The 57671-nt window shown below is 52.5% G+C and carries 56 protein-coding genes (1 of these 56 running past the window's edge); 31 read left to right on the top strand and 25 right to left on the bottom strand.

Annotated elements, in window-relative coordinates; translation table 11 throughout:
- The 4 genes in view from CODIS_RS16335 to CODIS_RS16320 are tightly spaced (at most 46 nt apart) and all read left to right on the top strand, a layout consistent with a single transcriptional unit that may run on beyond the window.
- Positions 1 to 748, top strand: partial view of a YVTN family beta-propeller repeat protein gene (locus CODIS_RS16335; protein WP_083220833.1) — the 3' portion only. It extends 254 nt beyond the left edge of the window; 748 of the gene's 1002 nt are visible here — the last part of the coding sequence; the start codon falls outside the window, past its left edge; the stop codon is at positions 746 to 748.
- On the top strand, positions 745 to 1482 hold the full coding sequence (locus CODIS_RS16330; RefSeq protein WP_069127111.1) for an ABC transporter ATP-binding protein: 738 nt from the start codon (positions 745 to 747) through the stop codon (positions 1480 to 1482). Before CODIS_RS16335 ends, CODIS_RS16330 begins: the two co-directional genes overlap by 4 nt.
- A complete protein-coding gene (locus tag CODIS_RS16325; RefSeq protein WP_069127110.1) occupies positions 1479 to 2285 on the top strand; it encodes an ABC transporter permease in 807 nt (268 codons plus the stop codon). The genes CODIS_RS16330 and CODIS_RS16325 overlap by 4 nt, the downstream gene beginning before the upstream one ends.
- A 46-nt stretch (positions 2286 to 2331) precedes the next feature.
- Positions 2332 to 2946: a hypothetical protein gene (locus CODIS_RS16320; RefSeq protein WP_069127109.1), complete on the top strand. Its 615-nt coding sequence runs from the start codon at positions 2332 to 2334 to the stop codon at positions 2944 to 2946.
- A 20-nt stretch (positions 2947 to 2966) separates the two neighbouring features.
- Here the strand turns inward: CODIS_RS16320 and CODIS_RS16315 are convergent, their stop codons facing one another.
- The 4 genes from CODIS_RS16315 to CODIS_RS16300 form a co-directional block, all read right to left on the bottom strand.
- Entirely contained in the window at positions 2967 to 3572 is a 606-nt protein-coding gene (locus tag CODIS_RS16315) for a PQQ-dependent catabolism-associated CXXCW motif protein (protein WP_235615255.1), read from the bottom strand.
- On the bottom strand, positions 3569 to 4423 hold the full coding sequence (locus CODIS_RS16310; RefSeq protein ID WP_069127108.1) for a substrate-binding domain-containing protein: 855 nt from the start codon (positions 4421 to 4423) through the stop codon (positions 3569 to 3571). Before CODIS_RS16310 ends, CODIS_RS16315 begins: the two co-directional genes overlap by 4 nt.
- Before the next feature lie 120 nt (positions 4424 to 4543).
- Complete coding sequence (locus tag CODIS_RS16305; RefSeq protein WP_083220832.1) at positions 4544 to 5014, bottom strand: cytochrome c family protein; 471 nt, start codon at positions 5012 to 5014, stop codon at positions 4544 to 4546.
- A gap of 110 nt (positions 5015 to 5124) precedes the next feature.
- Entirely contained in the window at positions 5125 to 6927 is a 1803-nt protein-coding gene (locus CODIS_RS16300; protein ID WP_069127106.1) for a methanol/ethanol family PQQ-dependent dehydrogenase, read from the bottom strand.
- Positions 6928 to 7830: 903 nt separating this feature from the next.
- Between CODIS_RS16300 and pip the strand changes: the two genes are divergently transcribed.
- The gene (gene pip / locus CODIS_RS16295) at positions 7831 to 8796 is read left to right on the top strand and encodes a prolyl aminopeptidase (protein ID WP_069127105.1); all 966 of its coding nucleotides are present in this window, start codon (positions 7831 to 7833) and stop codon (positions 8794 to 8796) included.
- Between the two features lie 320 nt (positions 8797 to 9116).
- Here the strand turns inward: pip and pqqE are convergent, their stop codons facing one another.
- From pqqE to CODIS_RS16255, 9 genes are all read right to left on the bottom strand, one after another.
- Positions 9117 to 10274 carry a pyrroloquinoline quinone biosynthesis protein PqqE gene (pqqE, locus tag CODIS_RS16290; RefSeq protein ID WP_069127104.1) on the bottom strand — a complete coding sequence of 386 codons (1158 nt, stop codon included), beginning with the start codon at positions 10272 to 10274 and terminating at the stop codon, positions 9117 to 9119.
- Positions 10240 to 10524, bottom strand: coding sequence for a pyrroloquinoline quinone biosynthesis peptide chaperone PqqD (pqqD, locus tag CODIS_RS16285; protein WP_069127103.1), 285 nt, complete (start codon positions 10522 to 10524; stop codon positions 10240 to 10242). Before pqqD ends, pqqE begins: the two co-directional genes overlap by 35 nt.
- A 3-nt stretch (positions 10525 to 10527) precedes the next feature.
- Positions 10528 to 11259 carry a pyrroloquinoline-quinone synthase PqqC gene (gene pqqC, locus CODIS_RS16280; RefSeq protein WP_069127102.1) on the bottom strand — a complete coding sequence of 244 codons (732 nt, stop codon included), beginning with the start codon at positions 11257 to 11259 and terminating at the stop codon, positions 10528 to 10530.
- A gap of 12 nt (positions 11260 to 11271) precedes the next feature.
- Positions 11272 to 12186 (bottom strand): pyrroloquinoline quinone biosynthesis protein PqqB, encoded by a 915-nt coding sequence (gene pqqB, locus CODIS_RS16275; protein WP_069127101.1) that lies wholly within the window; start codon positions 12184 to 12186, stop codon positions 11272 to 11274.
- 60 nt (positions 12187 to 12246) lie between these two features.
- Entirely contained in the window at positions 12247 to 12321 is a 75-nt protein-coding gene (gene pqqA, locus CODIS_RS21780; RefSeq protein ID WP_108293397.1) for a pyrroloquinoline quinone precursor peptide PqqA, read from the bottom strand.
- A gap of 425 nt (positions 12322 to 12746) precedes the next feature.
- Complete coding sequence (locus CODIS_RS16270; RefSeq protein ID WP_069127100.1) at positions 12747 to 13559, bottom strand: formylmethanofuran dehydrogenase subunit C; 813 nt, start codon at positions 13557 to 13559, stop codon at positions 12747 to 12749.
- The gene (gene fhcD / locus CODIS_RS16265; protein ID WP_069127099.1) at positions 13556 to 14452 is read right to left on the bottom strand and encodes a formylmethanofuran--tetrahydromethanopterin N-formyltransferase; all 897 of its coding nucleotides are present in this window, start codon (positions 14450 to 14452) and stop codon (positions 13556 to 13558) included. Before fhcD ends, CODIS_RS16270 begins: the two co-directional genes overlap by 4 nt.
- Positions 14449 to 16116: a formylmethanofuran dehydrogenase subunit A gene (locus CODIS_RS16260; RefSeq protein ID WP_069127098.1), complete on the bottom strand. Its 1668-nt coding sequence runs from the start codon at positions 16114 to 16116 to the stop codon at positions 14449 to 14451. Before CODIS_RS16260 ends, fhcD begins: the two co-directional genes overlap by 4 nt.
- Positions 16110 to 17426: a hypothetical protein gene (locus tag CODIS_RS16255; protein ID WP_069127097.1), complete on the bottom strand. Its 1317-nt coding sequence runs from the start codon at positions 17424 to 17426 to the stop codon at positions 16110 to 16112. Before CODIS_RS16255 ends, CODIS_RS16260 begins: the two co-directional genes overlap by 7 nt.
- A 557-nt stretch (positions 17427 to 17983) precedes the next feature.
- Here CODIS_RS16255 and CODIS_RS16250 point away from each other — a divergent pair.
- The 8 genes from CODIS_RS16250 to CODIS_RS16215 all read left to right on the top strand — a co-directional run bounded on the left by CODIS_RS16250 (position 17984) and on the right by CODIS_RS16215 (position 25866).
- On the top strand, positions 17984 to 19024 hold the full coding sequence (locus CODIS_RS16250) for a beta-ribofuranosylaminobenzene 5'-phosphate synthase family protein (protein ID WP_069127096.1): 1041 nt from the start codon (positions 17984 to 17986) through the stop codon (positions 19022 to 19024).
- Positions 19025 to 19027: 3 nt separating this feature from the next.
- Positions 19028 to 19930, top strand: coding sequence for an NAD(P)-dependent methylenetetrahydromethanopterin dehydrogenase (locus CODIS_RS16245; RefSeq protein WP_069127095.1), 903 nt, complete (start codon positions 19028 to 19030; stop codon positions 19928 to 19930).
- A complete protein-coding gene (locus tag CODIS_RS16240; protein WP_069127092.1) occupies positions 19920 to 21080 on the top strand; it encodes an ATP-grasp domain-containing protein in 1161 nt (386 codons plus the stop codon). Before CODIS_RS16245 ends, CODIS_RS16240 begins: the two co-directional genes overlap by 11 nt.
- On the top strand, positions 21077 to 22051 hold the full coding sequence (gene mch / locus CODIS_RS16235; RefSeq protein ID WP_083220829.1) for a methenyltetrahydromethanopterin cyclohydrolase: 975 nt from the start codon (positions 21077 to 21079) through the stop codon (positions 22049 to 22051). Before CODIS_RS16240 ends, mch begins: the two co-directional genes overlap by 4 nt.
- Entirely contained in the window at positions 22048 to 22956 is a 909-nt protein-coding gene (locus tag CODIS_RS16230; protein WP_069127089.1) for an ATP-grasp domain-containing protein, read from the top strand. Before mch ends, CODIS_RS16230 begins: the two co-directional genes overlap by 4 nt.
- Positions 22956 to 23900, top strand: coding sequence for a triphosphoribosyl-dephospho-CoA synthase (locus CODIS_RS16225; RefSeq protein ID WP_069127083.1), 945 nt, complete (start codon positions 22956 to 22958; stop codon positions 23898 to 23900). The genes CODIS_RS16230 and CODIS_RS16225 overlap by 1 nt, the downstream gene beginning before the upstream one ends.
- A 29-nt stretch (positions 23901 to 23929) precedes the next feature.
- Positions 23930 to 24442, top strand: coding sequence for a formaldehyde-activating enzyme (gene fae, locus CODIS_RS16220; protein ID WP_069127080.1), 513 nt, complete (start codon positions 23930 to 23932; stop codon positions 24440 to 24442).
- A gap of 188 nt (positions 24443 to 24630) precedes the next feature.
- Positions 24631 to 25866: a 6-pyruvoyl trahydropterin synthase family protein gene (locus tag CODIS_RS16215; RefSeq protein WP_069127078.1), complete on the top strand. Its 1236-nt coding sequence runs from the start codon at positions 24631 to 24633 to the stop codon at positions 25864 to 25866.
- Between the two features lie 22 nt (positions 25867 to 25888).
- Here the strand turns inward: CODIS_RS16215 and CODIS_RS16210 are convergent, their stop codons facing one another.
- Positions 25889 to 26578: a HisA/HisF-related TIM barrel protein gene (locus tag CODIS_RS16210; protein ID WP_069127075.1), complete on the bottom strand. Its 690-nt coding sequence runs from the start codon at positions 26576 to 26578 to the stop codon at positions 25889 to 25891.
- Between the two features lie 18 nt (positions 26579 to 26596).
- On the opposite strand from CODIS_RS16210, the gene CODIS_RS16205 reads away from it, so the two are divergent.
- From CODIS_RS16205 to CODIS_RS16150, 12 genes are all read left to right on the top strand, one after another.
- Positions 26597 to 27601 (top strand): ATP-grasp domain-containing protein, encoded by a 1005-nt coding sequence (locus tag CODIS_RS16205; RefSeq protein WP_069127072.1) that lies wholly within the window; start codon positions 26597 to 26599, stop codon positions 27599 to 27601.
- Entirely contained in the window at positions 27591 to 28640 is a 1050-nt protein-coding gene (locus CODIS_RS16200; RefSeq protein ID WP_235615254.1) for a hydantoinase/oxoprolinase family protein, read from the top strand. The genes CODIS_RS16205 and CODIS_RS16200 overlap by 11 nt, the downstream gene beginning before the upstream one ends.
- Positions 28637 to 30031: an aminodeoxychorismate synthase component I gene (pabB, locus tag CODIS_RS16195; protein ID WP_069127065.1), complete on the top strand. Its 1395-nt coding sequence runs from the start codon at positions 28637 to 28639 to the stop codon at positions 30029 to 30031. The genes CODIS_RS16200 and pabB overlap by 4 nt, the downstream gene beginning before the upstream one ends.
- On the top strand, positions 30022 to 30630 hold the full coding sequence (locus CODIS_RS16190; RefSeq protein WP_069127063.1) for an amino acid kinase family protein: 609 nt from the start codon (positions 30022 to 30024) through the stop codon (positions 30628 to 30630). Before pabB ends, CODIS_RS16190 begins: the two co-directional genes overlap by 10 nt.
- A gap of 462 nt (positions 30631 to 31092) precedes the next feature.
- Complete coding sequence (locus tag CODIS_RS16185; RefSeq protein WP_069127060.1) at positions 31093 to 31515, top strand: hypothetical protein; 423 nt, start codon at positions 31093 to 31095, stop codon at positions 31513 to 31515.
- Positions 31516 to 32091: 576 nt separating this feature from the next.
- Complete coding sequence (locus tag CODIS_RS16180; RefSeq protein ID WP_069127057.1) at positions 32092 to 32604, top strand: 6-pyruvoyl trahydropterin synthase family protein; 513 nt, start codon at positions 32092 to 32094, stop codon at positions 32602 to 32604.
- A gap of 26 nt (positions 32605 to 32630) precedes the next feature.
- A complete protein-coding gene (locus CODIS_RS16175; RefSeq protein WP_069127053.1) occupies positions 32631 to 34037 on the top strand; it encodes a DUF6513 domain-containing protein in 1407 nt (468 codons plus the stop codon).
- Positions 34034 to 34603, top strand: a complete 570-nt coding sequence (locus tag CODIS_RS16170) for a DUF447 domain-containing protein (RefSeq protein WP_069127051.1) — start codon at positions 34034 to 34036, stop codon at positions 34601 to 34603. Before CODIS_RS16175 ends, CODIS_RS16170 begins: the two co-directional genes overlap by 4 nt.
- Positions 34600 to 35337 (top strand): (5-formylfuran-3-yl)methyl phosphate synthase, encoded by a 738-nt coding sequence (locus CODIS_RS16165; RefSeq protein ID WP_069127048.1) that lies wholly within the window; start codon positions 34600 to 34602, stop codon positions 35335 to 35337. Before CODIS_RS16170 ends, CODIS_RS16165 begins: the two co-directional genes overlap by 4 nt.
- Positions 35313 to 36284, top strand: coding sequence for a hypothetical protein (locus CODIS_RS16160; protein WP_083220828.1), 972 nt, complete (start codon positions 35313 to 35315; stop codon positions 36282 to 36284). Before CODIS_RS16165 ends, CODIS_RS16160 begins: the two co-directional genes overlap by 25 nt.
- Positions 36250 to 36804, top strand: a complete 555-nt coding sequence (locus CODIS_RS16155; RefSeq protein WP_069127045.1) for a DUF2380 domain-containing protein — start codon at positions 36250 to 36252, stop codon at positions 36802 to 36804. The genes CODIS_RS16160 and CODIS_RS16155 overlap by 35 nt, the downstream gene beginning before the upstream one ends.
- Before the next feature lie 78 nt (positions 36805 to 36882).
- Positions 36883 to 38052, top strand: coding sequence for an aminotransferase class I/II-fold pyridoxal phosphate-dependent enzyme (locus CODIS_RS16150; RefSeq protein WP_069127042.1), 1170 nt, complete (start codon positions 36883 to 36885; stop codon positions 38050 to 38052).
- Between the two features lie 45 nt (positions 38053 to 38097).
- On the opposite strand, the gene CODIS_RS16145 is transcribed toward CODIS_RS16150, so the two are convergent.
- Both CODIS_RS16145 and CODIS_RS16140 read right to left on the bottom strand, forming a co-directional pair.
- Positions 38098 to 39108, bottom strand: coding sequence for a sulfotransferase (locus tag CODIS_RS16145; RefSeq protein ID WP_069127040.1), 1011 nt, complete (start codon positions 39106 to 39108; stop codon positions 38098 to 38100).
- A 28-nt stretch (positions 39109 to 39136) separates the two neighbouring features.
- A complete protein-coding gene (locus tag CODIS_RS16140; RefSeq protein WP_069127037.1) occupies positions 39137 to 39922 on the bottom strand; it encodes a methyltransferase domain-containing protein in 786 nt (261 codons plus the stop codon).
- A gap of 43 nt (positions 39923 to 39965) precedes the next feature.
- Between CODIS_RS16140 and CODIS_RS20605 the strand changes: the two genes are divergently transcribed.
- From CODIS_RS20605 to CODIS_RS16130, 3 genes are read left to right on the top strand one after another with little or no spacing between them, the layout of a single operon-like run.
- A complete protein-coding gene (locus CODIS_RS20605; RefSeq protein ID WP_083220827.1) occupies positions 39966 to 40226 on the top strand; it encodes a hypothetical protein in 261 nt (86 codons plus the stop codon).
- Positions 40171 to 41301 (top strand): phenylacetate--CoA ligase family protein, encoded by a 1131-nt coding sequence (locus tag CODIS_RS16135; protein WP_162420259.1) that lies wholly within the window; start codon positions 40171 to 40173, stop codon positions 41299 to 41301. The genes CODIS_RS20605 and CODIS_RS16135 overlap by 56 nt, the downstream gene beginning before the upstream one ends.
- Complete coding sequence (locus CODIS_RS16130) at positions 41298 to 41978, top strand: NeuD/PglB/VioB family sugar acetyltransferase (RefSeq protein ID WP_069127034.1); 681 nt, start codon at positions 41298 to 41300, stop codon at positions 41976 to 41978. The genes CODIS_RS16135 and CODIS_RS16130 overlap by 4 nt, the downstream gene beginning before the upstream one ends.
- A gap of 22 nt (positions 41979 to 42000) precedes the next feature.
- Here the strand turns inward: CODIS_RS16130 and CODIS_RS16125 are convergent, their stop codons facing one another.
- The 4 genes from CODIS_RS16125 to CODIS_RS16110 are packed head-to-tail and all read right to left on the bottom strand — an operon-like array spanning position 42001 to position 47536.
- Entirely contained in the window at positions 42001 to 43107 is a 1107-nt protein-coding gene (locus tag CODIS_RS16125) for a class I SAM-dependent methyltransferase (RefSeq protein ID WP_069127031.1), read from the bottom strand.
- Positions 43108 to 43110: 3 nt separating this feature from the next.
- The gene (locus CODIS_RS16120) at positions 43111 to 44151 is read right to left on the bottom strand and encodes an Ldh family oxidoreductase (protein ID WP_162420257.1); all 1041 of its coding nucleotides are present in this window, start codon (positions 44149 to 44151) and stop codon (positions 43111 to 43113) included.
- Entirely contained in the window at positions 44148 to 45608 is a 1461-nt protein-coding gene (locus CODIS_RS16115) for a pentapeptide repeat-containing protein (protein WP_069127025.1), read from the bottom strand. The genes CODIS_RS16120 and CODIS_RS16115 overlap by 4 nt, the downstream gene beginning before the upstream one ends.
- Before the next feature lie 47 nt (positions 45609 to 45655).
- On the bottom strand, positions 45656 to 47536 hold the full coding sequence (locus tag CODIS_RS16110) for an O-linked N-acetylglucosamine transferase, SPINDLY family protein (RefSeq protein WP_069127022.1): 1881 nt from the start codon (positions 47534 to 47536) through the stop codon (positions 45656 to 45658).
- A 442-nt stretch (positions 47537 to 47978) separates the two neighbouring features.
- On the opposite strand from CODIS_RS16110, the gene CODIS_RS16105 reads away from it, so the two are divergent.
- Entirely contained in the window at positions 47979 to 48299 is a 321-nt protein-coding gene (locus tag CODIS_RS16105; protein WP_069127019.1) for a sulfur globule family protein, read from the top strand.
- A gap of 257 nt (positions 48300 to 48556) precedes the next feature.
- Positions 48557 to 49642, top strand: a complete 1086-nt coding sequence (locus CODIS_RS16100) for a DUF2235 domain-containing protein (RefSeq protein ID WP_069127016.1) — start codon at positions 48557 to 48559, stop codon at positions 49640 to 49642.
- Positions 49643 to 49676: 34 nt separating this feature from the next.
- On the opposite strand, the gene CODIS_RS16095 is transcribed toward CODIS_RS16100, so the two are convergent.
- The 4 genes from CODIS_RS16095 to CODIS_RS21530 all read right to left on the bottom strand — a co-directional run bounded on the left by CODIS_RS16095 (position 49677) and on the right by CODIS_RS21530 (position 55627).
- Positions 49677 to 52208, bottom strand: coding sequence for an EAL domain-containing protein (locus CODIS_RS16095; RefSeq protein WP_069127013.1), 2532 nt, complete (start codon positions 52206 to 52208; stop codon positions 49677 to 49679).
- A gap of 477 nt (positions 52209 to 52685) precedes the next feature.
- Positions 52686 to 54314, bottom strand: a complete 1629-nt coding sequence (locus CODIS_RS16090) for a sensor domain-containing diguanylate cyclase (protein ID WP_069127010.1) — start codon at positions 54312 to 54314, stop codon at positions 52686 to 52688.
- A 463-nt stretch (positions 54315 to 54777) separates the two neighbouring features.
- Positions 54778 to 55227, bottom strand: a complete 450-nt coding sequence (locus CODIS_RS21535; protein WP_162420255.1) for an HDOD domain-containing protein — start codon at positions 55225 to 55227, stop codon at positions 54778 to 54780.
- Positions 55228 to 55246: 19 nt separating this feature from the next.
- Positions 55247 to 55627 carry an HDOD domain-containing protein gene (locus tag CODIS_RS21530; protein WP_083220823.1) on the bottom strand — a complete coding sequence of 127 codons (381 nt, stop codon included), beginning with the start codon at positions 55625 to 55627 and terminating at the stop codon, positions 55247 to 55249.
- Between the two features lie 968 nt (positions 55628 to 56595).
- On the opposite strand from CODIS_RS21530, the gene CODIS_RS16080 reads away from it, so the two are divergent.
- Positions 56596 to 57027, top strand: coding sequence for a sigma factor-like helix-turn-helix DNA-binding protein (locus CODIS_RS16080; protein ID WP_069127007.1), 432 nt, complete (start codon positions 56596 to 56598; stop codon positions 57025 to 57027).
- Between the two features lie 445 nt (positions 57028 to 57472).
- On the opposite strand, the gene CODIS_RS21775 is transcribed toward CODIS_RS16080, so the two are convergent.
- Entirely contained in the window at positions 57473 to 57568 is a 96-nt protein-coding gene (locus tag CODIS_RS21775; protein ID WP_083220822.1) for a DUF1508 domain-containing protein, read from the bottom strand.
- Between the last annotated feature and the right edge of the window lie 103 nt (positions 57569 to 57671).

Below are 57671 nucleotides of genomic sequence, written 5' to 3'. Positions count from 1 at the left end.
CGATCACATTGAAGTGCTGGATCTGGAAAGCCTCAAGGTTACCCATATATTGCCGTCCGGTCCCGATCCGGAACTGCTGGTACTCGGGCCACAGGGTAAATATCTGTATGCCGCCAACGAGGACGACAACATGGTCACCATGGTCGACATACAGAAGCGGGAGAAGGTGACGGAGATCCAGGTGGGCGTGGAACCGGAGGGGATGGGAATCAGCCCCGACGGAAAGTGGCTGGTCAATACATCGGAAACCACCAACATGGCCCACTTCATCAACCTTGAGACGTTGAAGGTGGAAGATAACGTACTGGTCGATCAGCGGCCACGCGTGGCTCAGTTCACCCATGATGGCAAGCAGGTATGGGTTTCATCGGAGATCGGTGGCACAGTGAGCGTGATCGATACGGCGAGTCGCAAGATCGTCAAGAAGATCGGCTTCGAGATCCCCGGTATCCACAAAGAATCGATCCAGCCCGTAGGCATAAAAATCAGCAAGGATGGCAAGCTGGCATTTGTCGCCCTGGGACCGGCTGCAAGGGTGGCTGTGATAGATACCTCCTCTTTCGAGGTGGAAAAATATCTTCTGGTAGGGCAGCGGGTTTGGAACCTCGATTTCTCGCCGGATGAAAAGCGCATCTTTACCACCAACGGGGTGAGTAACGATATCTCGGTCATAGATGTCGACCGGTTGAAGGTGAGAAAGTCGATCAGGGTGGGGCGTCTACCCTGGGGGGTTGTGGTTCGTCCATGAGTGCAGCCGCTCTCGCATTGAAAGGTGTCAGCTTTTCCTATACCAAGCGCCAGGTGTTGGATGATGTCAGCTTTACACTGGAACCAGGTGAGTTCTGTGTTCTGCTGGGGATCAACGGTGCCGGCAAGACAACCCTCTTTTCTCTTATCACCCGGCTGTTTGTCAGCCGTGGCGGCGCGATCGACATCTACGGTTACGACCTTCATAGCCAGACCCGCAAGGCGTTGGCGCAATTGGGGGTGGTTTTTCAGCAACCGACATTGGATCTGGATCTGTCATTGATGCAGAACCTTCGCTATCACTGTGCCCTACAGGGATTGGATAGTGGTGAATTAAAAGCACGCATGCAGACAGTATTGGATGAGATCGAGTTGGGAGACCGTGCCGATGATAAGGTGAGGGCGCTGAGCGGCGGTCAGCGTCGCCGTGTCGAGCTGGTCAGGGCGCTTCTACATCAGCCCCGTCTACTATTGGCCGATGAACCGACCGTAGGGCTCGATATCCACAGCCGTCAGGCGATCCTGCAGCAGGTGCGCAAACGTTGCCGCGAGGACGGTATCGGTGTGCTGTGGGCCACGCATCTGGTGGATGAAGTCGAGACTGAAGATCGCCTGGTCGTGCTGCACGATGGCAAGGTGCTTGCCCATGGCAGCGCCCGCCAGATCATGCAGGAGACCGGAACGGATAGCGTAAAACAGGCATTCAACAGCCTGACACGAAGTGATGCATCATGACCTTTGTGCAGTATCTTCGTTGTCTGTTGGGCATTACGCTACGTGAATCGCTGCGGTTTCTTCACCAGCGCGAGCGATTTTTCGGTGCCCTGGTTCGTCCCCTGGTATGGTTGTTCATCTTCGCCGCCGGCTTCCGTTCTGTATTGGGTGTCTCCATCATTCCACCCTATGAAACCTATATCCTTTATGAGGAGTACATCGTACCCGGGTTGGCGGCGATGATTCTGCTTTTCAGCGGGATGCAGAGTTCACTCTCCATGGTATACGACCGGGAGATGGGCAGTATGAGGATGTTGATGGTCAGTCCCTTTCCTCGCTGGTATCTATTGCTTTGCAAGCTGATCGCCGGCACTCTGGTCGCGATCGCCCAGGTCTATCTCTTTCTGGCTATCGCCTGGTTTTGGGATGTACAGCCACCGCTGACGGGTTACCTTCTAGCGTTTCCGGCCCTGTTTCTGTCGGGACTGATGCTCGGCGCATTGGGCTTGCTGCTCTCTTCGGCAATCAAGCAGTTGGAGAATTTCGCCGGGGTCATGAATTTTGTCATATTCCCCATGTTTTTTGCATCATCAGCGCTCTATCCCCTGTGGCGGATTAAGGATTCCAGCGTTTTCCTGTATGAAATCTGTCGATTTAATCCCTTTACCCATGCGGTGGAGTTGACCAGGTTTGCGCTATACGGGCAAATCAGTTGGATCGCCTTTTTTGTAGTTGTCGGTTCTCTGCTGCTGTTCCTTGCGGGGGCGCTCTACGGATACGATCCTGCACGCGGTTTGATGACACGTAAACAGGGCGGAGGTTAGGACCAGTTTTCACTAATCCATCCGGCCATACGAGGAGTTTTCAAAGATGAACAAGATTGGATACTGTCTGTGGCTGTTTGCTTCCACACTGACACTACCCTTGTGTGCGGAAGAGAGACCGCAAGATTGGCCTTGTGAGCAGGCGTTAGTACACGAGATACCCGCGGCCGTGGTGTGGGCCGGGCCATCGATAGCGGGACTGGAGCATGCTTGGGAACAGGACAAAGAGGTATCAAGGCTGGTAAATCGGTTCGTTGTGTCGGACTATGATCTGGATGCGGCCGATGCGGAAATTGCCGAATTTTCAGCTGAACAGGATTCTTCAGAAAAGGATTCCAGGCTTACTTTGCTGTTTGCCGGCGTTATTCAGACACTGAATGAGGAACGCAAGAAAAAGCTCGATGGCATTATCAAGTATGCCCGTGGGCAAGCGGCACGCGCCAACAGGTTGAGCCATGAGCTCGATGAGATGATCCAATTGCAGGAGGATCCTTCACAAGCTGGACAGGAGCGCCTGGCGCTGATGCAGAAAGAGATGGAGATCAAGCAGCGCATGTTCGATGAACGCGAAGCCTTCATTCAACACCTCTGTACCCGCCCGAGGGTGATTGAAGAGAGACTGGGCTCACTGGCCCGCAGCATTGCCTACTATCTTGACTAGGGCCTGTTAACACTAATAACTCACTGCATCGGTATCGCTTCGCTTTCCTCAAGCGGCAGATCGGCCGCATCCCATCCGGTAGTCCCGTCCGGGTACCAGTAGATGTTGGTGTAGCCGTACTCTGTCGCCGCCCGTTTTGCCGCATTCCAAGACATCCAGCAATCGGCAAGACAATAGAGCACGATCCTAGTGCCTTTGTCGTCGTTGGAAAACCGCTGCAGATTTTTTCTGAAATAGCTATCCAACTCATCGGAGAGGGCGCCATAGCCTACATTGGGCAGCCAGTGAGACTCTGGAATGTTCTGCCTTGCGGGGGGCAACCATAACAGGTTGTCAGGCCGGTCCTTGGGTTTGACCGGTGTCGGCATTACATCGATCAGCACCACATGCTGCTGTTTGATCAGAGTATGCAGTTGCTCCGTTGTGATGGTGGTTCCAGCCGGGACTGAGTCCGGTACGGGGGCGCGAAATTCGGTTATGCGATAGCCTTCGGCTGAGAAGTGTTCAGGGTTATCCTGTAGGGCACCCGAAGCGTAAGCTGTCGATGATGTGACGAGCAGCAGCAGAACAGACACAATACTATGGAGTGGCTTTGCAATCGCTCTTTGTGTGATCTCCGATTTCAATGTTGTATCAGTCTGTCATCTCTATCCAGCAGAGGGATGTTGTACTCAAGTAATATCTTCTCAATGTCCGCAGAAAGTTTTTCCAACTCCAGATTCAGCTGGTGTTTCCAATTCGATTCACGATGGCGGATGCCCATGGAGACATTGAAAGCCAAAGGAACGGAATCCACTTTTGCCGGCAGGGGAATAACCGAGAGTGGTGTCTCCTGCCTGGAGGCCGCATAGCCGGCGATAGGGCCCCAGATCACTGCGACATCGATATTTCCATCCGCCACGTCTTCCACTGCCCGGGTGGCAGGTGAGAAAAGACGTGTATCCACAGTACGCTGATAGGGACGGACCTGTTCCAGCAAGCCGTATTTGCTCAACAGGGTGGCCGGGGGCGTACCTGCGACGACACCTATTTTGAGATCAGTAAGCTTTGTAGCATCGAGGGTGCGGAGAGTCAGTCCTGAGTCCTTTCGATATACCAGGGTATAGACCGATCTGTAATAGGGATTGGTGTTCTGTAACAGTTCGTTGACCGAGGTCACACCCATTACCAGATCGCAAAGACGAATACGAAGTGTGTTGCGCACAAAGCCTATGGTCTGTGGCCACCAGTGATAGCGCAGTGTTCGGTTCAGGTCATCGGCGATGAGCTTGGCGATTCTGTTTTCGAACCCCTCCAGCTTTTTATTGGAGAAGGGCATGTGATTAGGATCGCCACAGACTGTTAGATACTCCTTATTCCTGGCTTCATAGGTGGTTTTGGACCAGGCGGACAGTGGGGCAAGCAGCAGAATGAGTGGCAAGAGGTAGAAAAACAGGTTCAACGCTTTGCTGTAAAACGACGAACCTGTTGTCGGCATTGTGCTAGTCCTCAATCGCTCAAATGATATGACTTAGATAGTAGGACATCGATCCCACCGCTGCTGAACCCAAGATTTAAAGCTCGTCTCCGCAGTGTTAACAGGCCCTAGAACCTCTGTCTATTTGTCCGCGATCAGTTTTTTGACTTTCGGAAACTTCGCGGGTCTGTTCATCCCAATGACACCGTCTGAGCGAGCCTTTAGATAGGCATAGATATCGGCAATATATTTGATGACATCTATGTTCTTTGCGAAAGAGGGCATCACGCTATTGTTCATTCCTACCCTTCCTGTGACGACTGCGTTGACGAAATCGCCATAGGACATCACTTTCAGTGATTCGAGCAGTGCCGGTGCGTAGGAACTTCCCATGCCGGCCGGTCCGTGACAGACATGGCAATCGGCATGATAACGACGAAAACCGTTATAGGTGCCGAAATCGACCTTGCCGTCTTCGAAGTAGTAGGGTTGCTCAGGTGAAGGTACAAAATCTCTGTAATCGGCCTTGGATGCAGCTGAGTAGCCCGAGATGGAGTAGGTGAGGGCGATGGTCGCCAATAGTAGGGATTTACTGAACTTATTACGCTGCATGATTAGCCTCATGGAATCCAATAATATGCGTTGTGACTCTGTCGGGATTAAGTCGCCACCCACCGTTAAGTCAGTGAGTGGCGACTGTTCTGGCAGGGGATATCGATCCCTTAGTTCGGCAGTTCGAATACAGTCAGCGTGCCGCCCAGTTGGGTATAGTCGCTGAGGGATGCATAGGCACCCACAGCACCCAAGCCGGCTGTCGGATCGGTCAATCCTGCTGCCATGCCGATACCGGCCCAGCCACCGAGTCCGGAGAGGACAGCGATATATTGCTTGCCGTTATGCATGTAGGTATTGACGTTACCGATGATGCCGGAAGGAGTCTTGAACTTGTACAGCTCTTTACCCGACTTGGCATCGACTGCTTTCAGATAACCCTCCAAGGTGCCGTAGAAGACCACGTCACCAGCCGTGGAGAGTGCACCGCTCCATACGGAGAAGGGCTCGGGGTTGGACCACACAATCTTGCCCTTGTCGGCATCCCAGGCAATGAAGTTACCCAGATGATCGCTACCGGGTGCCGGGTACATGGAGAGGGTTGCGCCCACATAGGGTTGACCCGCGGTGTACGAAACCTGGAACGGCTCGTAGTCCATGCAGACATGGTTGGTCGGCACATAGAACAGCTTGGTGCGCGGCGAGTAACTAGCGGGCTGCTGATCCTTCGTGCCCAAAGCCGCCGGGCAGATACCGGTGGAGTTGACGTCTTCACCGTTCTGATGGGTGGAGTACTTGGCTACGACCTGTGGACGACCGGTGTCCATGTCGATATGGGTCGCCCAGTTAACAGCAGGATCGAATTTCTCGGCAACCAACAGTTCGCCGTTAGCACGATCCATGGTATAGCCGAAACCATTGCGATCGAAGTGGACCAGGGCCTTGCGCATCTTACCCTTGATCTCTTTGTCGACCAGGATCATTTCATTGATGCCGTCATAGTCCCACTCGTCATGCGGTGTCATCTGGTAGACCCACTTGGCAATGCCAGTGTCCACGTCACGCGCGAAGATGGTCATCGACCAGCGGTTATCGCCGGGACGCTGAACCGGATTCCATGTGCTGGGGTTGCCTGAGCCGTAATACATCAGGTTCAGATCCGGATCATAGGAATACCAGCCCCAAGTGGCGCCGCCTCCGATCTTCCACTGGTCACCCTTCCAGGTATTGATACCGGAGTCTTTTCCTACCGGCTTACCGAGATGGGTAGTCTTCTGAGGATCGAGAAGGGTATCGCTATCCGGTCCCATTGAGTAAGCACGCCATGCCAGTTTGCCATCTTTGAGATTGTAGGCAGTCATGGAACCGCGCACACCGAACTCACCACCTGAGATACCGATAAAGACTTTGTCTTTTACCACCATGGGAGCCGCTGTGGAGGTCTCACCCTTGGACGGGTCGCCGTTTACCACGGACCAGATTTTCTTGCCGGTCTTTGCATCCAGGGCCACCAGCGTGGTGTCGGCCTGTGAAAGTATGATCTTACCGTCGCCATAGGCCAGACCACGGTTGACGGTGTCGCAACACATGACCGGAATAACGCTGGTGTCCTGTCTCGGCTCATACTTCCAAATAATTCTACCGTCATTACTCAGATCAAGGGCGAAGACCTTATTGGGAAACGGGCTGTGGATATACATGACATCCCCGAGTACCAGGGGGCCGCCCTCATGACCACGCAGAACGCCGGTGGAGAAGGTCCAGGCAACCCTCAGATCCTTAACGTTACTGGTGTTGATTTGGTCCAGTTCGCTGTAGCGGGTACTTGCATAATTGCCGTTAGGCATTACCCAGTCGTTTGGGTTGTTTTGCATTTTCAGTAGTTCTGAATTTGCCGTCACTCCACCTGCAGCGCTGAGCATTGCAGAGGCAGTGAAGCATATCGCCAGAACTTTGCGCTTTGCTTTTACCATAGTATGTATCCTCGAGTTTTTTTGTGGGACTGCCTCTACAAGGTAAAATTATTCGATTTAGAGACCGGATACAGACCGGATAAAATCGAAATTTGTCGGTTTAGCTTCTCCCTCGCTATCAATAGACTCCTCACATTTGGTACATTTAGAACGATCCTGTCGCACGATCACAGGCAGTCTTTCAGAGCGACAATCACAAAAGAGCAACTTGTGTGCCAAACGAAATATATCGCGTTGCAACTGCTGCTTTGATGTGTGAAATATTGGCGCGGATAGGAACAATCCGCGGCTGCCCCTGTGGTGAGCAGCTAATAAGGCACTTACGCAGTTAGATCGCTCCCCGGCGCAGGAATTCAACAATCCGTAGGACAATCTTGTTTTTGCAAGTGTTAGCCAGTGAATATCTGAATATTTCTCTAAAGTCTGGATAACCTTTTGTTTTAATTATAATAGATTCTTAATAAGGTAAGTCTGAAGCCATCTATGCTAGAGCTGCGGAATCTGCAATCATCGCTAAGTTCATCATGTCTATCGCTAATAACTTCAATGAGTTAACTAGAGTTCTCGCTACTCAGCCAAAGGGCATGCAGGGGTGTAAAGTGCGATTCGGGTCTTAATGGATGAAACAGTTGTTCACGTTCCGGTTACATTGAGTTGCCGGTTTCCCGCTAAGGGATAAAGATGTGATTCATTTTTTTTGTGTGGAAGTATGTTGTGTGTCACTGCTGTGACACTTTTTCCGGAGGTCTTAAGATTCAATATAGAATCGATTAATCAATCAATCTCAATTCAAATATAATCAGACTGGCGATTAAATATGGTCTTGAGCAAGGGTATGTTATGAAGCCCTGATCATGACACATTTGGTTGCCGGACTCATAATCAGGCCCAGACAGGTGACTGATGAGATCACTCTATCCTCCCAACGAACCTAATGCCGTATATAAGATATGCGTCGATCAATTTCACGAGCTCTATGTGGAGGAGTGTGGCAATACACAGGGAGTTCCCGTGGTGTTTCTCCACGGCGGTCCGGGCTCGGGTTGTTCGGAAGACCACCGCCGCTTTTTCGATCCCGATTTCTACAGAATCATTCTCTTCGATCAGCGTGGTTCAGGAAAATCCCTGCCCCTGGGAGAGATAAAGAAAAACCGTACCTTGGAACTTGTGTCGGATATGGAAACGATCCGCAGCCACCTGGAAATTGATCGATGGATGCTGTTTGGCGGCTCATGGGGTGCAACCTTATCGCTTATCTATGCCCTTTCCCATCCCGACAGGGTGCTCGGAATGATCTTAAGGGGGACGTTTCTTGCACGTGAAACTGATCTGGATTGGTTTTTCGTAGGTCTCAAGCGCCTCTTCCCACAGGCCTGGAACAGGCTGTCGCACGGGCTACCGGATAATACGGAACTGGAGAACCTAATCAGTTGGTATCACGCCGCAGTTCATGCCGGTAACGATATCCTCGCGCTACAGGCTGCACATAGATGGTCAGAGTGGGGCAGTCGCATAGTCAACTGGCATAAGCCACAAAGTGAAGCAGACGCTGACAAAGCACCCGAATCGGAAGTGCAGCAAGAGCGATTGCTGGCAAAGGTCAAAATCGAGACACACTATGCCCGCCACCGCTATTTCATTGAGAATAACGAGATACTCAACCGCATCGGATCACTTTCCGCCATGCCTGTCTCAGTCGTGCATGGCCGATTCGATCTTATCTGTACCATGGAATCGGCCTGGCTGCTGCATCGGGCCATCCCCGATTCACGATTCGTACAAGTACCTGATGCAGGCCATATCATAGACGAGCCCTCAATGGCGGCAGCACTGGTGGAAGAGACCGATCGGATGCGTGAGCTGCTATAGATTCAGATGAACACAAGCCGCGAATGGACGCGAATCACCGCATTATAAAAAAGTCCGCAAATGAACGCTAATAAACGCAAATGAATTCATTGCAAATTGTTGAGTTGTAATAAACTATATCAATGGTCAAGTTTGAAGCGGTATCTTATAAAAAAGCCGTAGTAGCTCTGTAGCCACAAGACCGCCAACCTCCCTTATGAACCATACGTCTGCGCTCTGTAGGAAAGACAAATACAATATCATTAGCGTTTATTTGCGAACTAATACATTTTGCGTAAATTTGCGGTGATTCGCGTCCATTTGCGGCTTTATTCTTTCTGTTACTGCCCGCTCGCCTTGGGCCATTTACCGGCTGTGAGTTTTTTCGAGTTGCGCATGTTGCGGAACACCAGGGGTGCGGTGTCAGGCTCGCGTGGTATGTTCGTATCATCGACCATTTGGACTATTTGTTCATGGTGGGGCGATTTGCTGCAGACCGGATCGGCATTGGCGGCATCACCGGTCAACAGGTAGGCCTGGCAGCGGCAGCCACCGAAGTCTTTCTCCTTTTCGTCACAATTGCGGCAGGGTTCTTTCATCCAGCTGTAGCCGCGGAACCTGTTGAAATCGGAGGAGTCGTTCCAGATCCATTCGATGCTGTGGTCACGCACGTTGGGAAAGGTGAGCCCAGGCAGTTCGCCGGCTGCATGACAGGGAAGGGCAGTGCCGTCGGGGGCCACGGTGAGGAAGACAGCACCCCAACCGTTCATACAGGCCTTGGGACGTTCTTCGTGGTAATCTGGCACTACATAGAAGATTCGCATCTTACCCTTGAATTTCTCCTGATAGCGGTGGGCCACCGCCTCCGCTGCTTCAACCTGGTCGCGGCTCGGCAGCAGCTGTTGCCGATTGTGCAGGGCCCAGCCGTAGTACTGGGTGGTGGCCAGTTCCACATAGTCAGCCTCGAGGGCATGAGACATCTCAAGGATCTGTTCCACCTGGTCTTCATTGTGCCGGTGAAGGACGAAACAGAGCACCATCGGGTAGTCGTACTTCTTCACCAGCCGTGCCATCTCGAGCTTATGCCGGAAGGAGTTGTTGCCGGCGATGAAGTTGTTGAGCTCTTCACTGCTGGCTTGAAAGCTGACCTGGATGTGATCCAACCCGGCCTCCTTGAAGGCCTTTATGCGGGCCTCATCCATGCCGACGCCGGAGGTTAGCAGGTTGGTGTAGTATCCCAGTTTGTGCGCTTCCGCAATGAGTACTTCCAGATCCTTGCGCACCAGTGCTTCACCGCCGGAGAAACCGAGCTGCACCGCCCCCAGGGCGCGCGCCTCGCGAAACACCCGGATCCAATCCTCGGTGGAGAGTTCGTCCTTATAACGGGCGATGTCGAGCGGATTGGAGCAGTAGGGACACTGCAACGGACACTTGTAGGTCAACTCCGCCAGCAGCCAGAGTGGCTTAGGCGGGCTTGTGTCGGATCCATTGGTTGTCATAAGCGGTATCCAGAAATTGATAGACGTCGGTTTCGAGCTCTGCTTCAGGAAGGGCTGACTTCAGGTCGTCAATGATAGTGGCGACACTCGTTTCGCCGTCACATCGTTTTAGGATCTCCCCGGCGGCATGATTGAGTTTGACCATACCCTCGGGATAGAGGATTACATGACAGCCCTGGGCCTCTTCCCATTGAAAACGGAAAGTGGGCGCCATCTGTGGGATGTCTTCGGCATTAAAATGGCTGCTCATAGGTCAGGCTGTGATGTTGTGATAGGGCGGTTTGTTTTCCACATAGGCCATCCACATGCAATCGAGCATGGTCCACAGGATATCGAGCTTGAACTGCAACACCTCCAGCATCTTCTCCTGTTGCTCACGGGTTTTATAGTAGTTCAGTGTGATATCCAATCCATGCAATACATCACGGCGGGCTTCGGTCAGGCGCTTGCGGAAATAACGGTATCCGCGCTCGTCTATCCACGGATAATATTGCGGCCAATTGTCGAGCCGTTTTTGATGAATGGTGGGGGCAAAGAGTTCCGTCAGCGAGGAACTGGCCGCCACCTCCCAGGGTTGCTGGCGGGCAAAATTGACATAGGCGTCTATGGCGAATTTGACGCCCGGCAGCAGGTGCTTGTGGGAGAGTAGATCCTCTCGCGACAGACCCACGGCCTCACCCAACAGCAGCCAGGCCTCGATACCCCCCTCGTCACCCTGGGTGCCGTCGTGGTCGATGATCCGCTGTATCCAGTGGCGGCGCACGTCACGGTCGGGGCAGTTGGCCATGATAGCGGCATCCTTTACCGGGATGATGACCTGGTAATAAAAACGGTTGGCGACCCAACCCTGTATGGCCGGTTTATCCAGCTTGCCGCTGTTCATCAAAATATGGAACTCATGATGAATGTGGTAGTACTTCTCCTTTTCCCTGAGCTTCTGTTCAAACTCCTGTTTCGTCCATGGATTGGTTGGATAGGCGGTCATAGCTGATCCCGTTTATAGTTTGATCTGCATGCCATCGTGAGATACCTCGACACCGGCCTTGTTCAACGTTTGCCGTTCGGGTGAATCATCCACGAGGATGGGATTGGTGTTGTTGATATGAATAAGTATCTTTCTCGGTTTGCCAAGGTCGCTCATAATATCGATGATGCCGCCCTTGCCCGATTGATCGAGATGCCCCATTTCACTGCCGAGCTTGTTGCTGATACCCGCCTCGATCATCTCGTCGTTCTGCCATAAAGTCCCATCAACCAGTAAGCAGTCGGCTTCTTGCATATAGGGCAGAATGTGGGGCTCCATGGAACCCAGCCCGGGTGCGTAAAACAGGTTTTTTCCGCTTGCGGTGTTTTCAACCCGTACGCCGATGTTGTCTCCTGGAACTGTGTTATGGCGGTGAGGCGAGTAGGGGGGTGCTTCACTCTTCAGCGGTACCGCAGTGAACACCAAACCTTCGATGCCCGGAATGAAAAAATTCGACTCGTCGGTCAGAATCTCGTGCCAGTTGACCCCTCTGAAGTGGCCAAGAATGTTGAATATCGGGTAGCCGCTGGTCAAATCGTCATGTACGGCCCGGGTGCAATAGATATCCCAGGGTGCCGTGTGCTCACGCAGTAGCAACAAGCCGGTGGTATGATCGATCTGTGCATCCACCAACAGAATTGCTCGTATTGCCGTATCGCGAATGGTTCTGCCCGGTTGTAAGACTGGAAAGGATTCCAACTGGGCTCGGATATCCGGCGACGCATTGAAGAGTACCCAATCCTCACCGTTGGCGCTGATTGCAATGGAGGATTGTGTGCGGGCTGCCGCTTTGATGGTTCCGGTTCGTACTCCCCGGCAGTTATGGCAATTACAGTTCCATTGCGGAAATCCGCCACCCGCGCCGGAACCCAAAATATGTATCAGCATGAATGAGGTATGGTTATGTCCGGAACCACCGGCATGAAAGGTGGTTCCGGCAATTACAGCTTATCGGTTGTTGATGTAAAGATTGATCTCAAAACCGAAACGTAGATCTTGATAGGAAGGTGTAGACCAATTCATGAGGTATCGCTCCTGTTGATTTTCGCTAGTCTCAGAAAATGCATGAGCTTTGTCAGCAGATAACATGCATACGTTCAACTGCAAGTAGTCTCTATTTATGGGGTTCACCACGCATAGGGGCTTGCTAGGAATAATGGCAAAAAAACATTGGGAATTTTTCCCGACACGGCTCGGGATAGGGCCATATGTTACACACGACCTGTACCGGATCGGTGACACTGGATGATTGTCGTTAAGGAAGTAACACATCCTTCCCGTATAACTTCATGAGCAGCTTAATAAAATGATTAAGCAGAAAATAAGATGGCCAGGTGTAGAATGTGTGTCAGATTTGGATTACCTATTGAGACAATAGTAAATTTCAATTGCGAGAACTGTTCTTTACCGCTCTTGGAGTCCTGAACATAGCTTGTAATGGTGCCGGTTTAATAACAGATCAGTATCTCTCCCTGACCACCGCAGCTTAGATCGCCGAGCCAACGATGGACCTGATTGCCCCGTTCCGCCAGATTTGAAAAGGGTGGTTGATCTTTGAAGCTTTGGATGAGCAGTGTCAGGAAATTAAGATGGTGTCGACCGTTATCGTTGAAGGTGGCCGGCATCGAAACGGGTGGCCTTGTCAAAATCAATGTACCGCGGCGCATAGCCATTCCGGCCTGCTCGCCGCACTGACCCAATACCACCATGGTTCCCGCAACCATACGCGATACACAATAGTCGCCACAGTTGCCTCCGATCAGGATAGTCCCACGGCGCATCAGATCGCCGGCCCTGTCTCCCGCATCTCCTTTTAGAATGATGATACCGCCGCGCATACCCTGGCGCTCGCCTGTGATGGCGCCACCCAGGAAATCTCCCGCGTTGCCGGCGATTTCCAGGTGACCTCCCTGCATGGCGCAGCCTGCAGCCACGCCCACATTGCCACTCACCTGAATGGTGCCGTCCCGCATACCGCATCCGAGATAGGCGCCGGCCTTGCCCTCGATCATGATCTTCCCACTGGTCATGCCTGCGCCGATCCCATCGAGTCGGTCGCTCTCCGACTGGATAACGATCTGATCAGTTACCTTGCCGTCGATGGCGAACAGCTCAGCGGCATCGACCCGCCGGTTTCCCAGCCATAGGGGAATGCTTGCTATCTCACCCACTTTTTTGCCGGCCAGATGCGCGGGGGTGAAGGGACTCATGTCCAGACGTTGCGAGAGGCTGTGCTTCAGCTTCAGGGTCAGGGCACTCATGCCATCACCTCACGCAAGTGGAAATGGTACTGACCCAACTTGCCGCCATAGTTGCCGGCTGAGATACGGCGGATTCCGGCCGCGGCACCCAGTTCGCATACTGCCGAGATGCCGGTCCGGGTAGCAAATTTGACATCGGCATCACTCAGACCGTTGATGACGATCTCCATCACCGATCCGATATCGGGACCGAGCCTGGTGTCGACCAGTCCCCTGAGCGTGGGACAGTAAGCGTCGTTGGTGGAGGCCATCAAGGCCTTGTATTTTGATCCCACCTTGGAGCCGGAACGAACGATACCGCCGGGAAAGGGCATGATCACGTTCGGCAGCTTGCGCATCGCCTCGATCGCCCTTTCACAGGCGCTGAGTGCCTGCTGTTGTGTCTCGGCGAGCACCAGGAAGTTGCCGCCGCCGACAGCAGGTATCCGGGCAACGCTCTCCTCACAGAGGAACTCGCCATCCATCACCGGTATGCGCCAATAGCGTGTGCCGTCGATCTGTTTGGAGATCTGGTGGCCGTCACCGAAAAAGCGCAGATTCTTACCCAGTGGTATCCGCTTCTCCCCGTCGATACCGGCAAAGAGGGCGGTGGTGGGGCAGGTCAACACACACTGGCCCACACGGGTCTCCAGCTGCTTCGCCAGTGCCTTGCCGGACATGCCGAAAAGCAGCACACTCACGCCAGGACGTCCATCGGGGGTCTTATCAGGGGCGATCTCCGCTTCGATATCCGCCTCTACACCGCAACCGATCACCGATGTGGCGAATCCGGTCATGGTTTCGCCGGCGATAAGCGCCCAGCGGTGGTTGATGGCTGTGATGATGACGCGGGTGGCGCTCATGCCGAAGGCCTCGGCGAAGGTGTCCTCGATCTCTGTGCCGTTGATGATCATGTTCGGCTTCCCTTACAGGCATGGATATTGACCTGGCTGCCGATTCCCTCGGCCATCTCGTCGTCGGAGATGACGAAGTTGTGGAGGCCGATGCTGTGATAACGTTCGAACCTGCGCTCTATCAGTTTCTCTATACGCTTGTCGTACTCTGGCCTTACGACTTGAGTGGCGCCTTTGACAGGCTGAGTGATCCGCCCTTCCTCAACAACCACTTCTCCCTGTTTGAAAACCAGCATCGGTCGCTCGAACATCCGCTCCGGATTCTCGTGCTGATGATAGACTGCGATATCCGCCAAGGCACCCGGCGCCAAGTGTCCACGGTCTGACAACCCCAGAATCCTTGCCGGCGCGGCCCGGGTCATGATGGCGATTTCGTAGAGTGAATACTCCCGTTCCAGACTGCCCAGGTGAGTGGCTGCCGAGGCCTCAGGATGGATCTGTCCCATCAGGTCGTTGCGAAAGCCTCTGTCCATCAACAGCCGGATCAGGTGGGGATAGCTGGTGAAGGGGGCGCCGTTGGGGTGGTCGGTGGTGAGAAAGATCCGCCAGGGATCGTCCACCATCAGAAACAGTTCGAGGCCTATCGCCCACTGCAGGGCATTGACGAAGTTCTTGTCGCGATAGCGAAAGGGCACCACACCGCATCCCGCATCGCACTCGATATCCATACAGGTCCACTTATTGGGATGGGCATGGTTGTGGTTGGCATGCTGGGCCATGGTGTCACCCGATATGGTGACCGTCTGACCGAACATCACCTGGCCAACATCGATAGAGATATTGGATTGGTTGTTGACGGCCTCGGCAATCTCGGCCGCGCAGGAGGAGAATTTTTGGTCACCCTCGGCACCATAACTATGGAACTGTATATGGGTGAGGTGGATGGGGAATCCTTCGGCTGCCTCCATGGTTGCCAGGGTTGACAGATAGTTACCCGGTACACCCAGATTACTGGCGTGGACATGCAGTGGATGGGGCACCCCCAGTTCGCTCAGGGCACGGCTCAGTGTGCGCACAATATCGCGTGGAGTTATCCGGTAGTGGGGATGGGAATCGTCCACATCCAGTGCCCGTTGGTTGAATTTAAAGGCATTGATGCCGCCGGGATTGACCACCTTGATACCGATACACTGAGCTGCGTGCAGGGTCCAGGCCACGTAGTCATTGAGGGTTTGCTGCTCGGCCCCTTCGGATATCAGCTGCAGTAACAGATCATCATTGCCCAGCATGGCATAGCCGCCGGTATCGATCATCGGGGTATCGGCCATCTCCATATGGGCCTGACGGGCATTGGCCGGTAGTACGGCCGGTTCGAAACAACTTGTGTAACCCATCTCCGCGTAGCGGTATCCCGCTGCCAAAGTGGAGGGGATGGCATGCCCGCCGCCCGAGCGGGTCAGGTCGGTCTTCGGCCGGGCGCTTCCACGTTGATCCTCCGGCAGCATGGTGCGCGCGATATTGACCTTGCCGCCGCCTATATGGGTATGCATGTCAATGGCACCGGCCATGACGATTTTGCCATCCAATGAATAAGTTCGATGGACGATTTCGCTATCGGCCGGCGGATCGACTATCTTACCGTCTCGGATATAGATATCCCTGGTATCACCGTTGATGCCATTGGCCGGGTCGTAGAGCTTGCCGCCCGTGAGTTTGCTCAGCATGCGGGAGCACTTTCAGGCTCGTCTGCAAAGGGCAGCAGCCGTTCATTCAGTTGGTTCACGATAAGACTGACCGCAGGCAGGCCGATATCTCTCAGCTTGCCGAGGGGTAGTGAGCAGACACCATCACTGCGGTACCAATGTCCCCGGTGGTCGATACCCGGTACACCCACGGGGATGTAGAGCGATGGTTGCTGTTCAAACATCATGCCGGCATGGCCAAGCACGATGGTCGGAGTCTTGGTAGGTGGAGGCGTGGCTAGTGAGGAGAACGATGAGACCCATAACAACAGATCACTCTCGCCGCTCGTGAGCAGATCCTGCCAGCGGAAGAGTGATGGATCATGCTCCGGATATCCGCGTTGCAGCCGAGTACGCAATGGGTATCCAAGCTGCCAGGTACAGACCTGGTTTGCGGTGATATCCGCCTGTGTTCCGGCTAGCGGGAGGGCGGCGCTGCGCGTCTTGGCATTGAGTGCTTTAACCAGATCCACCAGGCTCTGTACAACTAATTCGGCATGGGCCATGGTGAGTTCCGCAGCGCTCCATGAGATAACACTGTATTTTGCAGCTTTGAGTTGTTCGGCAAGTGCGGTCAGTGAATTGCCGAGATCATCTCCAAGCCGGTCCGAATCGACCGGTCTGTCGGCAACGAGGCCGCGTAACAGTCCCGCCGCATCTGATAATGACTCGATATCCGTTGCTATCACCGTCGGGTTCAACTGTGCCAACTCGGTTGGTATATCGTCCTGTTGCCAGGGGCCGAGCAATATAATCCTTCGTTGATTGGTTTCAACGAAGAGACTCTCTTCAGGATGCAGCACGCGTTCGACAAGTCGTGGAAAGCGGTCGATGCATTGGCTGCCCACCAACAGGATCAGGTCGGCCCGATTGCGCACCTCGGTGAAAGTGGTGGTGAACCAACCGTTATCCTGTACGACACGTAGATTGCGAAACATGGCATCACCGTTGAGGTGATCCAGGGTGGCGCCACACCGGTCAGCCAGTGCAAGGATGCCACGCATGCCATTGACGTCTGTCGCCAGTCCGGCGAAGAGCGGAGATCGTGCCTGCCGCAATAACTCAGTGCCGTAGTCCAGCGCCTCTTCCAACGTGGTCGCTCTGCCGTCGATCATGGGGTCCTGATCGGTATGATGAAAGGCGGTGTCGTAGAAGGCACGTGCCAGATGACATCCGTTCTGAATAGATTTCAGCTGCCCATCGCTCATCTCAATTTTCAGGTCATCGCAACTCAATCCACAACAAGGACAGGTGACCGCGTCCATCATCTGTTCGATTTCATTATTCCACATGCTGCGCTGATAACCCTGCTTGTGAGTGATGCTCGGATGTATCGATTTACGAGTTAGTGCAGAAAACGTGCCACTGAACAATGTCTGATTTTATTTACCTATATCAATCGTCACGAACTTTGGTCACGGTTGGTATTAGGTTACACCAGATCCGGGCAAAAATAAGGATCTATAGATAAGCCAATCTTTGGAATAGGTGGAAACATAACCATATGACATCAGGTTGCTTCCTTGGCGAAATCGAATTCAACCATTTGATCGGCGACTCGGATCAACTGTTAACTGCTGGGGCAGGGCAGGTGACACATTGGTCCAACTCAGGCGCATTTAAGGTCTAAGATAGAACTAAACATTGCAGTGAGTCGGATGTAAAAAAAGCCGGCATATATTTCCCTTAAAAAGCCTTGCCTTTGACAAGGTTTACTTCTATGAACGCTTAATTGTCTGTTGACTTACAGCGTAACACGCTGAGTGTTGTCGGGTAGGCGGATTTGCAGTTAGACCACAACACTCGGGACTTGGATGGCAGGCATGCAAATTGCAGTGGGATAGTGATAATGCAAAACCATATAGACAAACTGATGACAAACCCATCAAAGCCTGTTACGGCGGGATTCAGTGTTGAAGTCAATGCGCCTGCACGGCTGCATTTGGGTTTCCTCGATTTGCACGGTGGTTTGGGGAGACGCTTCGGCAGCATAGGTCTGACCATTGACACTCTGGCGACGCGGCTACGTGCCGAGAGATGCAATGAGATCACGGCCAGAGGCCCGGGTGCTGAACGGGCACTTAAATATGCCAAGTCATACATTGAGGCTAAAGGCATACAAGGAGGTGTCGAACTCAATCTGCTACAAACGATACCCGATCATGTGGGATTGGGTTCGGGCACTCAAATGGCACTCGCTGTGGGTACGGCGATTGAACGACTCTATAGAGGCGAGGGTGACTGCGTTTCAATTGCGAGAACACTAAATCGAGGTGCCCGTTCCGGCATCGGCATCGGAGCCTTCGAGCAAGGTGGTTTCATTCTCGATTGCGGTCGCAGTGAGGAGAGGGAGGTACCCCCTGTCGCAGTCAGACTGGCATTTCCCGAGAAGTGGCGGGTACTGCTGCTTTTAGATACACGTGGTCAGGGTTTGCATGGCACACAGGAGGTGATGGCATTTTCCGAACTACCCGAGTTCCCGGAACAGGCTGCAGCATATCTCTGTCGACTGGTCCTGATGCAGGTACTGCCGGGTGTTCTCGAAGGGCATCTGGCACCGGTCACAAAAGCCATCGGTAAGATTCAACAGGTGGTAGGCGACCATTTTGCTCCCGCCCAGGGTGGACGATTCACCAGCCCGATCATTTCCGCCGCCCTGGAGTGGGCTATCGAGAAAGGCTATATCGGTGTTGGTCAGAGTTCGTGGGGACCAACTGGTTTCATCCTTCTGGAAGATGCGTCCCGGGCCGAAAGGCTTGAGCGCGAATTAAAGCGTCACTTTGGAAAATTCTCTTCATTCCGCTGTCAATTGGTAGCTGCGCGCAACCAGGGTGCGGAGGTGAATCTGTTACAACAACCAACAAGATTAAGACAAGAAAAGCGAGTTTAGTTGATGGAAAAACCCTTTTTACTGCACATGCTGACTGCAACCAAGAACCACAGTCCGTTCGATGTGAATATGGCATACGATGCGGGCTGGTCCGCATGCACGCCCTATACCGATGTTACCCTGGATGAGGTGCGTGAGCTGGTGCAGGATGCGATCTTCTCCCGTGGTCCGAATGGGGTCAAAAGGACGGGTATCTTCGTTGGAGGACGGGATACTCATCTTGCCATGGAGATGATGCAGGCGGCAAAAAAATCGATGGTGCCGCCGTTCGAGGTTTCACTGTTTGCCGATCCCAGCGGCGCCTTCACTACCGCTGCAGGTATGGTTGCCTGCGTTGAACGCGAACTGAAAAAGAGCCAGGCAGGGGGACTGCAAGATAAACGGATCGTCGTGTTCGGCGGCACCGGGCCGGTCGGTTCAACAGCGGCGATGTTGGCCTCCAATGCAGGCGCCGAAGCCATCATCGTCAGCCACCATTCATTGGCCAAGGCAGAGACCGTGGCGGATCTCTGTAACCAGCGTTATGGATCGGCCCTTTCGGGTGCCGAAGGCAGTAATGATGTATCGATTGTTGAACTGTTAAGTGAAGCTGATGTGGTGTTTAACGCTGCCACGGAGGGGGTTCAGGTAGTGAACAGCAGCCAACTCCTGAAAGCTGAACGGCTGAAAGTGGCGTGTGATGTCAATGCAGTGCCGCCGGAGGGGATAGAGGGCGTTGGTGTCATGGATGATGGAGTGACCATCAACGGATCACCCACTAACGCAGTCGGTATCGGTGCGCTGGCGGTAGGTAACGTAAAGTACCAGGCCCAGCATCTGCTGTTAAAGCGTATGTATGAAACCGGTGAAGCGGAATTTCTCGATTTCAACAATGCATTTGAGGTGGCACGCGAGTATGTCGGCTAAACCAACCTCTCTGCTGGTTTTGGCGAACAGCGGCAGGGCGATAGCCGAGTCGGCACATCGCGGCGGCTACCGGGTAACACTCATCGATGGATTTTGCGATCAAGACACCCTGGCCGTCGCCGATTGTTGGCCCATCACCCAGGGATTCTCAAGCCTCGATGTGGAAATATTTGTCAAAGAGATCGCATCCCTGTTTCCCGACAATCCCTGCGGGGTGGTTTATGGGGCGGGCTTGGAGGAATCAACGTCTCTGTTGAAACGCCTCTCTGAGTTCTGCCATTTATTCGGCAATGATCCTTCGGTACTCGAGTTATTGCGCAGACCCCAGCGTTTTTTTTCACTGCTTGACCGCCTACAGATAGCCTATCCGGAGGTAAGCCATACTGCACCTTACTTCGCCACAACGAGAAGCTGGTTGATCAAAAGGGCCGCCAGCTGCGGCGGTCAGGGTGTGGCCTACTTCTCTCCGGAATATGCCGCGACAGACTCCGCCTGCTACTACCAGAGATTCATCCCGGGCCAGGTAATGTCCGTGCTGTTTATCGCAGATGGTAAAAGACATCACACTATTGGATACAACACGCTTGGGATAGCGGGATCCGGTGCACCGGCACCCTTTCTCTATAGTGGTGCCATCGGCCAGGCCTACCTGCGGGATGCTGTGCGTTCTCAGGTCGAACTGGCAGTCGTTAAGCTGGTATCCGAACTTGGCCTGCGGGGGATAAACAGCCTGGACTTCGTGCACAATGATGCCGGTATCTTTGTCATCGATCTCAATCCAAGGCCTTCGGCTACCCTGGACCTCTATGAACATCTGCTGCCGGACGGTTGGATCGAGCACCACATAGCGGCCTGTTGCGGAGAACTACCGGAGGTTCCGAACAACGACCCGGCTGTGATGCATGGGCATCAGATTATCTATGCGCCACGAAATATTGAGATACCCAATAAGATGGCATGGCCGCAATGGGTCAGCGATCGACCGCCGGCAGGTAACAGGATAGTCGAAGGGCAGCCATTGTGCAGTCTGTACGCCAAGGGCGCCAATGCCACAGAGATTGAAGCTGAGTTACATACACAGCGTGATGAGGTGTTATGGATGCTTGGCCCATCCATATACCCATCACAACCATGCCTGGTGGCCGTATGAGTCGCCCAAGCATCAATGCATTGACTGCTCCGCTGGTGGAATCGTTGGTGGCTGATGCGGAAATTCTGCGCCTCGGAATTGAGCGGCTAGAAAACGGTTGTCTGCTGGTGGATGCGGGGATCCATGTCAAGGGTTCTCTGGAGGCCGGACGGCGCATCGCAGAAATCTGTCTTGGCGGACTTGGCAGTGTCAGCCTCAGTGGTAGCGGTCCGGTGGCGGGTTGGCCGCTTGCGGTACATGTGCATGCCGCCGATCCTGTGCTTGCCTGCCTTGGCAGCCAATATGCGGGTTGGAGTCTGTCACACAAGGAATCGGATAAAAAAGGCTTCAATGCCCTGGGTTCGGGACCCGGCAGGGCACTCTCCCTGAAAGAACCCCTGTTCAATGAGCTGGGCTATCGGGATCAGGCAGACCGGACCTGCCTGGTGCTCGAGGTGGACCGGTTACCCCCACTACCCCTGTGTGAGAAGATCGCACGGGATTGCGGTGTCGATGCGGATGCGTTGACCCTTATCCTGACACCCACCAGCAGCCTTGCCGGTACGGTGCAAATCGTCGCACGGGTACTGGAAGTGGCGATGCACAAATCCCACGAGCTGGGCTTCGATCTGCAAGCGATACAGGATGGCATGGGCAGTGCGCCATTGCCGCCGCCGGCAGCCGATTTCCTCACTGCCATGGGGCGCACCAACGACGCCATTCTGTTTGCCGGTTTGGTGCAGCTCTTCGTCCGTGGAGAGGATGCGCAGGCACAGAAGCTTGCGATTGATCTGCCGAGCAGCGCTTCCCGGGACTATGGACGTCCCTTCGGCGAGGTTTTCAAGGCCTACGGGTACGACTTTTTCAAGATCGATCCCATGCTGTTCAGTCCGGCACGGGTGATGGTCAGCGCACTCGATAGCGGTAACAGCTATGCGGCGGGTGCGCTGGACACCGCGCTGATGGCGGCTTCCTTCGGTATTGAACCATGAACAGGCGTATCGCCATCTTCACCGACGATCCAGGCTGGCACGGCGCACGTCTGCGTGAAGCGTTTGAAACGCACGGTTGCAGCTGCGAGTTCGTCTCTCTGCAGCAGTGTGGATTCGATTTAAGCGGAGCAGGAGAGCACCTGGTGATTCCGGGCTTTGAAACAAGGCCGGACGGAGTATTCGTGCGAGGCGTGCCTGGTGGGACTCTCGAACAGGTCGTACTCTATCTCGATATTCTGCACGCCCTCACGCATCTCGGTGTCTGCGTTTACAACGACGGTCGCGCCATTGAGCGTAGCGTTGATAAGGGGATGACCAGTTTCCTGCTGCACACCGCCGGTATCCCGACACCGCCCACCTGGGTGGTTGGTGAGGAGCGCGACCTGACGAGAATCGTGAAGCATGAGTTCAAGGCCGGCAACGAACTGGTCCTGAAACCCCTGTTCGGCTCTCAAGGTGACGGTTTGGTGCGTATCCGTCAAGGCGACACTCTCCCCGACCCGGCACATTATAACGGTGTTTTCTATCTGCAAAGGTTCATTCACACCGGCAATGAGGATGCCCATGATTGGCGGGTGTTCGTCATCAATGGCCAGGCGGTCGCCGCCATGCTGCGTCACGGCGAGGGTTGGATCAGCAATGTGGCACAGGGCGCCCGCTGCCATCCGGCAGTGCTCGACCAGGAGTTGAAAGAGCTGGCGGAAGCTGCCACCAGGGCATTGTCGATGAGTTATGCAGGTGTCGATATCCTGCGTGACGACAAGGGTCGGGCCTATGTCATCGAAGTCAACAGCATCCCGGCCTGGAAAGGCCTGCAACAGGCCTGTCAGATGGATGTTACACAACTGCTGGTGGATGATTTTCTCTGCTGTTGCCACGACGGTTCACTGACGGAGGTGATCTGATGACCGGATTGCCATCACAGCACAATAATGTCAGGGGGCAGATCGCCACAGCATATCGTCATGCCTGCCTGAGTGAATTGGATGCACTGAAACCGGGTAATGTGCATCGTTTTTCCGATGGTCACGGTATGACCCTGGAGGATTTCATCACCAGTGCCAATGTCAGTGCCGAACCGCTGACAACACTTGAGCTGGGACTGGGGGAAAGGATCTACAAAGCAGTCGAGGCCACCCACGAGGCAGTCGGTTGCAATACCAATCTCGGTATTCTGATGCTGTGTGCGCCGTTGATTCAGGCCGCATATGACCGGAGCCTGCATCCTGGGGCATTGCGTGACAAACTCGGCAGGGTCCTGCTTGAAGTCGATGCAAAGCAGATGGAGTGGCTGTTCCGTGCCATTCGACTGGCAGCGCCGGCTGGACTGGGCCAATCCGATAAGCATGATGTTTTCAAGACACCCAGTGCCGGTTTGATCGAAGTGATGGCCCATGCGGCGGATCGCGATCAGATTGCCCGCCAATACGCCACCGGCTTTGCAGACCTATTCGACTTTGCGCTGCCTCGGCTGCGCAGCTACGAGGCACGTTGGCAATGCAAGGAGTGGGCGGTCACGGGTCTGTTCCTCAGTCTGTTGGCACACTTTCCCGATACCCATATTCAACGCAAGCAAGGGCTCTACAAGGCGGTCGCGACAAGTCTGCATGCGGCCGATCTGGTCGAAGGATTGTTCCAGGCTGAGATGCCGGAACACTACCAATTACGTCTGCTTCAAGCAGACAGTGAATTCAAGCGTGAAGGTGTCAATCCAGGCACTTCGGCAGACTTAACGGTCGCCACACTATTTATCTCATATCTGGAATCGATGCACTCAGCGTTTGAGCAGAATGCGGGATTTACCCGTGTCCGCGATTCCCGCCCGGAAGAGGTGGGGATACGAAGTTAACGCTCAATAACAAGTAAGGAGAAACTGAAATGCCAGTTATCAATAGAACGATGGTCGGAGAATCGCTGGTCGGAGACGGCAACGAAGTTGCACATATTGATCTCCTGATCGGTCCAAGAGGTTCCGCCGCAGAAACAGCCTTCTGTAACGGTCTGGTCAACAACAAGGACGGGTTTACCTCGTTGCTGGCGGTTGTGGCGCCCAACCTGGCCTGTAAACCCAACACCATGATGTTTAACAAGGTAACCATCAAAGGGGCCAAACAAGCGGTACAGATGTTCGGTCCTGCGCAACGCGGCGTTGCCATGGCTGTGGCCGATTGCGTCGAAGACGGCACCATCCCCGCCGATGAGGCTGACGATGTCTTTGTCTGTGTCGGCGTATTCATCCACTGGGAGGCTGAGGACGACGCCAAGATCCAGGACTACAACTACCAGGCAACCAAGGAGTCGATCAAACGCGCCGTTGCCGGCGAGCCCAAGGCCAGTGATGTTGTCGCGCAGAAGGGATCGGTATCTCATCCCTTTGCGGCACACGACTAACGCTTACTTGATGATGTCGTCATCACAGGGAAGTGTCGACGACTGACTCGAAAGACATCCCTGGCATCTGAATGGGCAACAGGTGGCGGCTTAGGTGGTTAACCGCCGACACAGCAGACAGATAAGAACAACAAGCGTCTGCTGACGATTCCAGTGGGTTTGTTATCAATCGATCGTGGAGGCTGAATATGCAATGTCTTGAATGTGGCAGTGCGGTTGCCAATCTGGACAACAGCCATTTGCTTCGCTGCTGTTCATTGACACTCCAGGAGTACGCCATCCGGCACCACCTGCCTCTGGATCTTCTGATCGATCAAGAACTGTTAAACAGGACAGATAACCCGGAGGACTATCCGCGGCCCAAGGCCTATCCGTCAGAGCAGGCACGAGCCATCTACAGAGGACTCAAGTGGGGCGGGTTACTCCAGAAGGAAGAGGCCTTCACCATTGTGCCTGGGGAGATCAGGCGGCTCGATATGCTGCTATGGAATCTTCAATGGCTAAGCGAATATGGTTTTCTCTTTCGTCAGGAATACAGATATGCTGAAGAGACCCATCGGGTGGTAGCGGTCAATCGCCTGAAAGTCCCTGCGGCCTATCTGGCACTGAGTGCGGATGCGCATCTCTCTCCGGTTCCACCCCCCGATTTTTTATTGAGTCTGGCTGTGCTTGTCGCCCATATCGGCGAACTGCAGGCTGGATACCTGTTTCTGCAACTCCCGGGGCGGGCTGCCGGGGAGACGATAATGGCGGAGGCTTGCCGCCACGGTATCGAATTCAGGGAGCTTGATGCTGCAGATCAATCCGATGGGTTGCTGCTACGCACCTTGACCAGGTCTGATACGCAGCACCTGCTGGCACTGATCAAAGACGACCTGATGGGGATCCCGTGCGCCATGGAACGGTTCGATCGGAAAACCCCTGAGATGACAGTGTCCAAGGAGCTGATATTCGACGCCGCTCATTTCATCACAGACCATCCGGCGAAGTGCTCCAACCTGCATGGTGGCCGTTATCTGCTGCATGTTAAAGTCCGGGACCGTATCGATCCGGTGACCGGTTGCGTGGTGGATTACGGATATCTGAAACGTGTGGCGAACAGGCGTGTGATCGACAGGTTCGACCATCATAACCTGAACTACGCTACATCGGAATTGGCATGGCGGTCGAGTACCGAGATGCTGTGTGTTTTTATCTGGGAGCAGTTGATCGAATATCTTCCCGGGTTGGTTGAATTGCAGTTATATGAAACCACCCAGTCCTGGTGTAACTACAGCGGTCCCACTCTGGAGGCTTTTCAGCAATCCGGCAGCGACAGCCTGTTGAGCCATTTCGTCGACGGGAAGTTGGGGGCATCGCAGTTACGTGACCTGATCAGGGAAAAGCCGCCTACCCTGGAGATTATCGCCAAATCGCAGCCTTAGTCCTGATGGCTGTCAACAGGATCTAGGCATTGATGAAGCGATCGATGACTCCGTGATCAATTGCCCCCTGGTGGAGGGCGGTGGATAAAAGGACACCGGCAGTACCGATAGAACGAAGTTGCTGTAAATCCTGTTGATCCCGAATGCCTCCAGCGGCGTAGAGGCGAAGCCGGGGTTGCAGGTTCAGGAATTGTTGTAACCGGGTAGTGTCGGGACCGGTCGAAGTACCTACCCGAGACAGTGACATGACGATCACATCTTCGGGCCAGTAATCCGCTTGCCGGTCGAGACCGGCCGGGCCCTTGAAGCGATCGCCATGATAGTCCAGTGAGAGTACGGGAGAGGGAAGCGATGCAACCAGATGGGCAAGTTGTTCGCAACTGACAATGGATTCCGTACCGATGACCGGGCGGGCAAAGCCGCATAACCGCCCCAGGTCGGTGAGTCCGTTGTCTACCCACAGATCTATCTCGGGATACTTGAGATGGAGAGCGTAGATCAACTCGAGATTCGAGCCGCTGCCACAGATGGCATCAAGGTCAGCAATATAGAGGGTATCGAATGGATAGAGATCCAACAATGCCGACAACACCTTCTGCGGTCGACTGGAACGACACAAGGGAGTATCGGCTGCTGCGTAAGTGTGACGCTTGCCGCTGTTCGCAACAACGACACGGTTATGCATCATATCTATGACTGGTATGAGCTTCATCAACGCGGATAAATAACCATGCGAGTCTTTGTATTCGAGTATATTACGGGCGGAGGGATGCTGAACAGCCCCTTGCCGCCATCTCTTGCCGAAGAGGGGGACATTATGCTCAGGGCATTGATTTCCGACCTTGCGGAAATCGCCGGTATCGAAATCCATACGACCCGTGATGCCCGCCTGAGCAGGCCAGATCTGCCGATCGAGTTCCATATGTTGCACGATCTGGAAGATTTCGCCATGGCCTGGCAGGCGTGTATGGAAAACGCCGATGCGGTTTGGCCCATCGCGCCAGAGTTCTCAAATGTACTGGAACATATCAGCGAAACCGTCATAAGCCATGGAAAACTGCTGTTGAACAGTCCGCCGCAGGCCGTGCACACAACATCCAGTAAGCTGATGACATCCGGTTGCCTGACGGAAAGCGGTATCTCTGTCGTACCAACCTACAGGTACGAGGACAGGATACCCGATCATCCGGGCAGCTGGGTCATAAAGCCGGATGACGGAGTCGGTTGTCACGGTACCAGAATCTGCCGGGACAGAGACGATCTTTATCAGCAATTCGAGTCTCTCCCGGTGGGCAGCGAGTATGTAATACAGCCGTTCGTACACGGTACGCCAACCAGTCTCAATATATTGGCGCGTAAAGGTGAGGCCTTCGTATTAAGCGTCAATCACCAGCGGATAGCCGTAACCGACAACAGATTCGTACTTCTGGGGTGTGTTGTGAATGGCCATTTGAATAAGCGGACCAGCTTTCACAGACTTGGGCGAGAGGTGGTGGCCGCCCTGCCCGATCTGTGGGGTATCATAGGGGTCGATATTATCGATACAGAGAAGGAATTGCAGGTGTTGGAAGTCAACCCGAGAATCACCACATCATATGTTGGACTGAAAGAGTCAATCGGGATGAATCCGGCTTCAATGGTGCTGGATCTGCTGAATGACAAGCTTCCATTGCCTGATCAGATGCTGCAGGCATCGGTGGTGGATGTGAACCTGGAGTATGCCGGTGCGGCATGATGCAATACTGGGATGGGACCTCGGTGGCGCCCATACAAAGGCGGCACTCATCGACAGCCGCGGATGTGTGGAGAGAGTGGAGCAGATACCCTGCCCGCTGTGGCAGGGAGTGCACTATCTGGACTCAGGTATTGATTCGGTTGTGGAGAGAATCGGCGACAACAGTGGACTTAAACACGCGGTTACCATGACGGGTGAGCTGGTCGATCTTTTTCCCGACCGGGATACCGGTGTAAAGACATTGATCGATACGATGAGCCGCCATTTTTCAAATACCAGCCTGGCAATCTTTGCCGGACCCGCCGGATTCCTGAATCCTGAAAAGGCGGTCAGGCATTCACCACAAGTGGCATCGGCCAACTGGCTCGCCAGCGCATCCTGGGTTGCCGGCCGTCTGCAGGCGGGTTTGTTGGTCGATGTAGGCAGCACCACCAGCGACTTGATAGCATTCGCTGACAAGCAGGTGCTGGCATGCGATTATAGTGACCATCAACGGCTGGTCAGTCAGGCCCTGATCTACACGGGCGTGGTGCGCACACCTTTGATGGCGATTACAGGCAAAGTCCCGTTCGCGGGAGAGTGGGTTTATTTAATGGCAGAGCATTTTGCGACCACTGCGGATATCTATCGTTTGAACGGTGATCTACCTGAAACCGCCGATCTGCTGCCCAGTGCGGACAACGGGGAGAAAAGCGTCAACGGCAGCGCTCGGAGATTGGCACGCATGCTGGGACTGGATATTGATGCCACTGACCTCGAGGGCTGGCGGGGGGTATCCCGGTATATCGCTGAACAGCAGCTTCGGCAGCTTGTGGATGCCTGTGAAAGGATACTCTCCAGGCCTGGCCTCCCGGCCTCCGCTCCTCTTGTGGGTGCGGGTGTCGGACGATTCCTGGTTGAGCGTATCTGTCATCGATTGAACAGACCCTATGTGGGTTTCGAGGAGTTGTTCACCTGTGCCGAGCGGATGGAATCCAAGGTGGCCGAGTGCGCCCCGGCGGTGGCTGTTGCCAGTCTGGCCAAGGATCAGCTCCCATGAACCCCATTACCCTGGATTTCCCCTACCATGAAGATAGCAGTCAGCTGTTCGAGGCCCTGGCGCATTCACCTTGGGCAGTCTTTCTGGACAGCGGCAGTCCCCATGGCATGCAAGGTCGATACGATATCCTTTCGGCAGACCCCGTTCGCGTACTGATCACCCATGGAGAGGAGACCCGGATTCAGCATAACGATGGCACAATGGAGCGCTCTCGGGAAGATCCCTTTCACCTGCTGCGGGAAGCGCTTGGACCTGCGGTCGAGGGTGTTGAGGGCATACCTTTCAGTGGTGGGGCGATAGGTTATTTTGGCTATGATCTGGGCCGCCGCCTTGAACGGCTGCCGACGCTTGCTGAGGATATAGAACATCTCCCGGAGATGGCGGTCGGTATTTACGACTGGTCTCTGGTGGTCGATCACCAGGAGCAACGCAGTTGCCTGGTTGGTCAGAATCCGGCCCGTCTCGAAAGATATCGCAGATTGTTGCAGCGGGTTCCTGAGCGGTCGACTCAGACCCGGACGACTCTGCCTTATCGTGTGCTCGGTGAAGTCTGCTCGAACATGACCCGGGACGAATACCTAGGATCCATCGCCAGAATCAAACGCTACATCCTGGACGGCGACTGTTATCAGGTCAATTTCGCACAACGTTTTTCAGTCGCTGCCGAGGGTGATCCCTGGCAGGCTTACAAGGGATTGCGACAGCTGAACGCCGCCCCCTTCGCCGCCTATTTGAATATGCCTCACTGCCAGGTATTGAGTACATCGCCCGAGCGCTTCCTTGAGGTCCGTGATGGTCGTGTTGTGACCAAACCCATAAAGGGAACGGCGCCCAGGGGAGAGGATCCCATAGAGGATATGATGCTTGCGGAAATGCTGAAAAACAGCGGCAAGGACCAGGCGGAGAACCTCATGATCGTCGATCTGTTGCGCAATGATTTGGGCAAGGTATGTGCAATCGGCAGTGTTGAGGTACCGGAGCTGTTCAAGCTGGAGAGCTTCGCCCGGGTGCACCATCTCGTCAGTAAGGTTGTCGGCAGGCTGGCGGAGGGGGAGGATGCACTCTCCCTGTTACGCGCCTGCTTCCCCGGCGGTTCGATTACAGGTGCACCGAAACTACGCGCGATGGAGATCATCGAGGAATTGGAGCCCCATCGACGGGGCATCTACTGTGGTTCGATTGGTTATATCGGTTTCAATGGCGACATGGATTGCAATATTGCGATTCGAACCATGGTCCACTCTGAGGAAATCACCCGTCTATGGGCAGGGGGCGGCATCGTCGCCGATTCCGATCCCGAGGCTGAGTATCGGGAGACTTACCACAAGGCCTCCGCTCTGCTGGATCTGTTGCAACGCATGGAAAAGATGAATAGCGAACGATGTGGGTAGTCAAGCTGGGGGGTAGCCTGTTCAATTCAGCCGATCTGAGAGATTGGCTGGCTGTCTTGGCAAAAGCCGGATCGCTGGTCATCGTCCCCGGGGGTGGACCTTTCGCGGATCAGGTCAGGCTGGCACAACGCCTTTGGCAAATCGATGACTCATCCGCGCACCTGATGGCACTGCTTGCCATGGAGCAGTTCGGTCGAATGCTTTGCGGCCTGCAGGCGGGACTGGCTGCCGCAGCAGACCAATCCCAGATAGAAGAGGCGCTCCGGCGAGGCGAGACACCTGTCTGGATGCCGACCACCATGGTGATGGCCGATCCCGAAATCAAACACGGCTGGGAAGTGACCTCCGATTCACTCTCCGCATGGCTTTGTCGAGCACTTGATATCGACAACCTGCTGCTGGTGAAGTCGGTAACCCGCGAAGAGGCCAGCCTGCCGCTTGAGAAGCTAACGGAAGCCGGCATCGTCGATGCTCAATTTGATACATTTCTACGACAGGGGGCTCTCCATGCCTGGGTATTGTCCGGGCCGGATTACGCTCGTTTCGGGGAGTTGCGTCATGGTAACGGAGATGTCGCCGTCAAAATAGCGACTGCGTAAGCGTAATACCACCTTTTAGTTTGATCCCTATCTCCACACTTAGGTCTCTATCCGGAGCAAAGTCAGATCATTCGAACTAGGGCCTGTTAACAGGCCATAAGTTGCGGTTCCCGCACCATTTGGATGCATGAACACATCCCGTATGGGCAAAATCTGACAATTTATTGACTAATACAAGCAATTAAACAAACACTTGAGGTCAGGTTATTTCTTGGGAAGTATTATAAGCAATTGAATATAAATGATATTAACATATGTCAAATCAGTGCTGGCATGTGTTATGCAGAATATTAGTAAGATCTGATGTTTCTATCACTCATGAGATATGTACATAAGCTTTTTCTAAAGTACTCTACCTATCTACCGCTATAGATTACATCAGTCTACTGATGGCCTGGCAGATGTGGCACGGAATCCTCCTCTCAATAGGGTCGTCCCATAGTTTATTGACTGGGGGTTGTTATGGAATTATGTGCTGTACTGCTGTCCTGGGTGTTTACCCTTTCTGATTACCATCGCGTCGACAATGAGTGTCCCGAAATGCGGATGGTGTCCCATAGTTGGTTGGAAGAACAAGCCTGTAACGGACGTTCCTGCAAGGTGCTGGGCTGGTATCCCGGTGACGGGGATGTGGTCTATCTCGATGATCGCATGGATCTGGAAAACAATATCTTCCATACATCTGTTGCTCTGCATGAAATCGTTCACTGGCTTCAGGGCAGGCAGGGTGCAGTACTTGAAAATTGTGAACAAAGCATCGCCGCAGAACGTGAAGCCTACAATATTCAGAGTCAGTTTCTGGTCGAATACGGCACCTACTATCCTGTTGGATCCGTAGTGCCGATGCTACGCTGCGAGGAACCTGACGAGCAACAGGAGGGCTAGAGTTCTGCTGGCGCTTCTATTTCGCTCGGCATGACAGTCTCTCTCAAATCGACTTCGTAGGGTATGGCAAAGCGCCACCTTGTATTCCCATCTGAATGAGCAGGGAGGGGAACTGCCATGCTTTCATCAATAAAGACAACCATGCAGATCTCAGATTGCCATTGGTTTCAGTGATCGCAGGCTTTGCATATTTGAGACACAATCTGTGCCATTCCCGTCATACATCGCTTAAACCCTATCCCCGGTTTCCGCGTCCACTTGCCATAACGACCCTTACCGTAGAGACGATTCCAGTTCGATCGTGCCGCGACTGAGTGTGGCTATAATTCACTATAATTGCCAAAATCGGCCGTTTCCCCGATTTTTCTATTGAAGTATCGCTGCTTTGTTGCTGAATTAACTGATAATTCGAATGCTTATATGCAGGTCCGCTATATTGAGTTGGATCCAATCTTGCATTGCTATTGATAGTCAGGTTGACGCTTACCTTGACCCATGTTACTTCTCGAACAGATAAAAAGGCTTATCGCCATCACTATAAAAGTGTCGAGTTAATAATATTTATGGAGCCAACCTTTGCTCAATCACGCTCAGACATTCGCAGTCAACGTTCACCCGGGGGAGTTACATTTCAACTCCGCCCATTTCATCACTTTCGACAATAGCTGTGAAAACCTTCACGGACACAATTTTCATCTCCGCATCCAGGCCTATGGCGACAATAACGAAGACGCATTCGTGATCGATTTCGTCCAACTCAACCGACTTGCCGCTGAAATCTGTTCAGGGCTTCATGACAAGGTTCTTTTACCGGGCAAAAGTGATGAAGTCGCAATCAAGAAGAGCGGCGGTCAACTAGAGGTTTCGAGTTATGACAAGGTGTTTTCCCTGCCGGCCGGCAACTGCCTGATACTGCCTGTGGCGAACACGACAGCTGAAATGATTGCCTGGTACATCATGGAGTCGCTGCTGCCAAAACTCGAAGCATGCGCTGCCTTGACCCATGTGAAGACTCTCGAGGTGGCTGTGGAAGAGGCGGATCATCAGTGGGGTATCTGCCGACGTGTGATCCACTCGGGAGGTGATTGAGATGATCTTGTCTAGGGAGCAAAGCGGTGGTTGAAAAGATCCTTTTTCTGACCGGCTCCCTGGCTGAAAAACAGCTCCACCGGGTACTGCGGGAGATGGCCTCTGAGGCATTCGAATGGCGGGTGCACAACCTCGGCCTCAAGGTGGCGGCACTGATGACTGCCGATATGATTAAACGCCGCCTCAATGAGGTCGGTGATGTACAACGGATTCTGGTGCCGGGTCGCTGTCGGGGTGACCTGGAGGAACTGAGCCATCACTTCGGCATTCCTGTCGAACGGGGTCCGGAGGAGTTGATGGATCTGCCCCGTTTTTTCGGTTACGAAGGCAAGGCCCCCGATCTCGATAACTACGATGTGCGAATCTTCGCGGAAATTGTCGACGCCCCCAATCTCATCATCGAGGAGATCCTGCAGCAGGCTGCGGCGTATGCCGCCGATGGGGCCGATGTCATCGATCTCGGCTGTCTGCCGGATACACCCTTTCCCCATCTTGCCGACAGCGTCCGGGCGCTCAAGGCTGCCGGCTACCGGGTCAGTGTCGATTCGATGCAGAGCGAAGAGCTGCTGACCGGCGGGGAAGCGGGCGCCGACTTCCTGCTGAGTCTGCATGAAACTAATCTATGGATAGCCGACAAGGTGGCGTCCAGGCCTGTGCTGATTCCGGCCAAGCCGGGTGACCTCGACTCCCTGCAACGTGCCATGCGGCGGCTCGATGCAGAAGGGCGTGGTTACATCGCCGATCCCATTCTCGATCCCATTCACTTCGGATTCACCGAATCCATCGTCCGCTATCAACGTTTACGAAGCGACCATCCGGACGCGGAGATGATGATGGGAGTGGGTAATATCACAGAGTTGACCGAAGCCGATACCACCGGCATCAATGCAGTGATGATGGGTATCATCTCGGAGCTTCATATCACCAACATCCTTACCACGCAGGTCAGCCCTCACTGCCGCAGCGCGGTGCGGGAAGCGGATGCGGCGCGACGTATCATGTACTGGGCACGCCAGCAGAACAGCCTGCCGAAACAGGTCGACAACCGCCTGACAGGTCTGCACGAAACAAAACCTTACCCCTATACTTTCACCCAGATTAGTGAGCTGGCCGCTGACATCCGCGATCCTAACTTCCGCATTCAGGTCAGCAACGAAGGCATCCATCTCTACAACAGGGATGGCCTGGTCACCCACGATGATCCTTTCGATTTCTATCCTCAGCTGGGGGTCGAAGAAGATGGCGGGCATGCGTTCTATCTGGGCGTCGAGCTGGCTCGGGCGCAGATCGCCCATCAACTCGGCAAGCGTTATGTGCAGGATCAACCGCTAGGCTGGGGTTCGGCCCTGGCGGAGGTCGAGCAGGATATGAATCGCCAGCAGGAACCGGGTACGACCATGAAAAAAACCAGCCGGGTCAGGAAGACCTCATGATCAACGAAGTTATCATCACCAGTCGCAACCGGGAAGGTGAAAATCAGATTGCGCCCATGGGTATTGTCTGGCGGGAAGGTGAGGTCGTGATCGCCCCCTTCCGTCCCTCGCGAACACTCGACAATATCCTCACCGGGGAGTGCGCTGTCATCAATTATTGCGATGATGTCAGAGTCTTCGCCGGCTGCCTCACGGGACGCTACGATTGGCCCCTGGTTGAGGCGGACAAGGTGGCCGCGCCTCGACTGGCCGATGCCCTGGCTCACTGCGAGGTTGCTCTGTTGCGGGTGGAGGAGGATAAGATCCGTCCGCGCTTGATCTGCAAACCGCTCCACGAAACCAGCCACCGACCGTTTCGGGGATTCAATCGGGCCCAGGCGGCCGTACTGGAACTGGCGATTCTGGTCAGCCGCCTCGGACGGTTGCCGTGGGAGAAGATAGAGGCCGAACTCGCCTATCTCAGCATCGCCATTGAAAAGACCGCGGGTGAACGGGAGCAGATGGCCTGGACGTGGTTGATGGCACGCGTGGACGAGTTCCGGCAGCAAATGGAGGATGCGTTATGACGCGCATGTTGGCCAGTGTGATCGACTGGCGGGAACTTGAATCAGCCATCGAAGCTGGTGTGGACATCATCGATCTGAAGAATCCCCACACCGGCGCATTGGGTGCCCTCCCGATCGAGTCGATTCGCAACCTGGCGACCAGGTGTGGTGGCCGATGCCCGGTCAGTGCCACTGTCGGCGATCTGCCCGCCGACCCGCAACAACTCACTCAGGCAATCGGCCGAACCGCCGAATGCGGTGTTGACTATGTCAAGGTCGGTTTTTTCTCCGCTGAAAACCTGACCCGATGCCTGCAGGCCATCGCCGGACTCACCCACAGACATAAGGTGGTTGCTGTCCTTTTCGCGGATCGTGAACCGCCGCTGGAGAGGCTGGGTGAGTTTGCCGCCTCCGGTTTTCGCGGTGTCATGCTCGACACGGCTGAGAAGGGTGGGGGAGGATTGCTGGACTGCATGGATCCGAACAGGCTCGAACGGTTCGTGAGCGAGGTCAGGGCACTCGATATGCTAAGCGGTCTCGCCGGATCCCTGCGATTGGAGGATATTCCCCAACTGCATTCCCTATTGCCCGACTATCTCGGTTTTCGTGGCGCGCTATGTGAAGGGCGCGAGCGCACCGCCGGTATTGCACCACACCGGCTGCGTGCGATACATGATGCCCTCGATCAAACAGCCCCAAGGAGAGAGCGGACGGTGCCGGCGTTGAGTCGATGGTTAAAAAGCGGTGCGGGATAGACGCCTTGAGCAGCTATCAGCCGAAGGACTTTATCGAGACGGCGGAGGGGCTGGTCTTCGCCGTGGTGGCTGGGGATCTTGATGAAGAGAGGGTGCTCGCAACCCTGAGATATCGACGAATCCCGGGTGGATATCAAAAGCTGTCGACCCGGGAGGGCGATGAGTTGCTGAAAAATCACCATCCACACTATATTCACTATTCCAAGGCAAGGGACGTCACCCTGCATGGGGTTCACCGTGACCTGGTCTGTGTGCATCATCAACCGCGACAGAGATTACGGACAATGCGCCTGCAGCCCCCACACGATGAAATCGAGGAGAAGCTGCATCGCCTGATGGACCTGTTCGAGGCAAACGGGCTGGATCCGGAGGGGATAGGTATTACCGGCTCTCTGCTGATTGGCGCGCAACATGGAACTTCCGATATCGATCTGCTCTTCTACCGGCAAACGGTGTTCAGTAAGGCCCGGGAGATCATAAAATCTCTTCTGGCAAAACGACAGTTACAGCCGCTGGATAGCAGCCTGTGGCGAGAGGCCTATAACCGGCGCGGCTGTTCGCTCACATTTGATGAATATCTCTGGCATGAACAGAGAAAATACAATAAGGCGGCAATTGAAGGAACAAAATTCGATATTACACAGCTGAATCCCAACCCGTGGCAGGACCTGCTCTGCTACAGAAAGCAGGGCACGCACAACCTGAAGGCACGCGTTGTCGATGACTGTCACAGCTTCGAATATCCCGCCCGTTACCTATTGGATCATCCCGCCATTAAGGAGGCTGTCAGCTATACCGCCACCTATGTGGGCCAGGCCATGCAGGGGGAACAGGTGGCGATTCGGGGCCAGTTGGAGGTTTCAAGCGTTGGCCATCTTCGTATCGTGATTGGCACCAACAGAGAGGCAACCGATGAATATATTAAAGTATTATCCCGGCAGCATTGAGCGCCCGAAAATTATTCAACTGGCGGCTTTCATGGCTATGATCGCTTGTATTCTTTCGCCTGCCGCAAGCAAAGCGGCGCAGCGTGAAAGACTCGTCGTGCTGCCTTTCGAGATCGTCGACAATACCCCGGTTCCCGGGGATGATACCCGTCACCGGAAGATGCTGGAAAAAATTACCGGTTTTATCGGCGAGACAATCGAAAATGAGGGTATATTCGATGTGGTCCCGCAGCAGCAAGTCAACGATGCGGTCAATGCCGCCCGCTTGGGCACCTATATACACACCTGTAATCATTGCGAATACAATCTGGCTGAAATGGTTGAGGGTGACAAGGTGATGATCGGCTGGATTTATAAAATGAGCATGCTTATTCTGACCATGCATATCGAGGTCAAGGATGTGGAGAGCAAAAAGACGGTAATCAGCAAGGCCTACGATTTCAGGGGGGACAATGAGAAGGCCTGGCTGCGCGCCGCCAGCTACATGGTGCGCGATCTGGGTGAAATGCTCGGCAAGTGATCCTGTCGGTTTTAACTATACATTGTAGGAACCCTGTTGCATTATATTTTCTTTCAGGCCCTAGTTAATCCACAGTGAATGAAACAGTTAAACACCACCCACGATTTGGCCATCAATGGTGCCGAGCCGGCATTTACTGAACCCCTCCACGTAGGCCGTCCATCTATCGGCGATCGGGAACTGTTTTTACGCTTCACGAATGAGATACTCGACCGTCAATGGCTGACGAATAACGGCCCCGTGGTTCGAGAGCTTGAAGGGCGTATCGCCGATTATCACGATGTGTCCCATTGTGTGGCAATGTGCAGCGGCACGGTCGCCCTGGAGATTGCAATCCGTGCATTGCAGTTGAAGGGAGAGGTGATTGTTCCCTCATACACCTTTATCGCCACGGCCCATGCGCTCCATTGGCAGGCGATCACACCGATATTTGCCGATATCGATCCGCATACACACAATCTCGATCCTGCTGCGGTCCGGCGCATGATCACCCCGCGCACCACCGGCATTATCGGTGTGCATCTCTGGGGAAGGATTGCCGCCGTGGAGGCACTGCAGTCAATCGCAGATGAGTATCAATTGAAGTTGATGTTCGATGCCGCACATGCATTCGGGTGTACCCGTGCCGGGACAAAAGTCGGTAATTTCGGCAGTTGTGAGGTATTGAGTTTTCACGCCACGAAATTTTTCCATACCTTTGAAGGCGGAGCCGTTCTTACCAATGACGATGAGCTGGCCGAGACCATGAGGCTGATGCGTAATTTCGGTTTTTCAGGTGTCGACAATGTCATTCACCCTGGCACCAACGGTAAAATGACGGAAATAGCGGCGGCTATGGGATTGACCAATATCCAATCCATAGACAAGGTCATCGATCATAACCGCGGTGTATATCAGGCCTATAGCGAAGCACTTGCCGATGTTGCAACAGTAGACCTGCTTGCCTATGACGAAGAGGAGTCCAACAATTATCAATATGTAGTTGTTGAAGTGACGGATAACTCGCCAGTAACACGTGATCAGATAGTCGATGCGCTTCAGGCTGAAAACGTATTGGCAAGACGCTACTTCTGGCCCTGTTGTCATCGAAAAAAACCCTATTCGGATCTCTATCCGAACGCCGGCAGCTTTCTTCTCAATAGTGAACGAGTTTCAGAACGGGTAATCGTGCTACCGGCAGGACCGGAAATGGATGATGAGAGGGTGGATAGAGTTGTCTCAATTATCAGAGTATTGACCAGCGGATAATTTTTACCCGGTAACCTAAAGCCGGGGTTATAATTGGCCGGTCGACTACTCAATGCCTGAATAGACGGTTTCAAGGGATTTAATAGCGTCAGAATAGGAACCGTTGCTGTTACGGAATCTTGCCTGTCCCATGTAGCGGTCAGGTATGGCGTAATCCTGTTGGGCCAACCTATCACGGATCAGACCATAGACCATTGCCGGGTTTTCACAAAACCGCTCATAGTCTATCGACAGCCATCGCGCGCTTGGTATTTCTTCAAAACTGTCTGCGATGGCTTGACGTGTATATCGGATCTGCGCAGCGACCTCGTGTTCTGGTGTGTTCAGTGTCAAGGCATCATATTCCGGTGGTTTGAATCCCCACCACAAACGACGATCCCCCCTGAATCGTTCGCGTGCTTTCAAAATGGAGAGCATTTGATAGGCGGGTTCACGGCGTATGTGGATAAAGAGAATTTTGCTGAACAGTCGGTTGATAAAGTCCAGGTTCCAATTGACGATGATGCCCTTCATGGCGAATGGCTTTGCGAAGGCCGACTCGAGAGCCGCCAATTCCTTGATGAAATTACCGGTGTCAGCCGTTTTCTGTTTCGATTCGTCGAGATAGGGGCAGTCATCAAAATCGAAGAAACGTCGCCAGAAATACCAGAATACATTGGGTGCGGCCAGACCGTCGGTTTTACCAAGATCAGAGGCGAAGCTGCTGTGCATGGTGTAGGCTCGAATATCCTCGAAATCATGCTTGTATTGATATTTCGGGTTTACCAGCATTTCATGGATAAGCGCACCGATATAGGGTGCTTTATAGAAACGGGCGATCAGGTTGGATGGATATCCGAAACAGCCGCTGGCCGCCAGCCACTGCATCATCAGTGTCGTACCGGAACGGGGACCGCCCACGACCAATACCAGTGGCAGTTCGGGGGCTTTGAATTGAGCAAGTTCTTGCTCGGCAGATCTCTGTAATATGTTATTGAGTCGTTCTATCAGGCTCTCCAATTCGGGATTGCGGCGAAATGCTTCAGCTCTGGATTCATTGCCCATTTCTTGCGACATGGCTGTTTCTCATCGTTTGATTATGCCACTACGGCCAATAGGCCATAAAACCCTCTGCTATATGCCAACCCGGTATTGAAACCAGTTCAGGCTTCTCCTTCAGCAGCTGTTTGAGCGGCTTCCGAAACCACACCCATAACCGCGCTTCCACAACATACAATGAGGAGAGGAATCCCCATTGATCGAACAGCTGCGCCATACCGCGGTTGGTGTAAAAAATAGTGTGTACCGGCAGTAGATAGAACCAATTGGGATCGCATGGAATTTCTCCCCGGACCAGGGTATGCAGGCCCAGGCAACCATCATCGGTCACGAGTCTTGCCAAGGCATCCATACTGGATCGGCTGCGCAGATGTTCCAGGGTGGATGTGGAAATCACCATGTCAAAATCACCGGGGATCAGGTCAGGCTCCTGCAGATAGCCTTCCTTTTTCCAGTAACGATCATAGCGGGCTATCTGCCCAATCCCTGTATCCAACATCCCGGCGAGTTCACCCTCACCACAACCATAATCCAGCCAGGGCCTGCCGGTAGACAGCAGTCCGTTGTCGGCAAGTTTCGACAGCACCTTGGCTTGTTGCTCGAGCCTGACATGCCAGTTGGGATCATCGGGATTATCACCACTGCCACGATAGCTGCCGTGATAGTTTTCACAAACTGACTGCCACTGATATTCCGGAAGTTCCAGCAGGGTTTGAGCGTACACGGTGCCGCATGCCGTACAACGTTCATAGTCCACTGTGTCGAGACCGAATCGGTCGAATTGCTTACTGAAGTAGTACTCTGCCGGGGCCGTGCATATATAACAATTCATTGTTGGTATACTAGCACCATGATTCAGGCATTGACGAATTACGATGCAACAAGATAGCGAGCACTTCTGGGACAGGCAGCGGGAGACACTTCCCGCCGATCAGCGCCAGGCCTTGATCATTGATCGCATCAAATACCAGTTGAACTATGTCTATGAGCGGATCCCGTTTTACCGCCAACTCTATGATGCCCATGGTGTGCACCCTGAAGCGATAAAAGATCTCAACGACTTCACAACCAAGGTGCCCATTGTCACCAAGGCCATGCTGCAACAGTCGCAGCGCGACCACCCCCCCCTTCGGTAACTATCTGGGCGTTGACTTTTCCCAGGTCAAACGGATTCAGGCTACCTCGGGAACCACTGGTCAACCTACGCTGTTTGCCATAAGCGGGGAGGATTGGGAACATGTATCCGAGGCCCAGGCCATGCAGTGCTGGGCTGCCGGACTGAGGTCATCGGATATCGTACAGATCGTATTTCCTCTCAGCCTCTATGTCGGTGGCTGGGGGTTGCTCGGAGCGGCTGAACGAATCGGTGCCAAGGTTCTGCCGATGGCGGGGGGTAATACCGAACGCCAGATAGCCATGTTGCAACAGGTGGGCACCAGCGTGATCTGTGGGACGCCTTCGTTTTGTCTGCATATCCTGGAGACTGCCCGCGGAATGGGAATAGAGTTGGCATCGAGCCGGCTGCGCCTGGGATTTTTCGGCGGTGAACCGGGAGCGAGCATTCCCAGTGTCAAGCAACGACTCGAGTCGGGATTTGGCATACGCGCCATCGATTTCGGTAATGTCGCGGAACTTCATCCCTGTTCCAACATGGAGTGCTCTCACGGAAGCGGCATGCATGTCTATCAGGATGTGGATTATACCGAAGTGGTCAACCCGCAAAATCCGAATCAATCCTATGGCTATAACCGTAGAGGGGCCGTTGTCTACACCCATCTGTGGCGCAAATCACAACCCATGATCCGCTATTTTCCCGGTGATGAAACCCTCATGACCGATGAGCCCTGTGCCTGTGGTCGTACCTATCCCCGCATGCCTCACGGCATTATCGGGCGTTTTGACGATATGATCATCGTGCGTGGCGTCAAGTTCTATCCGGGCGACGTTGAAGCGCTGTTACGAGGCTTGGATGGCATGGGAACCGAGTTTAGGATTATTCTTGAACGCCAGGGTGAACTGGATCAGGTCCGAATCGAGGCTGAGTGTGATACGACGATAGAGAGTGATCTATTCAGGGCTAAAGCCGAACAGAAGCTACAGAGTGGATTAGGCATGCGGGTGACTGTCATGCCAAAGGAACAGGGGTATTTTCCGCTTACACAATTCAAGGCGCGCCGGGTAATTGATCGCAGGCCGAGGCATGAGCAATGAGCAAAATCAACAACAACAAGCCACTGGTGATCATCGGCAGCGGTGGGCATGCCTGTTGTCTCAAGGACGTGGCTCAACTTGCCGGTTTCAGCACCGTCGGGTTCATTGACCGTACCCGCAGCAAAGGGGAGATAATCAATCAACTTCCGATATTGGGTGGAGACGAACTGCTGCACGACATCAGCTTTATCAGCGGGCACCTTTTCGCGGTCGGTATCGGTAGTCCGATCGCACGCCGGCGTTATGGCGAACTGTTATTGAAAAAACAGGCCGACTGTCCGGCAATCGTCAATCCGTCCTCATTTGTCTCGCCTCATGCAATATTGGGTAGCGGGGTGTTGCTGATGGGTATGAATGCAGTCAATCATGGGGCAAGGCTTGATGATTTCGTCGCCTTGGATTGGCAAGTCACGATCGGACATGGCGCACACCTGGGCAGGGCGGTGTTCGCGGGTCCGGGAAGCCGGGTCGCCGGTGATGTGATCTGCGGCGAGGAAACCTATTTGGGCCTTGGATGCCAGGTTATTGAACGGGTAAGGATCGGTCGCGGCAGCCTCATCGGTGCGGGTTCGACCGTTACTCGCGATATTCCCGAGCGTATGGTTGCAGTGGGCTCTCCCGCCAAGGCGATTCGTCAACATAGTGAAGAGGAAGTGGACTTGGGGCCGCGGCTCTAGGGTCTGTTAACACTAATCCGATTTACTGTTTACGTAGATAGAGAGTATCGCCCATGGTGAACGACAGGTCGAACATAGTGCTATGCAAGAGTTCGTCACCAGCTTTTTTCGGACCGTCGCCGAAGACCCAAACATAGTCATCCAGCAGTAGCCAGCCTCCGGGCATAACATAAGGCGTCCAGGCATCGATATCCTGACGGACATGGTCGTAGTCATGGTTGCCGTCGATATGGAGCAGTGAGATCTTTCCTGTTACTGCGATGGTGCCGAGTTGGGGACTCATCAGCGTACCTTCCATGGCTGCCTGTTTGTAGTGATCGATCGCCTTGGCCGAACTGTCGCGAATATAACCGGCGTTAGTCAGCAATGAGATATTGCTGATATAGACCCTAAATATCCGCTTGAAATCGATAGCTTCCAAATCCCTGTTCAGAATCTCCGCCTGGCGGCCTTGTGACTCAATTGCCTGGTTCGACCAGGGATCGATACTGATCAGGTTTCCGAGCTCATAACGCTCAGCCAGCCAGGCAAGGGCAAACGCGGAGCGACCGGCGAGTGAACCGATCTCCACCAGGTCCCCTTGTGGCAGGATCCTTGCGAGGTTCGCAAATGCGGTGAGTTTATCCAGGTCGCATTGACCAGGTATATGTAGGAACTGCTTGTGAAGCGCCGCATACTCTCCAGGTTTCAGCGCAGGCTTTACTCTTCCTTTTGGGGCGGTGAGCTGTTGCGGAAAGGGATCGGCAACGGCGGAATCGGCCCATGCATAAGCGGCAGCCGCATCTTGCCAGATCGCCTGGTAGGGTGCGGGTTGGCAGAGGTGAAAACTGGATTGGGCTGCCTGTTCTTCCTGCAGCTCTTTAAGTATTGTCCACACCCCGGGATGGGACGTATAAACATGGGTAATGCCATGTGTCTCCAGGCAGACCTCGAAGGCTTGGAAAAAATCCGGATCTGAAATGTAGGGCAGATGGATCAGCTCATCCAACCTTGGATCTGCAATCTGATTTTCAACTGAAGTGGCACCGACGAGTCTGACCCCCAAGGCATGTCCGACAGAAAGAAACGGTGTCGTTGCATCCATATCGACCGGAAAAATTAGCAGAGTGATCGCCGCTGTGGTGTCCAATGGTCAATCGCTTTGCTTGAGGGCCGCGACTTCCTTGTCCGCCAGGAATTGCAGCTGTTGCCAAAGGGTTTCAGGGAGTGGCACGCTACCCTCACTCAGCAGCGCCTTTCTTTTCGCATCGCCATGACCACCAGGCATGTTTTGCCAAGCCTGATGGTTGGCGATGCGTTCAATGACCGCCACGACAGCGTCGGCGTGCATGCCCGGTATCCTTTGGGGATCACATGCCATTAGCACCAGACCGCCTTTGGCGGTTTCACCGGTGAACAGCGTGGTCAACATCTCAATCGCCAGGGTCAGGGCATATTGTCGACGTTGCGGGCCGCTGTCGAGCGTCTGGATGATTTTGCCGTTGAATCTGCCATGTTCATCGAACAGCTCCTTGAGATCCGCGGCAGGTTCGCCCTTGGAAGTCGTCAGCATGACATCTTTCAGATCACCCTCAAAGCCGGACAGCATTGCCAGTATCTGGCCAAATGTTGTCGGTGCCGGCGAGACATCGGCGATAAAGGCCGGTTTATCTTCATAGGTAGGGAAGGCAATGGCCAGGGGGTTGGTGCCAAGTAGTGGCTGACCGTCTTTGTGCAGCGACACCAGCAGTGGACTGGTGGCGAAGCCGACGGCAACAAATCCTGCCTCAGCCAATGGCCTCAGATAGTCACCCACTACTCCGGTGGGGAAGGCATCGATGCAGGCCACGGCCGCAAAGGGCTGCTCGTCCAGCATACGCATCAATTGCCGTTGTCCTTCACGCGCCGCCAAATAACCTAAGCTCTGCTGACACCTGAGATGCAGCAGCCAGGGCAGCAGCTGTACCGCTTCCGGGGGTTGGTGCTGAAACCGGCCAAGCTTCTCTCTTAACCAGGGTATACGCACTACACCGTGAGAGTGTTTCCCTCTAAGCTCGGCATCCAGCAGTTGTGCAGCCGCTTCCTCAACCGCCGTGGCGGGTGTGATAAATTGCGTAAGCGCCAGATGACAGATCCGTTCAACCTCGGATACAGGCACATTCACTACCTGCTGGGGTTGAGTCTCAGCAATCAAGTCGATCCTCGCTGTTGATCCGTCAACAACCCTTCGAGATTATCGACGAAGACCGCCAGGTTTCTGCTGCTTTCACCGCTTGCGGCTGACAAGGATTGTTGCAGTCCACTGCAACGGTCGCTGTATACAGGGCCGGTCACACTATCGAGCTTGGCGTCATCGAATATGGTCTTCACCAGACTGGCACCGAACAGTGAGGAGCCGGTAAGATCCGCATCCGTAAGCACAGCCTGGTTCAATCGAGCATAAACCATCAAAGCGCCGCGTAGATTGGCGCCGCTCAAATTTCCGGCAATATAGGACTGGACCAGCGTTGTCTCGGAAAGATCAGCCTGCATCATCGACATCGATTTAGGTGGATCTCCGGTAATCATGGCGCGGTAGAGATAGGCATTACGTAAAATCGCAAAAGAGAGGTTGCAATCCCGGAAATGGGCGCATCGTGCAGTAAAGCTGGTCATATTCGCATGTTGAAAAGAGGATTCCCGCGCTGCCAGATTCTCCCCGGTTGCCCCGCTGAAATCAGTATGGTCCGCCATACAGTTGGTGAGGAGCGCACCGTCAAGCTTGCTGCCGCTGAAACGGGCATTTTCAAAACTGACATTCATCAACCGGGCATGTTCAAGGTCTGCCGTTGTAAAGTCGGAGGAGGGCATGGAGACCGCAGAGATATCGGCCTCACGAGCGGCCAGGCTCTTCGCATTCAGTCCGGAGAGCGTGCAACTGCGGATCCTCAATCCGGGCAGGTTGGCTTGAGAGAGTGACAAGCCCTCGGTATCGAGGAGACGCTGCAAGGTAAAAGCTTCGCCACTGGCCTCGTTAAGCGTGGCACCGCGCATGTCGCATTTGGTGATCGTGAGTTGCGAGACCTGGGCCGCAGTCAGATCGGCGCCGCCCAGGTGGCACTCGTTTATGGTTGAACCCTGCAGGTTACTGCGCACAAACCGCGTATTGTCCATGATGCACTGGTAGAAGGTGGTACCGGCAATGGCGGAACCGGAGAAATCCACGCCGGTCATGAAACAGCCATGGAAAAGACTGCCCGTGGCATCCGTGAGGTCACGCATGTCCGCATCGGTGAAATCGCAGACCTGAGCGGCAAATGCGTGCATATAGACGCCTCGCATGTTGGCGCGTTTGAGCAGGGTTCTCTCCATGCCTGCGCAAACGATGGTTGCACCGGACAGATTCGCACCGCTCAGGTCAGTGCCATGCAGGACCGCCCGGTTGAGAACCGCGAGGCGCAGGTCGAAACCGGAGAGGTCGAGTCCACGCAGGTCGGCTTCGCGCAGTACCATGCCGCGACCTGTGCGCGCTATCAGTTTATCCGTATAGGCTTGAACCTCGTTTATTGCCTTGCCGCGATCATCGGCATTGGCCCAACGCCGCAATCGCGATACGGTATCGATTTCAGGGATCGTCGCCTCGATTGAATCAACATTGTCTGACATATTCATAGCTTCTGGATTCTCCTAATTGAACAACTATTAGTCGAGGTGATCGTTTATGAGCCTTGATTATTAGCCTCTTTGCTGTTGGCTCCATACAGCAACTGCCAGCCTTTCATAAGGGCCGCTTCTATATTTTCCGCATGCCGCTCATAGTCCATGATAGACGAGTTTTCCACTTCCTTACGCAATGTTCTGCGAATTGAAACAAGTCGCTCCTTGTCCCTTGCCAAAGAGAGTGCGATCTCGATGTAGCTGTCGAAGTCCTTGGCTATCCATTGCCGTCTGTCTATCGCCGATAGAATCCGTGTCGAGAGGTTGCTGGCCACGGACTTACCGGCACGCGAGACCAGAGGCAGCCCCATGAGGAGTGAATTGAAGGAGGTGGTCTGTCCATGATAAGGATAGGGATCCAATGCAATGTCGACTTCATTGTGGGAAAGTAGATAGTCGTCGAGCGGCAATCTTGGGTGAAGTATAACGGATGACTTATCAACATTGAACTTGGCGAAAATATCATGGATATGATCCCTCATCAGTTCGTTTTGATAGTCGTCGATGACCAGCCTGATTTTAGAACCGGGGAGGTCATGCAACAGTCTTGCCCAGATTTCCATAATCGAAATATCTATTTTTCTCAAGCCATTGAACGAGCCGAAGGTGACATGTCCGTTTTTTACGCACGGTGGCTCCACCAGCGCCGGGAACTCAAAAAGCGGTTTATAGAGTGTTAGATTTTCGATCGGTAACAGTTGTTCGCTGGCGTTTTCTCTGAGTTTGCAAGTCTCGATCAAAGAGCTGTCTTTGAGTGAAAAATCGATGCTCTCCAGTCCGGTCGATATCGGAAGACCCAGCCATGAAACCTGCATAGGGGCCGGTCTCAGATTGAAAAGTGTCAGGCGGTTGCCTACCGTATGGTTGGATAAATCGATAAGGATATCGATTTTGTCAGCGCGTATCTCTCTCTCCAGCTGCTCATCGCTGAGCAGCATACACTCACACCAGGAGTCCGCACGGGCTTTGAGTGCGTCGGTGATCTCGTCGTAGACAGTGTTGTTGTAATAGAAATGCAGCGAAAATCGATCGCTATCGAAACAATCCAGAATCGGTTTGAAGTAGAAAGCAATGGCATGCTGGCGCAAGTCGGCAGAAACGAATCCGATCTTCAGCTTACGTCCTGGCTGGACATCAACGGCACCCCGATACTGCTTTTTGGTCCGTTTGTTGAGTGGTCGGGTTATCGTTTTGACTTCGCTGTAAATCGTGGATTGATCGTCGTAGGTGTATAACAGCTGGACGATGTAATTCTGCTTTGCGATTAAATTGCCGGGATCGATCTCCATCGCTTTTTTCATGCAGGTCAGTGCATCGTCCTGCCGGCCCTGGTGAGAGAGGGCGTGTCCCAGGTTGATGTAGACCTCGACGGATTCGTAACCTTGTGTCAGGCAATGATCCAATGCCTGAATTGCCTCTTCATATCTGTCCTGAAGTATGTAGAGCCTGCTCAATCCCACATAGGCAGCAAATGCTTGTGGGTTAATATTGATCAGGTTTGCATAGTAGATTTCCGCCTTTGCGAAATCATGAGAGACGTTGGTGTAGAATTTGCCAAGCATGTAGTACATGCGCTCATCAGTACAACCTGACATTTCTGCGAGTTTGTATGACTTCTCCGCATCGGTGTATAGGCCTTTTCGTTCCAGCGCCACACCACACATGACATACCAGCAAGGTTGAGCATGACCGCTTGATACCGCTTGCCTGAGATTGATCAAAGCCTCATCCAGCCTGCCCTGAAGCAGTAGTGTTTCACCGAGCAGATAGAGTGCGTGCGGATTTTTAGGCGCTTTTTTCAACACCCGGGTAAGGAGTTTATGGGCATCACCAAGCTTACCTTGACGAAGTTTCTTTTCAGCATTTTGGAGAGTGTTCGACATGGTTCGCAAACTGGCTCGGGATTATTGAGGATGCAATATTAATCGGTGGTAGTGTAACAGGCCGCTTACCGGTCTCTCACCTTAAATGGACGTAACCAGTCAAAGATTATTTAAGTATATGTTATTATCTATATTAATTAATAATATATCAATGAATATTAAACTAAATTATAAGATTGAATTCGGTAATTACATGTTAATTTATCGATCGAAAATCAACTTCCGGGTAAACAGAGCCGGATGCCGTATTGAGTGACTTGCACTGAACATCCGGGCACTTCGGATCATCCATAGACAGGATCTATAAATCGGGTACTGTAAAGTTGCAAATATCTATTTGAGTTATTAATAATCAGCTTATATATAAAATACGATGGTTAGATTTTTCTGCCAGATGCATCACTTTTCAGGTACGCACAGATACAGATCAAGGAGAGTGAAAATGAAAAAGCTAGCACAAGCTGCAATCACGGCTACATTAATCGCGACGTCCACCACTGCTTTCGCTTGGTGGGGCGGACCTGGCTGGGGCCATCGTGGCTGGGATGATAACTGGTTCGGTGATGGATGGGGAGACGGCTATTTCAATTTCGGCTTCAGTGGCAGCGCCCGCGGTTCCGGTTATGGTCGGGGGTGGAACAGATATCGCGACTACTATGGTCCCTGGTGGGGCGGCCCGTATGGCTACCCATACTATGGGTACGGCTATCCTTATGCCGCCCCGGCTGCACCCGCCACACCGTCCGGGAGCACAGAAAAATAGGGATCTGACTTAAGCCGGCGTAAAACCCTCATTCCTGTTGAGACGGCAGCCAACCGGCTGCCGTTTTTCAGTGCCGATCCAGTACAAGAGCACCGACATGGAAGGGCGTTGCAAAAATCATCGCATGATCACTACACTTACCTCACGATTTCAATATGGTGTAACAGGCAGCGATATAAATTTCTGGACCCGTTTGAGAGAGATCAATTGTCAGGAATCGCTATTCAATCACATAGACTAAAAAGAGTCGGAAACAAATGAAAAGGATCATAATCTGCGCAGATGGCACCTGGAACATCAGAGATCAGCTGGACAAAAAGACAGGACGGCGTCATCCAACCAATGTAACCAAAATTGCACGCGCCATAAAACCAAAGGCCGGTGACGGCACATCACAGATAGTCTATTACCATGAAGGGGTGGGAACCAACGGACCTCTGGATAAGGTTACCGGCGGGGCTTTCGGCAAGGGCATGGAAGAGAATATCCGCAACATGTACCGATTCATCGTCTACAATTACGAACCCGGCGATGAGCTCTATCTCTTTGGCTTCAGTCGTGGCGCATTTACGGTAAGAAGTCTTGCCGGTTTTATGAACCTGATCGGCCTGATCGAAAAAGACGACGACTATTATGTACCGGAAATGTACCTCTGTTATGAAAAAAGCAAAGGTCCCGACTCGGCGGAGTGGGAAAAGGCGTTTCATAATGTAGAAAACGTACGCCCATGCCCGCCGATAAAACTAGTCGGGGTGTGGGATACCGTCGGTGCACTTGGCGCTCCTGGAGTGATTGGACAGATTTTCAACAGGAAAAAATATCAATATCACGATATTGAGCTCAATCCGAACATAGAAAATGCCATACATGCGATATCGATCGATGAACGTCGTAAACCATTCAAGCCTTCGATATGGAAACGTCCTTTATCTTGGCAGGGTGAGGTGCAACAGGCCTGGTTTGCCGGTGTGCACAGCAATGTGGGCGGTAGCTACTCTCCCGATGGTCTGGCCAATGAGGCTCTCCACTGGGTGGTTGAAAAGTCGGAGGCGTTGGGCCTTGAATGTGATCATGACTATCTTGACCATTTCCGGCCATGTTTCAACTCCGTGCTGAACGACTCGATGACCATTCCCTATCGCGTGATGGGACCATTCGAACGACAGATCGGCAATCATGTGAACGATGGCGAGGTGCTGCATCAATCGGTGCTGGATCGCATGCATCTGGCAAAGTGCAATTACGCGCCATCCAATCTAAAGGCTTATAGCGAAAATCGATTGGATATTCCGGTAGTGAATACGACGCGTATCGATCGTGGTGAACCCTGTCCGGACCTGTAAAGACCGCACCATACTTGCAATGAACAGGTTTTTTCTACGACGGGATTTGATTCCAATGACCACCGTTACGCACCAGCTCTTCGATGACCACCGCTTCCACCGGACGGCTAAAGAAGTAACCCTGTCCTCGTTGACAGCCGTTGCGTAACAGACATTGCCACTGTTCACGGCTCTCGATTCCCTCGGCCAGGGCTCGTTTGTTGAGGTTCTTGGCGAGCTCAATGGTAGTCAGTACGATCTGTTCATCGTCCTGTTCGGTTACAACGCCGTCGACGAAGGATTTATCGATCTTCAGGGTATCCACCGGCAGGTTCTTCAGACGGCTGAGGGAGGAGTAGCCGGTGCCGAAGTCATCCAGACTTAACCCGATACCCAGGTCATGAAGTCGTTGCAGTCGTTCGATAACAACGGGGGAGGCGTGCAGTGTGGCCCCCTCGGTGATTTCGAGAACAAGCATCGAAGCGGGGATTTGTGCATCCTCCAGGGCCTGCAGTACGCTGCTTTCCAGATCCTCACGCTGCAGTTGCAGGGTCGACAGATTGACTGCAACCCTAAGTTCCATCCCCATGCCGAACCACTGAGCCATCTGTCGACAGGCGGTTTGCAAAACCCAACGGCCGATGGGAAGAATCAGGCCGCACTCTTCCGCCACCGGTATGAACTCTACCGGCGATACATCCCCCAGCGTGGCCGATCTCAGCCTCAACAAGGCCTCAACTGCCAGTATCTTTCCATCGTTAAGGTCCACAATAGGCTGGTATACCAGGCGGAACTCCTGTTTGATCAAGGCTTGGTTGAGCCCTGTCTCCAGCATATGGCGGTGTTGAATACGCTGGGCAAGATCGCCGGCATACAATGCATAGGTGTCCCGGCCGTCTCCCTTGGCGGTATACATGGCCGCATCAGCGTTTTTCAACAATTCCACTCTATCATTGGCATCCTCCGGAAACAGGCTGATGCCGATACTGGCCTTGATATAGTAAGTGCTGCCTTCCACAAGGAAAGGGTCATGCATGACGTCAAGTACACGCTGGGCCAGTCCTGTGGCATTCAGGGCCAGTTGTCTGGTGATATCCTCTTTCTCCTTTTCCTTGATTACCGGTACCATAAGAATCAGAAATTCATCACCGCCTTGACGTGCCACTAAGTCCGGTTGACGTATCTCATGACGCAGACGTTTCGCCACCTGTCTCAGCAGCTCGTCTCCGGTGGTGTGTCCGGCACTATCGTTGATCACACCGAAGTTATCCAGGTCGAGGAAGAGCAGGGCGAGACCGTGGCCGTAACGCCGCGCATTGGCCAGGGCGTTGTCCACTGCCTCCAGGAAAGCAACCCGATTGGGCAGATCGGTGAGGCTGTCGTGATGGGCCAGGTATTCAATACGCTGCAGGCTCTGCTTTTGTTCGCTAATGTCCTGAAAGGCCACCACACCACCCACCACGCGGGTCTGCTCAAAGAGGGGAGTGGCGATATAAGAGATGGGCAGGGCGATCCGGTCACGGTTCATGAACTGATCGTCCCGGCTCGAATGAGACTCTCCGCTATGCAGTACCCCCAGCATGGGACACTCATCCTCTCGACAAGGCTCGCCGTTGTCCTTCAGATAGTGAATAAACCCATGAATAGACTTGCCCAGTAGCTCATGCTCCTTCCAGCCCAATAAGTGCACAGCCGCAGGATTGAGGAAGGTCAGACGACCCATTGCGTCGAAGCCCAACAGGCCCTCACCCAGCGCTCCGATGACGGAACGGTTGTAGCTGTTTGCCTTGGCGAGGGATTGTATCGACTGCTGGCGGTCTTCCAAGTGTCGGCGCGCCCGCCGGGTATAGAAACCGATACCCAGCAGACCGCATACCCATATACCGCCGTGCGTTGTGCCGATCAGCAGCAGTTGTTCGCTGCTATCCCTGCGATAGGGCGCCATAGGTATGGCGATGGAGACGCCACCACGGATATCGCCCACCTTGTAACCGTGCTGTTCATGACACTTCAGACATCGCTGTTTGGTAACCATGGGTCGCATCATGCGTAGAGAGGGTTGTCCGCGGAAACCGACAATTTGCGCAAACTCATCTGATTCCTTGGTAAAGGTTTTGAGGATTGAACGTTCCCAATCGTCTGGCTCGTTCTCATCATGTAACGGGTTCAGACTGGTAATGTGGATATAGTCGTTGTGCATCCGGCTGAAGCGCTCATTGATCTGCCGGATCATATAGGCCGGGTTCATCAGTGTGAGTTTCTGGTCGGCATCAGTGGTTACATCCCGATGCGGCAGGTTTTTCAGGTGAGGATTGGGTTGTGTGTGTTCGGAAATCTTCACGTAGACACCACCCTGAGTGGCGCCCCACTGACGTACTGACTGATCCTTTTGGAAATAGGCCCTGGCGACCCCGAGCGCAGTGGCAAACTCCCGGTTTCTCTGATCGTAAATTGTCCATGTGAAAATGCCGGCAATCATCAGTGTCCAGGCAACGATGGCGATCAGGGTGTATTTGCGTAAGGACTCAAGTGCTGAGGCAAACCCGCTCTGAAGGTCGGCTTTGGACTCTGTTGTGGCTGGGGTCACCGTGGATCCTCCGGGGATAGACGCATGCCACTCCTTCTGACATTTTTCGATGCTCAAAATAACGGCACCGGTCAGAAAAAGTTTAGTTTTTTGTTTGGTTTTTTATGAGGAAAGATAGCGTTTGACTCATTGCCAATTCCGAGATGATTTTTTGCCTGCAAAGTAAGTCGGTACAGCAAACATCAGGTGTCTTTCAGAAGGCTGTTCAGGTGTAGTGTTGTTGAATAGGAAAACGGAAGATATAAAGCCTGCTCTATTTGCAGAAACTTAAGAGCCAAGCACTATATAATTATTGTTTAATAACAATATGATATACATCTAAATTAATGCTTATTAATAGATGTGGAATAGCTCTATTTTACAAGGATAAAACTACCAAAGAAATATATTACTAATTGTATTAGAGGAGATATTTAATTTATTTGAGAATAGGGTGAATTCTGTTAGCGGAGCACTGACTATATGCGTCATATTGATCTACATAGTGGCGACCCTGTTTCTACCTTCTCGCTTAGCTTGATAGAGTGCACCGTCTGCTCGTTCCAGGATATTGGAATAGCTGATGTCGTCAGGATCTATTTCGCTGACGCCTATACTTACGGTTATGGCGATTGGACCACGACCGGAATCGAACGGTTGTTCCCTGACATCCTGGCAAATCCGTTCAGCCAACTGACGGGCGCCCTCTATATTGGTCTCTGGCAGCAGCATGACAAACTCTTCACCACCATATCGAGCCAGCAGGTCTTCCGTTCTGGTCGAATTGAGACAGATATTTGCGTTATGCTTCAGCACTTCGTCACCCATGCTGTGGCCGTACGAGTCATTGATTTCCTTGAAATTGTCCAGATCGATCATGAGGATCGAGTAATCGCGGTTGAATCTGTATGCACGCTTAAACTCCATTTCTGCGGTCTTATGCAACTCGCGGCGGTTGGAGAGTCCCGTCAACTCGTCCGTAGTGGCGTGTTGTTGCAATTTGATGGAAGCAAATTTCTTCTTTACTGCTTTTTTTGCGAATACTCCGCTGATAAGTCCGATAGCAATGAATTGCAATAGGTAGATGATCGTCGAAATATATATGGGTATTGAAGAGAGGTCATCAAGGAGCTCCTTTGAGATATGGGATACATAGATCCAGTAAAGATCCTGCCTATGTGGTTGATCTGCATCAGAACGTAACTGAATATTCTCAACTGATCCAAGACCGGCACGATTCAATGGGTAGGCTCTCTGGAAGATGTATAGTCCGGTATCTGTGGTGACTGAGCCATTTATATTTTTTTCTATGGCTTTCCAGACTTCTGGTTGCTCAGAGGAGAAGGTCTCTTCACTGCCGTACATGAAACCCCAAAGTTTTTTATCATCCACACCCATCAGCCAATATCCATTACTGTTGAGCATGATTGTGTCACCTGCCAGGGTATTGAATGTATCTTCAATCTTATCGAGCAGTTCAGCAGGTGTGTAATTGATAATCAGAATCCCGCGTTTTGTTCCGTAGCCATCGTAGACTGGCGTGGCGAACCGGATGGTAGGCACAATCGGTTCTTCGACGACACCCTGTTCCATATTCAGGTCCAAGGGTGAAATATAAATATCACCCTGGCTGAATGTAATCGCCTCTTTAAAATAGTAGCGGTCACTCTTGTCCTGAAGTTGGGACTTTGGCACGATATTTGGTCCATCATTTTTGTTGTTTACCCTAACGATTTCCTTGCCATCGGTATCCATCAGGCGAATTTGCACATACTTTGGCTTGCGCCTGGCTAAGAGTGAAAACTCCCGGGTCACCTGTGTCCAGGTCTGTATATTGTCATTGTGAAGGTATTGTCTCATTATCTCGCCTTCGGCCAATACCAACAGATCTGATAACTTTTGTTTAAACAACGTGGATGTCAGCGCACTTGCACTCTTCAGGGCAGATTCTTCGCGGATCTTGATTGTCTGCAGCTCATATTTTTGCGTCTGGTTGGAGAAAATATAGAAAATACCGCAAAACAACACAGAGATTGGTATGAAAACCTGCAAAAAGGAAACGAGCAGGGCTCTTTTCATAGAGAAATCATTACTCCACTCTGACTTGGAATCACTTTCTTGATCCATACCTGGTTCCTACTGTTTTATCTGCAGTCTTTCCAGGTCAAAGAGGATCGTCGTGATTCTATTCCGGAAATATAGGTTCTACTGAAGACCCTGGATGAGCGGGTAGATCTTGACCGCACTACCCTCTCATTTCTGTCGGTGCTGTTTTTTATGTAAAGGCTATCACCATAGGGGAGGGCGGTACTTCCACCTTTGCCGGAGGCGGCGGCCATTTTTATTAGTATTTGAATGAAGCGCGATAAGTGGCGCATAATTTTTCTCTCAATAACGGTCAATTTATCTATCGATGGTTAACACCTCCGTGTTTTTATACATCCGAATAATTCAGGTTAAGTTTCAATTACGATTGGTAAATAACACCTTATTAGTGTTCCCTGAAAGGTTGATGGAAATCGGCGAATTCGAATAACGCTATGTAAAAATCTCAACCTGCCGGAATGACAATCAAGCTGCTCTGAACGACCTAAGCCCGCTTTTGTTTTGTTGGCGCCAAGATCACCCCCATGACTTCGAGTGACTTGCTCAGCATGTCATCGATAAGTGGTGATATTTGTTCAGGGGTTAGTCCGGTGGCGTCCCAAACGATTGGTTCGATGGCCCAGAACATCTCCTCAACTGAGAACCCTGACATCTCGCCACGAGCGACAGCCAGGGCAATATGAACTATGGCCACATCCATTTCCGGCTCGGTTGCATGTGAAGGACGATGGTGGTTTTTAGCGACTGATATCAGGTTTTCAGGCAGATGCCAGGATTGCATCAGTGCGGCGCCCACATCCATATGATTGAATCCAAGGACTTGGTCTTCGATCTCGGCAAGAATCCAATCATCGCCACCTGTAATCTCCAGAATATCCATCGCTTTATCGGGGAGGGTCAGATAGATCACCAGCCGTCCCACATCGTGAAGCATACCGGCAACAAAAAGCCGTTCACTGTGTAGCGCATGCCAACATCTGCGAGAGGACACCGGTTGTGACGGCATGGCGCCAAAAATCGTCCATGTTGACCAGTTTCTCCGGGATACCGGTAAAAGCTCTGATTGCGATTGTTGCCAATACAAGGTTACGCAGTTCGTGGATGCCGGCGATGGTGACTGCCCTGGAGATGGTGTCGACTTTGGATCTCAGACCATAAAACGGGCTGTTGACCAGTCTTAGCAACCTGGCGGATATATCAACGTCGGTAGAGATGATTTCAGCAAGTTTGGTAGAAGAGCAGTGAGGCTGCTCCATTAACTGGTTCACCTGAATAAATACTTCAGGAAGTGATACCAGTTGATCAATATCTTCAACAAGTTCATTCGGGGACACAGCAAAAACACATCCTAATCATTGACCGGGGCTGAGATAGCCAACGGTATTGTAATTATCCAGGTCGTTTATTAATTATCACTTCAGTTGTGATTCCTTATCCTTAGGATGAGTTATTTGTACTCCGATTTAGGCATGCAATTTAACAATTATTCACACAAAGAAATCATCGCCAATTTGATATTTTGTGAGATAAATTTGAACTGGTTCACACTATTATCTCGTTACGGCAACTTTTATTCCCTTAACTCAGTAATACTTTGATGTTCGTCACGCTTTCGGGTGTTACTTGCATAATCATCGATAGATTAAGAATTATTAGTACTTACCTTGCGGTACATCCCTTATCTATTCAGGTAACACTCTAAAAACCATATTAGATACTTTACTGTTTCTCAGACAGCTGTTGGATACTCTGAAGAGATTATTCTCCATTTCGAACTCGGTCGACCACACAGCATCGCAAATGACATGGCTATCCGGCTCAAGACCAAAGGCCCTCGCGACTTCTGCTATTCTGATTGTGATGTGAGAATCACCGCGAGAGCGGGCAGGATTAATATAATTTTCCTTGCAAAATGATCTGATCGTATCTTTTGAAACTGACATGTACAAGGTGAGTTTTGTTTGGCCACTATATACAACGGAGGAGAGGAGAGTCTGCGATTTTATCTCCTATGTCAAGCGTCGTACTTAAACGTCAAAGGTTTTATAGATAATTTAGAATTTTTCTAATTCTCAATGCGAGATTAATTATGACGAAACAGCAAAGATAGATGGATACGTATGAGTTAAATAAAAATCTCTGTGAGAGCATCATACTGATGTTTAACTTAGCAATAACTACTTAGTCCTCATTAAGTGTTTTAGATTAATAATTAGAATAACTCTAAATAATCTCAACCAAGATGTGTAGGTGAAATCAAAAATCTATACGCATGCCGTCAGAAGTAATATAGGTATTATCAATGGATAGCCTAAACAAATCACTACCTGGCGAAGATCACTTCACCGACATGGATGGCTTAACGATCGAACTGGCATTGAGCTTCATGTTGGAAGATACGGGTACCCTACTGAATGAAGAGGTGGAGGCAGACGAACTCTTCAATGGTGAAGTTGAAAAGACACTCGCAATCCATTTGGGCATTCTTGTCGTTAACTTACCTGAGCGAGAGCGTCTCATCATTCGCAACCACTATTTCCATGGCGTTGCTTTTGGTGATCTCGCCAATCCGCTTAAAATATCTAAAGGCCGAATATCACAATTACACAAGCGGGCATTACAAAAAAACCGCCGTTATGTGATGAGCCAACGATTAGATAAACAGTTTTTAAGACAAATTAGACAGCTAATACCCCATAAGACCTATCGATTGTTGATGGCTGATTGTCATTAAGGCTGGTACAGGAGAATTGAATCTTTATACCCAGTCCACCTTGACCGTGGAAAAAAGCATCGATGTAGTGGAGTTGGAGTTTTTAGTGATAAGAGGAAATGGGCACACATATCCAATTTAAAGTACTTAATAGTTATAAATCTAAATAACATATATAACAGTATATTAAGGAATAATATTAATGTTATTTGTCATTAATTTAATACTGCCCGCCACCTAACCTCTAGTGCATGTTACTAATATGCATAATGTATATTATGTTAAATGTTATAATCTAAACCTCGGTAATCCCCCATAAGGGTGGACGTCCAAGTATTTATGTGAATAAAACTGTAAATTGACCCCCTATTTTCAAGTATTCGTGTAAATCTGGCGTCCAGTGGTAATCCCGGCCTTTTGTGGGCCACTCAACTAAGTGGTGCACTGAGCTACTGCCACACCACTATTAAGATAAGTCGTCGATCTTTGTACCTGGTGCATTTTTCTTCACCGACTCGATGCCATTGTCTTGTGCTGCTACGGACTCACTGGCTGTGATCATATATAACTGTTTTTTCCATCTCCGGCGGTAATCCCCCCATTAATAATGGGACTCAAAAGTAGTCACTGTTAAGCGGTCTGAGCCAACTTCTGTATCGGGGTGA

Origin of the sequence: Candidatus Thiodiazotropha endolucinida (genome assembly GCF_001715975.1) — a bacterium.
Classification (GTDB): Bacteria; Pseudomonadota; Gammaproteobacteria; order Chromatiales; family Chromatiaceae; genus Thiodiazotropha; species Thiodiazotropha endolucinida.
The sequence above is the reverse complement of the archived record's forward strand: the minus strand, read 5'-3'. Positions and strand labels throughout refer to the sequence as shown.

Excerpts from the sequence above, each read along its gene's own strand:
- CODIS_RS16115 (WP_069127025.1), bottom strand. The coding sequence starts at position 45,608 with ATGAATATGTCAGACAATGTTGATTCAATCGAGGCGACGATCCCTGAA.
- CODIS_RS16170 (WP_069127051.1), top strand. The coding sequence starts at position 34,034 with ATGATCAACGAAGTTATCATCACCAGTCGCAACCGGGAAGGTGAAAAT.
- CODIS_RS16255 (WP_069127097.1), bottom strand. The coding sequence starts at position 17,426 with ATGTGGAATAATGAAATCGAACAGATGATGGACGCGGTCACCTGTCCT.
- pqqD (WP_069127103.1), bottom strand. The coding sequence starts at position 10,524 with ATGAGCAGCCATTTTAATGCCGAAGACATCCCACAGATGGCGCCCACT.
- CODIS_RS16240 (WP_069127092.1), top strand. The coding sequence starts at position 19,920 with ATGTCGGCTAAACCAACCTCTCTGCTGGTTTTGGCGAACAGCGGCAGG.
- CODIS_RS16160 (WP_083220828.1), top strand. The coding sequence starts at position 35,313 with ATGGTTAAAAAGCGGTGCGGGATAGACGCCTTGAGCAGCTATCAGCCG.
- CODIS_RS16205 (WP_069127072.1), top strand. The coding sequence starts at position 26,597 with ATGCGAGTCTTTGTATTCGAGTATATTACGGGCGGAGGGATGCTGAAC.
- fae (WP_069127080.1), top strand. The coding sequence starts at position 23,930 with ATGCCAGTTATCAATAGAACGATGGTCGGAGAATCGCTGGTCGGAGAC.
- CODIS_RS16130 (WP_069127034.1), top strand. The coding sequence starts at position 41,298 with ATGAGCAAAATCAACAACAACAAGCCACTGGTGATCATCGGCAGCGGT.
- CODIS_RS16210 (WP_069127075.1), bottom strand. The coding sequence starts at position 26,578 with ATGAAGCTCATACCAGTCATAGATATGATGCATAACCGTGTCGTTGTT.
- CODIS_RS16190 (WP_069127063.1), top strand. The coding sequence starts at position 30,022 with ATGTGGGTAGTCAAGCTGGGGGGTAGCCTGTTCAATTCAGCCGATCTG.
- CODIS_RS16140 (WP_069127037.1), bottom strand. The coding sequence starts at position 39,922 with ATGAATTGTTATATATGCACGGCCCCGGCAGAGTACTACTTCAGTAAG.
- CODIS_RS16145 (WP_069127040.1), bottom strand. The coding sequence starts at position 39,108 with ATGTCGCAAGAAATGGGCAATGAATCCAGAGCTGAAGCATTTCGCCGC.
- pabB (WP_069127065.1), top strand. The coding sequence starts at position 28,637 with ATGAACCCCATTACCCTGGATTTCCCCTACCATGAAGATAGCAGTCAG.
- pqqC (WP_069127102.1), bottom strand. The coding sequence starts at position 11,259 with ATGACCGCCTATCCAACCAATCCATGGACGAAACAGGAGTTTGAACAG.
- CODIS_RS16300 (WP_069127106.1), bottom strand. The coding sequence starts at position 6,927 with ATGGTAAAAGCAAAGCGCAAAGTTCTGGCGATATGCTTCACTGCCTCT.
- CODIS_RS16105 (WP_069127019.1), top strand. The coding sequence starts at position 47,979 with ATGAAAAAGCTAGCACAAGCTGCAATCACGGCTACATTAATCGCGACG.
- fhcD (WP_069127099.1), bottom strand. The coding sequence starts at position 14,452 with ATGATCATCAACGGCACAGAGATCGAGGACACCTTCGCCGAGGCCTTC.
- CODIS_RS20605 (WP_083220827.1), top strand. The coding sequence starts at position 39,966 with ATGCAACAAGATAGCGAGCACTTCTGGGACAGGCAGCGGGAGACACTT.
- CODIS_RS16090 (WP_069127010.1), bottom strand. The coding sequence starts at position 54,314 with ATGGATCAAGAAAGTGATTCCAAGTCAGAGTGGAGTAATGATTTCTCT.
- CODIS_RS16110 (WP_069127022.1), bottom strand. The coding sequence starts at position 47,536 with ATGTCGAACACTCTCCAAAATGCTGAAAAGAAACTTCGTCAAGGTAAG.
- CODIS_RS16310 (WP_069127108.1), bottom strand. The coding sequence starts at position 4,423 with ATGCCGACAACAGGTTCGTCGTTTTACAGCAAAGCGTTGAACCTGTTT.
- CODIS_RS16155 (WP_069127045.1), top strand. The coding sequence starts at position 36,250 with ATGAATATATTAAAGTATTATCCCGGCAGCATTGAGCGCCCGAAAATT.
- CODIS_RS16230 (WP_069127089.1), top strand. The coding sequence starts at position 22,048 with ATGAACAGGCGTATCGCCATCTTCACCGACGATCCAGGCTGGCACGGC.
- CODIS_RS16080 (WP_069127007.1), top strand. The coding sequence starts at position 56,596 with ATGGATAGCCTAAACAAATCACTACCTGGCGAAGATCACTTCACCGAC.
- pqqE (WP_069127104.1), bottom strand. The coding sequence starts at position 10,274 with ATGACAACCAATGGATCCGACACAAGCCCGCCTAAGCCACTCTGGCTG.
- CODIS_RS16215 (WP_069127078.1), top strand. The coding sequence starts at position 24,631 with ATGCAATGTCTTGAATGTGGCAGTGCGGTTGCCAATCTGGACAACAGC.
- CODIS_RS21775 (WP_083220822.1), bottom strand. The coding sequence starts at position 57,568 with ATGATCACAGCCAGTGAGTCCGTAGCAGCACAAGACAATGGCATCGAG.
- CODIS_RS16305 (WP_083220832.1), bottom strand. The coding sequence starts at position 5,014 with ATGCAGCGTAATAAGTTCAGTAAATCCCTACTATTGGCGACCATCGCC.
- CODIS_RS16320 (WP_069127109.1), top strand. The coding sequence starts at position 2,332 with ATGAACAAGATTGGATACTGTCTGTGGCTGTTTGCTTCCACACTGACA.
- pqqB (WP_069127101.1), bottom strand. The coding sequence starts at position 12,186 with ATGCTGATACATATTTTGGGTTCCGGCGCGGGTGGCGGATTTCCGCAA.
- CODIS_RS16225 (WP_069127083.1), top strand. The coding sequence starts at position 22,956 with ATGACCGGATTGCCATCACAGCACAATAATGTCAGGGGGCAGATCGCC.
- CODIS_RS16250 (WP_069127096.1), top strand. The coding sequence starts at position 17,984 with ATGCAAAACCATATAGACAAACTGATGACAAACCCATCAAAGCCTGTT.
- CODIS_RS16270 (WP_069127100.1), bottom strand. The coding sequence starts at position 13,559 with ATGAGTGCCCTGACCCTGAAGCTGAAGCACAGCCTCTCGCAACGTCTG.
- CODIS_RS21535 (WP_162420255.1), bottom strand. The coding sequence starts at position 55,227 with ATGCTTCACGATGTGGGACGGCTGGTGATCTATCTGACCCTCCCCGAT.
- CODIS_RS16325 (WP_069127110.1), top strand. The coding sequence starts at position 1,479 with ATGACCTTTGTGCAGTATCTTCGTTGTCTGTTGGGCATTACGCTACGT.
- CODIS_RS16165 (WP_069127048.1), top strand. The coding sequence starts at position 34,600 with ATGACGCGCATGTTGGCCAGTGTGATCGACTGGCGGGAACTTGAATCA.
- mch (WP_083220829.1), top strand. The coding sequence starts at position 21,077 with ATGAGTCGCCCAAGCATCAATGCATTGACTGCTCCGCTGGTGGAATCG.
- CODIS_RS16150 (WP_069127042.1), top strand. The coding sequence starts at position 36,883 with ATGAAACAGTTAAACACCACCCACGATTTGGCCATCAATGGTGCCGAG.
- CODIS_RS16330 (WP_069127111.1), top strand. The coding sequence starts at position 745 with ATGAGTGCAGCCGCTCTCGCATTGAAAGGTGTCAGCTTTTCCTATACC.
- pip (WP_069127105.1), top strand. The coding sequence starts at position 7,831 with ATGAGATCACTCTATCCTCCCAACGAACCTAATGCCGTATATAAGATA.
- CODIS_RS16245 (WP_069127095.1), top strand. The coding sequence starts at position 19,028 with ATGGAAAAACCCTTTTTACTGCACATGCTGACTGCAACCAAGAACCAC.
- CODIS_RS16185 (WP_069127060.1), top strand. The coding sequence starts at position 31,093 with ATGGAATTATGTGCTGTACTGCTGTCCTGGGTGTTTACCCTTTCTGAT.
- CODIS_RS16100 (WP_069127016.1), top strand. The coding sequence starts at position 48,557 with ATGAAAAGGATCATAATCTGCGCAGATGGCACCTGGAACATCAGAGAT.
- CODIS_RS16260 (WP_069127098.1), bottom strand. The coding sequence starts at position 16,116 with ATGCTGAGCAAACTCACGGGCGGCAAGCTCTACGACCCGGCCAATGGC.